A 57,671-nucleotide genomic window follows, 5' to 3' on the forward strand; every position below is an offset into this window, starting at 1 on the left:
GCTTTATCTCCTATTCCTGGTGGGTCGAGACTATTGGATTGAAGTATATCATTCCTCATCCCCGCTAAGATAACAGGAGAGAGCCCTTATGTGGATCCGAAACAGCAATCACTTCTTGAAATTGAACTTTACGCTGCAGGACAAAATGACCGAAATCGCAAGCAAGCAAAGCGGAACGGCGCTAATGAGATAGCGGAAGGTTAATTCCGGTGACGGCCCCGGGTTATCGCCGCTTTCATACCCGAAGATCATTCCGACGATGAAAAAAGCCAGCGCCGAGATCAGTCCGCTCGAACGGGTAATAAACCCGGCTACTGCCGTATAAATCCCTTCTCTTCTTAATCCGGTCCGCTCCGCGTCCTCATCGATGATGCGCCCGCTGACCATCGCCGGAGTCACCAGGAAGCCCGCCAGCCCGAAGCCCGCAACCACGCCGGCCGCAATGCCGCTGGCCAGGTCGTAACCGAACCACAGCGGAATCATGGAAAGTCCGTAGACGACAAGCGACACACGCCACGCCTTGACCCCATCCATTTTACGGATGATCCAATACCACACAAAAATCAACGGAATCACCGAGACAAAGACGGCGGCCAGCAGGATCGAGACTTGCTCCTCGGGGATATGCAGCACGTATTTTGCATAAAAAGGAATCATCGAGCTGAGCAATCCATTAACCGTCTGGGCAAAGGAGTTCGAAATATTGAACACCCAGAACTTCTTGTTCTTCACCGTCTCTTTGAACGCGGGGATCAGCTTCATCGGTTCGCCTTGGCTGGAATCCGGCCGTTCCCGGACGCTCAGTACCCAGACCGACATGCAAAGGCCGAAGATACAAGCATACAAAATCGCCATCACTGAAAAACCCAAGGCCGCGTAAATGAGCGGAGTTACCGCGGTGGCAATCAACAGCGCAACGATCTGATAGCCCTGCTCCACGGCCGAAGCTTTGGCACGAATGCGGTCTCCGCGGAACAGTTCGGGAAATAAAGCGCCGTAATTCACCCAAAGCACCGTTGCGACCGTCTCGTACAGAATCAGGGTGACCAGAAACCAGGCGAACAGCCCGTTTTCCGTCAAGCCTCCCGGAGGTGAAAAAACCAACACGAAAAACGTCATAAATAGCGGGATCGCCCCAATGACCCAGGGTCTGCGCCGCCCGAGCCTACTCTTCGTCCGGTCCGACCAGTAACCGAAGATCGGGTTATTCACCGCATCCCAAACCAGGAAGATCGTACGGGCCAGCGTGGCCAGCCCGATGCCGAGCCCCAGCTTTTCCACATAATAATAACTGTAGAACGAGCTGAAAGCCTGGCTGGGCACCATCATCGCAAACATGCCGAGCGCAAAAGCATACGGCGCATTGATCCATCTGTTCTTCTTGTTCACAGAACCCCTCCCGATCGATGAAATAACGGAACTTCAGACCCACGCGGCATTTCGTTAGGCATTCTAGTATATTCATTGGGGTTCTGCTCAAGATCATTTTTTACGGGACTCTAAAAAAGAATATGCTCTCTTTATTCTACGAATTATTGAATCTTCAGGCTAAATACTTCGGACAAATATGAACCATGCATATATTGAATTTCCTTAGGCTTGGAACCGTCACCTTCAACAGCATAAATCCTGTTGTCTAAGCTATAGTAAACTACTCCTCCTATGACAGCGACGTTTTCAATTCGTTGCCAAAAATGACTAAATTCCAGCGGCACATCCACTAACTGCTGCTTTGTGCCTTTAGAAAGACTAACCTTATATAAGGCCTGTGTCGCTTCAGTCCATGGTCCATCCTGATTCTCCTCGGTAAAATAAATAAATCCACCCCCAAACTCCAAAATGGCTTCCCCCTGTTTGGATAATTTACAGACCACACGTTTATTAGAACCGTCCAGGTTCATTTCACGCAACACTTTGGAATGATTGTCGAGATAGTAGATTTTTTGATTATAGATCACCGAATGCCATACATCTGCGTCCCCTGTTAATTTCGTCTTTTGCCCCCCGTCCATTGTCATTCGATAAAGGGTCCACCGTTTGTTCTCATAATACCCATAGTAAATCCAATTATCGTGAACATACTTCAGAAAGGAATTATTTTTCGAGATTTTCGTCCGCTTGCCGTTATGCAGTTTGTAAATGGCGTGATCATCGTCTGTTTGGTTCGTAAACCAAAAAGTTTCACCTTTGACGAAAGCATCGTCTTTAGCAAAATACCCCTTCCCAATAACTTTGGGATTGGTTATATCATTCTCGCTAACTTTATAAATGTTATCTTGCGCTGAAGAATAGTACTGGACACCCTCTTTCGCTAAACCAAGGGCCATTCCATTACCCCATTTGGTCTTGAAGGTTTGCACAATTTCCCCCTGGAGGTCCATCTTATGAAAAAATTGGTCCCTATAATTATGATCTTCAATATAGAATGAATTTTCGCTGGTTCCCGTAATACGCGGTTCCGTCGAATACTCGTATTCAATCTCTTTGTTATTTCTTGTCCCGTCAGCATAAATATATAGAAGATCCGAGCCCGCGGAATACACGACATAAGGCTTCAATGTTTTGGAGAGGCCTGCCAACGTGCTGTCGGAGTACGTCTTAGCTTCGTTGCTTATAAGGATGATTCCGTCTTTATAAAAAAGTTCCTTTTGAAAAATATCTTCTACAACATTTCTCAAAGGCAGATAGGTTGTGCCGTTCACGGTTTTGCCGGGGGCACTCATCGCAACGGCCCGATCATCGATATATAGCTTGGCCTCTCCCAGCTTCGTACGAGCGGTATTGCCATTAAAAGCGATTGTCGTTTCCTTGGTTTTTGAACTCCAGGACATGGTTCCGCCAAGTTGCTCGGACAAGAATTTTAACGGAACGAAGGTAGTGCCGTCTTCGACAAAGGGAGTGATTTCGAGATGATTGGGGTCTATTCGCCCTTGCTGACCTTCAATGTAAACCTTGGAACTGTCGACACAGAGCACAAGGGCATCTTTAACTTCGCTAATGACCTGGTCGATTAGATCGACTTGGTTTGCTTGGTTGTCTTGTTCTGCTTGTTCGGCTTGTCCGACTTCGCTTTCCTCCGCAAACGTTAATGAAGGAACCGTTCCCCCTAAACTGCTAAGTACTACTAATAACAATGCAATGATCCCATATTTCTTCAATGGCGAATCCTCCTATGGATCTAAATAATATTTTCCCTTCTATGGGGATTTCAGGATATTTGTCTTTAATTCTATGTAATAGATTAAATTCCTCCATACCCTTATGCGGATAAACGGATTATCCGCCTGCCCGGAAAAAGAAAAAAGCCTCCCGGCAGGGCGGCCTTTACATCTCTCGTTTAATTGGTTCTGCGGCGACGGCAACAGTTACAACGACAATTGCATCCGTGACGTATATTGCGAATCTTTTTGCTCTTTTTAATTCGGCGTTTCCGCGGTCTTGAAGGTCCTTGACCGGCACCGGCTAACCGGTCTTTTTTCTTCTCAGGGCAGGTGGTTTGCTGCTGGCGAATCGGTTCCTCATTCACGCAGGGAACGAGTCTTCCCCATGAATCGATCTTATACTTGAACATGATCACCCCTCCTTTATTTTAATGTATGTCCTAGGATGGAGGGGTGCTTGGACCATTGGACAGGGGAGTCTGCCTCCGGCGCTTGTTCGAAATTCCGCTCACGAGCTTGAGCTTTTCTGGCCGCAGCAGAACGCCGTAACCGTGGAGTAGAGAAAGCATGGATCGATTAGCGTGAATCGTGTGGCATACTGGGGTTGAAGTTAATCGCAAGCAAGCAGTGGGTTCATTCAGGATCAGAGGTCGAAAACCTCGAGAACGGTGAAGCCGAGGAAAAACGAACGAGATTCTCTCCTCTCACCCTGCCTCCTGTCCCTTCCTCCTGCCAGCAAATTAACTGGAAAACTTGCCGTTAATTTTCGCCCATCTGCCAGATAATCGAAATTAACTGGATAACCTACAGTTATTCTGGCGTTAAAAAGCAGAATCCGGCAATATCGGCAAAAATAGATGGAGGTTTTCCAGCTAATTTATCTCAAAGGCACTTTTCCGGAAAAATAACTGGATATAATCCAGTTATTTTTCTTTGGCTTGCCGTCCGATTCGCCTCGACTCCCGTGTCTCCCAAAGGCCTTTATAGCACATTGCTTATTCAGGCTCCACTACTTCGATATCGTAGATACTCCACTTCCCCTTGTCATCACCGGAATCCTTGGCAAGACTGAAGATTGTTTGCTTCTTTGTCCCGTCCGCCGCCGTCTCGATCAACGTAACCATGGCGTCGCTTTCGCTTTCCTCGACTTCGAAATAAGCATCCTCGTCGTCCAATTCCAGTTGCAGATTGCCTACGGTCCCGTAGTCCACTTCAAGTACTGGCCGGTCTCCGGCGGGATTGCGGAATTGGCAAAGTTCGTCAAGACGCTCTTCCACATTCGGCGGAAGCCGGTCGTCTATGATGCTTAATGCCAGATACTCCAATACGGCCGCTTTTGGAGTGGAAGGATAATCCAACAGTTCCACGGAGGTGTCGGTTTGCACAAACTCGCCTCGCTCCAGCGAAAAGTAGCGGGTAACCCCGTAATAAAAAACATCGTAGCTGCCCCGGCGCTGTTCATAGCTATCGAACTTGCCGTTCTCATTGCCGTCCAGCAGCACGTCCTCCCCTGATCCGGTAGCAGAGGCGCTATAGGCCAACTCATCCAGAGTATCGTCCGAAATTCCAACCAACCTGAAGCCGGTCATGCTGACCCAATTCGTGAGTCCCAGGTAAATGACTTTCTCTTCCCGGTCTTCCAGCCGGACGAGCCGGATTTCATTGATGCCGTAACCGCCGTTGTTTAAGTTATCCCCGATTTGAAGTATCTTTCCACCCTGATTCCGCAAAATGTAAATCTCGCTGAATGTAACATCCTCCTCATCCTCTTCTTCCCCTTGCCCGTCATTTCCGAAAGCCGCTATAGCTTCTTCATTTCCGTCCAAATCCATATCTTCCTGCGTGAAATAGATCAGCGAAAGATCGGCCCCTAAACCTTTCTCTTTCAAATGATCTTTAAATAGCGTGGTGGTGTCCTGAGGCTCGGATGACTCCGCCTCTTCCGCAAGCTCACCGCTCCCGGCCGGAGAGGTTACTGCCGTAACTTCGCCGCCTTCCGCCGCCCCCTCCGCATTTATTCCGTTTGCTGCCGGGGTCCCAGCGGGCGAATTGCTTTCCGCGGCTTTATTGCAGCCCGCCAGAAGCACAACCAAGGCCAAAGCAAAGGCGATTAGCCTGAGTTTATTCATATGAACCTCCTAAATTCTGTCTCATAGTCTGTTCGGGCAAGATAGCCTAATCCCCCTCCGGCATCTATCCTTATTCCCTATCTGTCTATATTCTACAGTCTAATGGAGGATTCTTCCATTCAATTTGAGCATAGCGTGCTTTGTAATTACTTCATCCTGCGCAGGATCGATTCGGCATTTGATAAGGATGACAAGAAGAATCGCTGCCCTTAAAATAATAGAAGTCATGTCTACGGAAGGGAGATTATGAGATGATCAACATCTCTGAATACGGCACTTACGGTTTCCGGTTCGCCGATTTCCCGGAGCAGCCTCTGTGCGGTTTATTCGCCGTCGGACGGGAACGGGAAACCGACGCCTCCTATCGATGGGACGGTTTGACGCGCGACGACGGTCCCCTTCTGCTCTTCCAGTATACGCTGGCGGGCGAAGGAGCCGTCGAGATTGGGGAGCGAAAGGAAGCCGTCGGCACGGGCCAAGCCTTTCTCGTTGATATCCCTGGCGATCATCGTTACTACTTGCCGGCGGACAAGCCGGAATGGTCCTTTTATTTTCTGTTATTCAGGCCCCGTCTCGTGCTGCCCGCTTGGGAATTCATCAAGGACAAGCTTGGAGACGTAGCGGATCTGCCGGCGGGCAGCGCCCCGATCCGGAAGTTGCGGGCGATCTTCGAAGACGCACGCGAAGGCAAAATTGGAGACCCGTTTACGGCCTCATCCCATGTATACCAATTTGTCATGGAACTCGCCCGCTTCGCGTCCTCTCCGGACAGGGAGCAAGACGCATGGCCAACGGCCATTCGCTCGGCTGTCCGCTTCATCGATACGAACTACGCCGGGATGATCGGTCAAGAACAGTTGGCCGCGGAATTCGGGCTGTCCAAGTACCATTTCCTCCGGACGTTCTCCCGCTATGTCGGCCTGACGCCGAACGATTATCTGAACCGAGTGCGGATTGAACGTTCCGTCGAATTGCTAAGCCGTACCGACTGGAATATTGAAGCCATCGCCTCCGCCGTCGGGTATTCTAGCGGAAGCTATTTTATCAAAGTGTTCCGGAGGTTGACCGGCCAGACGCCGGGCCAATTCCGGGAAGGGCAGCAGCTTCCGTACAGCCGCCTTTTCTTCGACAAGTAACCAATAAACAGCAATTTTGTGCTATTCATCATCCAAAATTACGGTATTCAACTCGATCCATCGGCATTATGATGAGGACACAACCGCAATTATTTCTCTTTCGATAAGGAGTGTGTCCCATTGAATCATCACTTGATCGCCCCGACGCCGCCGATGGGCTGGAACAGTTGGGATTGCTACGGAGCCGCTGTGACGGAGAAAGAAGTCCGGGCCAATGCCTACTATATGGCGAAGCATCTGAAGGATTTCGGATGGGAGTACGTCGTCGTCGATATCCAATGGTATGAACCGGGAGCCGTCTCCTCGCAGTACCGTCACTTCGTACCGCTCGAGATGGACGGATTCTCGCGATTGATGCCTGCCGCAAACCGATTCCCGTCCACAGCGGACGGCCAGGGCTTCAAGCCGCTCGCCGATTACGTTCACGGTCTCGGACTCAAATTCGGCATCCATATCATGAGGGGCATCCCGCGCCAAGCCGTGCATGCCGCCACGCCGATCAAAGGCACCTCCGCGACCGCCCGCGACATCGCCCATCCGAACTCGATCTGCCCTTGGAACACCGACATGTATGGCGTAGACGCGTCGAAAGAAGGCGCGCAAGCTTACTACGATTCGCTATTCGAGCTGTACGCGGAGTGGGGTGTCGATTTCATCAAGGTTGACGATATCGCCGCATCGCGGCTATACGATACGCATCTCCCGGAGATTGCGATGATCAGGGAGGCGATCGACCGTTGCGGCCGGCCGATGACGCTGAGTTTGTCCCCGGGGCCGGCTCCGCTCGCGCACGCAGACTTCCTGGAGCGGAACGCCAACATGTGGCGGATGACCGACGACTTCTGGGATATGTGGGAGCCGCTGCTCGACATGTTCGACCGTTGCGAAACATGGCAGGGCCGGACGGGGCCGGGACATTGGCCCGACTGCGATATGCTTCCGCTCGGTCATATCGGTATCCGTTCGGTAGACGGAGGCGGTTCTGACCGTTGGACACGCTTCACAAGAGACGAGCAGGTGACGATGATGACGCTCTGGACGCTGTTCCGCTCGCCGTTGTTCTTCGGCGGGGAGTTGAATGACAATGACGACTGGACGCTGTCGCTGCTCACCAATCGCGAAGTGCTCGCCATGCATCGGGACGGGACAGAAGCAAGACAAGTATATCGAAGCGGCGACCGCATCGTCTGGACTTCGAAAGGTTCGGATAACGTCCGCTATGTCGCGTTGTTTAATACCGGCACGGCCCCCCTCCAGGTCGGTGTTACGCTGGATGAGTTAGGATGGAACAGAGGCACCGCTTCGGCGTTCGATATGTGGGCTTCGGAAGCACTCGGTACGCTCGGGAAAGGCTTGGAGCTGGAAGTCGCCTCGCATGGAGCGAGACTGATTCGGCTGACCTAAAAAACATAGCGCCCGGGCTGTCGAGACTTTCTCGAGAGCCTGGGCGCTATTAAAGTCGCTCACAGCGTACCGGATTAAAAATATTACTCTAACACCAGATTATCGCTGTCAAAATAAATCAGGTCCCCGCGGTCATAATTCCAAACGGCTTGAAGCCGGGTAGGCTGCCTGATTCCATTGACGGTCTTATAGTCGCCAAACTTGGCCGTCCATCTTACTTGCTGAACGGTTCCATCGGTAGCGATTACCGCCCGGTCATCGGCGGTAAACGAAAGCAAGGCGCCGTCCCCGCTGAACGTAAAGACACCGCTAGCCGTTATCCCGTAGCTGGATATAGTGCCCTGGCATGAGTGTCGTCCATGGGCTCCCAGGTGATATAGGGCTGCAAGGCAGCTTTGGGGATGAGGATCAGCGATTCCGACAAGACTGTCGCCAAACAAGCCTTATTCATGGCATCGCCCGTTTGATTAAACAAGGTGAACGTTTTGGCGAGAACTCCCTTCATGCCGCCCGCTCCATTTACATAGGAATCAAGCCCCTGAAACGGATGCCGTACATAGCCGTATCGATAAAGGCCATACGAACGGGTTCGTCGGCAAAATTGTATTGGGTCTGATTTACTGCCGCAACTGCTCCTGCATCTCCAGATACAGCACTTGCAGAAACTTCTTGATGTTCACCTTCACTTTGCCTCCGGTGCGGCCCTGCTCCATCTCTTTCATCTTCTGGCGGACATCCTCAAAGTCAAAATAAAGCGGGGCATAGTATTCGAACTTGGGATGTCCGTAATCGGCGAGCCCGATCGAAGCCAAATGGGAGATCCCCGCCGTCAGGGCGCGGCGCAGACGCTGCTCGATCGCTTTGATTTCTTTATCCAGGCCGGGCGTTCCCGCCATGTCCTGTTTATATGTACAAGCGACAGCCGTATAGATTTCCCGCAACGGAGGAAATCGTCCATCGCTGCGCCCCATCAGATATTCCATGATCGCGATCAGATCGCGGCAGCCGCTCTCGCCCACCATGCCCATGCTCATCAGGATAGGCTGAACGACATCCCTCACCGATCTGCGCGACGCAACTGCGCCAAAGACGGCCGATGCCGGCTGTTGCAGACCCTCCAGCTTCGCCAGCGCGGACCGGATCTCCGTCAAGTAGCGGGTCATCGTCCAGCGTTCGCTGACTTTCCGCAGCACGGACTCCACCTCGATCCGGTTGATCGGCTTGCGGATGAAGAACTCGATCCCGGTCCGGTAGGCCTGCCCGACCATATCCTGATTTTCGATCTGCGAGATCATGATGTACTTCGCATCGCAACCCCGGCTTTGCAGCAGGGCAATCGTCTCGATGCCGTCCTGATCCGGCATCAGCAAATCCATCAGCACGACATCGGGCGATTGTTCCAGAATGAGGCGCGTTCCCTCCGCCCCTCCTTCCGCCATGCCCACGACTTCACCAAGGCTGCTGTCTTCAATGATATGCTGAAGCATCCGCCGCGTCCCCCGGTCATCATCCACAATGCAAAAAGAAAGCGCCATGGTTCAATCCCCCCTCTTGACCGAGCTTGTCGGAATCGATACTTTGAACACCGTACCCGTCCCTGAGACCGGGCTCATGATTTCGATCTCGCCGCCAAACGAATCCGTAATGTCCCGGACATGCGACAGCCCGATGCCCGTTGCCGCCGTTCCATCCTGCGCAAATTTGGTGGTAAAGCCGGGCTCGAACACAATTTCCCGGTCGGCTTCGGCCATCCCCCGTCCGTTATCCTGTACAACGAACCACGTCCGCTCCTGTGCTTCAAAAATCCGCAGCATCACGGTGCCCTCCTGCCCGATGGCCTCGACGGCATTGGCAACGAGGTTGTTCAGCAGCGTCAGCAGCGGAATATAGCGGGCCGTACGGAAATCGGCGGTAACCATCTGATCGAAGGAGACGGCCTTACCGAGCATCCCCGCATACTCCGCATTGCTTTTGAGACAAAAATCACCCATCTGGGAGAGCGTCATGTCGTTATCGGCGGACTCCAGCGCCGACAATTTCAATAGCCCGGCGAGAATGCGTTGGGAATCCTTCTTCACCTCGTGGATCTGCTGCGTAATATCCAGCAAGCGCCGGCCGTATCCGGCGTGTCCGCCGCTTTTGAGGTCGCGATAGAGCTCGTAGCTTCCGGCGGTCAACCGTTCCACCGTATCCACCGATTTCCGCAAATAAAACACTTCCCCATACAGCCCCGACCCGAAGCTCAGCATCTGATCGACCCGCCGCTGCTGCTCCGCCTGAACGGCGCGCATCCGGTAAATCGCCATGCTGCTGTAGATTCCGGTCGTGAAATATGTGCGGAGCACGGCGATCAACGACAGGTAAGTCCATTCGCTTAAATGAAAAGAAGAGGTGCCCAACACGAGCATCCGGGTCAGCAGCTCGGCCTCGTTGGAAATAAAATCGGCGCAAGCCGCCGCTCCGCCCAGCAGCAGAGGATGCACATGATCCAGCCGGCGCACGAATTTTAGCGCTGCCCCGAAGGCAACGTAGTACACGGCCGCGGAGATATGATTGCAGAAGCTTTGCAAGAGAGGAACGTGATTCGGCCAGAGCACATCCAGCGCCACGCGAAAGAGCAGAACGACGATCCCGGTCAGCACGCCCGTTTTCAGGCAGGGAAGGTCGCGAAGCATTAAGAGGAACAACAGAAACGCACTGCTTCCCAGCGCGATGCGGAAAATATCTCCGTCGAAGGGATTGATTTTGAATTCGCCGGCCACCGCCGTACCCGCGGCCACCAGCAGCATTTGAAATTTCCGGTTTCGGAGAAAGCTTCCCGTCATCTCTCTTCAACTCCCGCCGGTACTTCTCCCGAGAAGAAGGGAGTCTGCGCCGCGTCAGACCGGGGACTCCCGACTAAGTTGGAACTATACTAGCATACTCCCCGTTTTTTTCAATAAGCACTCTAACATCGGGTGTAACGCCGGCCGCGCGCAAGACGACCGCCTAATGCCTAGACCCCTTTGTTCTCAAGCCTCCGGGACAGCAGGGACAATAAATAATTGACGGTAAAATAAATCACCGCGCACAGCAGCAGCACCGGAATCGCATAGTTGTAGCTGTGGCCGATGATGATCTGCGCATTGTGCATCAGCTCGGCGAGGGCGATCGCCGTAGCCAGCGAAGTATCCTTGAGCAAGGAAATGAACTGGCTCACGAGCGGCGGAATCATCCGCCGCAGCCCCTGCGGCAGCACGATATAGCGCAGCGTCTGCAGACTGCTCAGACCCGAAGAACGGGCCGCTTCGACCTGCCCTTTCGGAATCGAGTTCAGCCCGCCGCGGACCACCTCGGAGATCATCGCCATCTCGAACACGGTCAGCGCGGCGATCGCTGCCCCCTCCGGCCCCAACCGGAGCCCGAGATCCGGCAGCGCAAACCGGCTGAACAAAATAATGAGCAGCAGCGGCAAATTCCGCAGCAGCTCCACCAATACCGCCAGCACCGGGGACAGCACCGGCACCCGGGCATACCGGATGATGCCGATGAACGTGCCCAGCGTGAAGCTGAGGACGATCGAGATGAGCGCGATTTTTAAAGTAATCAGCAGCCCCTGCAGCAAAAAGATCAAAAAATCGCCTGAATACGCGCCTGCAAAATCCATAATTCCCGCCTCCTTCTACCGCTTAGTCATGTCTGGCCAGCTTCCGTTCCAGAACTCTGGAGCCGTAGCTGAGCGGGAGCGTGATGATCAGATAAAATAGTGCAACGAACAGATAGGTGTTAATCGTATCGAACGTTTCCGTCGCAACGATATCGCCGTAGTACATCAAGTCAAAACCGGCGACGATACTCAGAATGGACGAATTTTTGACCAGGTTGATGAACTGATTGCTCAGCGGCGGAATGACCAGCTTGATCGCCTGGGGCAAAATCACATAGAACATCGTCTGCACATAAGTCAGCCCGGAGGAACGGGCCGCTTCGGTTTGTCCTTTCGGCACCGCCATAATGCCGGCCCGGATCGCCTCCGCAATAAAAGACGACGTATATACGGCCAGTCCCATCGTCCCCGAAGCGAACCCGCTCAAGGTGATCCCCAGCGAGGGCAGTCCCAAATAGAAGAGGAACACGACCAGCAGCAGCGGAATATTGCGAAAAAACTCCACGTAAGCCGTGCCGAACCAAACCAGCGGGCGCGACCGGGTCATCCGAAACACCGCGATGATCGTCCCCAGGACGAAACTCCCCGCCAGGCCCAACAGGCTGGCCCAAATCGTATTCATGAATCCTTGCATAAAAAGCCCGATATTGTCGCTCAACAGCGAAAAATCCATGGAATGTCACCCCTCGGAATTGAAAAGAAAGGATGGCTGCGGCAACTCCCGACCATCCTTTCCTTTACAAGCGTTAACGTTCGGATCGATTCGCCCCAGTTGCCTGACAAGCAAGCGAATCGCTTATTCGGCAGGCTTCTTCCCGATCCATTTTTCGTAAATCGCGTCGTACTCGCCGTTCTCGTGCATCTCTTTCAGCGCATCGTTCACCGCCTGCACCAGATCGCTGTTGCCCTTTTGAATCGCAATGCCATACGGTTCATCCGTGAACGGTTCGCCGACCACTTCGTAGTTCGGATCCTGTGCAGCCATCCCGTACAGGATCGCATCATCCGTCGTCAATGCATCGCCTTGACCAGCTTTCAGCGCGCTGAAAGCATCCTGGTAGTTGTCAAACTCCAGCACCGTCACGCCGGGTACTTTTTCCTTGATGTTCTTGACGGAAGTTGCGCCCTTCGAGCTCATTACCTTCGTATCTGCGGTCACGTCTTCAATGCCCTTGATCGGGCTTCCCTTCTTCACCAGCAGCGACTGGCCGGCCTGAAAATAAACGTCGGAGAAGTCCACTTCCTTCTTGCGCTCCTCCGTAATCGTCATCGTCGCCACAACCATGTCGATCTCGCCGTTGTTCAGCATCGGAATCCGCGTCTTGGACGTCACTTCCTTGAACTCGATCTTATTCTCATCGCCCAAAATACGCTTCGCGAGCTGCTTCGAAATATCGATGTCGAACCCTTCCACATTGCCGCTCGACGGGTCCTTCAGCCCGAACAGCTTCGTATCGAACTTCACGCCGACGACCAGCTTGCCGCGGTCCTTGATGGCACCGAGACCGCCTTCTTCTTTTTTCTCGCCGCAACCGGCCAGCACCGTCATCGCCAGACATACGGCCATGCCGAGCGAGATCATTTTCCAATGTTTTTTCATGGGTTCATCTCCTTTTTAATGGCTTAACAATCTGCCGAGAAACGTCTTCAGCCGCTCTTCCCGCGGATTCCCGAAGAACTCTTCCGGTGCGCTTTCCTCCAGAATCTGCCCCTGGTCCATGAACACCACCCGGTCGGCCACCTCGCGGGCAAAGCCCATCTCGTGCGTCACGACGACCATCGTCATGCCTTCGCGGGCCAGCGCCTTCATGACATCCAGTACCTCGCCGACCATCTCCGGGTCCAGCGCCGAAGTCGGCTCGTCGAACAGCATGATCTTCGGCTTCATCGCCAGCCCCCGGGCGATCGCCACCCGCTGCTGCTGCCCGCCGGACAACTGGGAGGGATAGGCCTTCGCCTTGTCGGCGATCCCGACCTTTTCCAAATAGTACATGGCCGTCTCCGCCGCTTCTTGCTTGGGCGTTCCCAACACCTTGACCGGGGCCAGCGTAATGTTGTCGATCACCTTCATATGGGGGTACAGATTGAAATGCTGGAACACCATCCCGATATCGCGCCGCACCTCATTGATATCCGTCTTGCGGTCATTCACCTGAATCCCGTTCACCTTCAGCTCGCCGCTCGTAATGTTCTCCAGCCGGTTAATGCAGCGCAGCATCGTGCTTTTCCCGGATCCGGAAGGACCCACGACTACCACTACTTCCCCTTCATCCACCGTCAGATCGATGTTTTTCAGTACATGAAAATGCCCGTAATGCTTCTCTACCTGATGAAAATGAATCAGCTCAAGTCCCCCCTCCGGGTTGACGCGATATGCCTGGCAAGCAACCCATGTTATGATTTGTAACGTGTTATACCCACAGTAATGGGCCGACTACGAAATCCTACGGAATCCTACGGAGGATTTTCTTTAAAATTGCGATAACTGTTTGTTATGGGCGTGATAAACCGACTTGGAAGCGCTGGCAGTAACGCAGGGATGGCAGGTTGGTGGCAGGGAGAAGGAGAATCGGAAAAAAATTATAATAACAAATGAACTTATCCCCGGGGTCATGACTCTTATAGGGGAGAGAGGTGAAGCCATGAGTGCCGTCCGGCAGATTAAACAAGCAAAAAAGGGAAATAAAGAGGCCTTACTTCAACTGATCCTGGCCGATAAAGACGCCTACTACCGGCTGGCTCTCACCTATATGGGAAATGAGCATGACGCGATGGATGCGATGGAGGAAATGATCGTCCTGCTGTATGAGCGGATTCACCAGCTCCGGAATGAGGATGCTTTTTATAGTTGGAGCAAAACCGTTCTGGTCAATGTCTGCAAGGCGCTGCTGCGCAAACGACAAAGACTGGTCCTGCTGGAGGATTTGAGCGAGGATGCCGCGGATGGACCGGATGCATTCAGACACTCACATACAAGCGATCCTTATAAGATCAGCGATCAACAGATGCATCTTCAGGAGCTGTTGCAGCAATTAAACGAACCGCAAAAAGAAGCCATCCAATTAAGGTATTTTCATGATCTCGATTATGCGACGATAGCCGATGCTATGGAGGTTCCGGTGGGAACCGTGAAATCAAGGATTTTTCAGGGATTGAAAAAGCTGAGAGAACTTTACGGGGGTGATGCCGATGAATAATATCGAGGAACGGTTAACGGAGGAAAAGAAGAACATCGACTCCATTACAGCGCCGGAAGGCCTGGAAACGAGACTTCGGAAAGCCCTGGATGCAGCCCCCTTACGAACTAAAAAGAAAGTTCCGGCGATTTGGAAAGCTGCGGCCGCCGTATTGCTATTTATCGTGATCCTGGGCTCCAATTACCCTGCCTTTGCCTATTACGGCAAACAACTGTTTGGGTTCGACGGGTTGATTAACGGCACACTGCAAGAGCTCAACGATCAAGGAAAAGGACAATCGGTCGAAAAAAAGATGACCCTTGAGGACGGAACCGTGCTCACGATCAATGGACTCATGGCGGATGCCAACCAATTCATCCTGTTTTACACCTTGACCAATCCGCTGGGGATATCGGAGACTGCTACTACCGGAATATTCAGCCCGACCAAAATAACCGGTTTCCTAACGGACTCTTTCTTGGAATCGGGCGTTTCCCTGATGAATGACGAGCATACCGAGGTAAAAGGCACGTTCTCTTTCGAACCCGTCAGTCCGTTCGCGAAAAAATTAACGCTGCGGTTCCGGCAGCAGCTCCCGTTTAGACCGGTAAAAGACAGTGAGTTGACTTTTGCCTATGACCCCAACAAGGCCATGCAAACCGAGGTCAAGCAGCGCATCCGCAAGACGCTGGAAGTCGACAGAGGGAAGATTACCTTTCAATCGATCACGGCTACCCCCACGATGACGATCATCAAGGGAACCCTGAATATCGACAACTTCGACCGGATTCGCTCCGCTCTGGACGGGGTTGAGTTGATCGCTAACGGAAAACCGGTGGCCCAACTCGGCAGCGGTCGTCAGTCTTCGTATGCAGGCATGAAATTTGATATCCGCTACGACGCGCTCCCTCCGGATCTGGAATCTTTGGAACTGGTCATCAAGGAGTTCGTCGGATATCGGAAGCTGGACCGCAACATCCCCCTCCCTTCCCCCGCCGATCAACCGGTGTTGTTGGAAGACAAGGAACTATGGATTAAAAAGGTGTCCGCGACCTCGCAAGGCATCGAGATCACGATAGCCACCGAACAGGATGTAATGCTGGATGGCGTGTCCATCGAGGCGGACGGAGAGAGTATCCCGCTGAACACGACCTTGAATCAACATGATACCAAGCTGACGGACGGAACCATTCTGAAAGAGCGAACCCTGTTGTTCGACTCCTCCGTCCAGCCGGATCAGCTTATCATCCAAGGAATGCATTACATGAAGCCTTATAATATGAACATCAAAATTCCCGTAGATTAAGGAGGAAGTATCCTAACCGAGGCTGCGCTTAAACATGCATGTTCCCGCCTCTTCGCACAAAAATGACCTGCTCGGCGAGCAGGTCATTTTTTGTTGTTTAAGATCGACGCGTTGTTACGCAGCTTGGCTATGGCTTACAATTCCCGTTAACGTTCCGCACTATTGTCGGTTTTGTCATCAAGTATGGACTCCGCATACTCCATCGTATCCGTGGTCGTTTCCTCGATCAATCCGTTATCCAGGGTCACATTGCCGCCCCCCAAGCCTTCGTTGACCATTCTGTCTATATCCAGAAATCGGTCTTCTCTGCCCTCATGCTGATCCTGGCCTGCCATCCCTGCACCCACTCCTCCTCAGTTAATCCAGACCGTATCAGTTTGCCCGGATCGGGAGTCATTTATTGCATGTAGGTTAACTGCCAAAGTAGGTATAGATAGTTCCAATCTACTAAGTTCCGAATTTCGAGCAGGTGCTAAAGAAGAAGGTTGACGCTCGGCGTTGAATTACAATCTATTGATTGGTAGAATATAACTTTATAGGACCATACTTCTATTATAGGGAGAGGAAACAATGACAGCCCAACGGCAAGCGGCAATGCAATCCATGATCGGCTGGCTGGCGGATGAACACGAACTCGGCCGGAAGCCCAGCAAGATCGAAATTGCAGGCGAATTTGATTTGCACAACATGCACTATTACATATTCAAGTATAAGAAAAACATGCTGGGAAAATGGCTCCTCGGCGTTTGCGGAGGCTATGACCACCCTTCCGACACCGAGCATTGCGGCCATGTGTTCAGCGAGATGCAGCCCTATGACCCGGCGACTGCGGAGCAAGAATCCATCAAAATGGTAGAAATGATCCGCGAATACTGGATGAAGCAGGCGGCGGCCATCGAGGCCGAGCAAGTACAAGACGACGAAACCGAGCCGCGGAACGATTCAGCCGGGATTTTCAACGGATTCGTGCTGCTGAACTCTTCCGAATGCGATCTGGAGCAAATCAAGAGCAACCTGTTACAGGATTGGGATATTACCTACCCGTCAGGGGAGGACGACCGCGAATCCAGGGAACATGAAGGAATCCTGGTCTTTGATGCGGACGGGTTCACTTTGGCTGTCAGCTTCGTCGATGCCCCCGTCCCGGACGGCGAGGCCGAACATTATGCGCAGGGAAATTATCTCTGGCCCGGGGGGGCGGACGTGGTCAAAACCCATGTCGCCCAAATCATCCTCGCGGTATTTACCCGCTCCGGTTCCCCGCTGGACAGCGGCAAAATGTACGTCAAGCTGGCCGCCAGCTGCCTGAAGCTGCCTAATGCGGTGGGTCTTTATTCCTCCGGCACCGTCTTTGAACCCGAAATGTTCCTGCAGATGTCCGACATCATGAAGTCCGATGACGAATTCCCTCTGCTGAATCTTGTCCATTTCGGACTGGTCCGGGGCGAATCCGGCATGAACGGATACACCTACGGCCTAAAGCCGTTCGGCAAAGATGAAATCGAAATTCTCGACAGTCAGGCCGATCCGGCCGATCTGCGCGAATTCCTGATGGATATTTCAAGTTATGTCGTGGAGCAAAACGTCACCCTGCGAAACGGGGAAACGATCGGTTTCACAGCGGAACAGAAGCTGCCGATTACGCGTTCGGAAGGCGTCTACGTGAACGGAGAGAGTTTGAAGATCGGTTTTTGACGGAGAAATAAGGATAGAGCGCCCGTGATCAGGGCCAGCTCTATCCTTTTTCTAATCTTTACTTTCCGCCCGCGGCGGTCAAGGCTCCTACCATTTCGCTATAGCCGCGGCTTATGGCATGCTGCAGCGGCGTCACTCCCTCGTTATCGGCCAGATTCACATCGGCCCCGTACTCTATCAGCAGGTTCACGATCTCCTGATGTTTACTTCCACCGTCTCCAAGAAGGACGGCTTCAAGCAAAGCGGTCCAGCCCAAGTCGTTGACGTGATCCACGTCGACGTCGGAATTCGCGAGCAATTCCCGAACGATTTCGACATGACCGCGGTCGGCGGCCGGAATGAGAGCGGTCCCTCCAAACCGGTTGGTAACGGTAGTGTCGGCGCCTGCCGCAATGGCCGCTTTGACAAAATCCAGCTTGCCCTCCGCCCCCGCATAAAGCAACGGATTATCCAGGCGATGGTCCCGGATGTTGATATTAGCTCCCTGCTCGACCAGAAAATGAAACAGCTCCAATTGGTTCGTATGGACGGCAATCATGGCCGAGGTCCGGCCATTCTCGTCCGTAGCGTTAATATCGGCCCCGTCCGCCAAAAGCGTTTCGATCGCCTCCCGGTATCCCAGTTCCGCAGCCTTCAACAGATCTCTGTTCAAGTTGTCCATTTCGTTCTTCACCACCTGGTTTGTTTGCTGTTCTTCGCTTGATAACAAGGAGTTCATGTCCATCCTGCACCCCGAAAGAACGAGGGCCAAGATCAAAAGAGGAATGCCGCGAAACATAACGGACCGGCCCCTTTCTGTTGATTTCAAAAGTTTCAGCATTTCCGGCAGATTACTGTACAATCAGTTCCGCTTGGGATGAACCGGCCCAAGCGCCAACGGGAGTAACGGTATAGGTTGCGCCTTTTTCCAATTTACCGCCTTGCTCCAAATCGAATACGCCCGTCGCGCCTTTACGGCTTGAATATTTATAAGCCGCCGTCAGCTTGCGCCCCTGCGCATCGGTCAGCTCCACGCGGCGCCCGGAGAACATTTCATCTCCCGGATCGGCCGTCAATGTAACCGTAAGCGAGGTGTCATTCATAGCTTCGGCGTTGGCGATTTGCAGCGGGGCAATGTCCTGAGCTACGAAGGACGGATTGGCAATGTCCGCCCAGTCCGAGGTTACGGTATACTTCACCCCAGGCTGCAACGCCTGGCCTTCAGGCAAGCGGAATTTAGGCTCTTGCTTGCCGTCCGTGGACTGGGTAAACGGCACGTATTTCGCGATGATCGGCTGTCCGCCTTCCGGCGTAATTGTGACCTCTCTGCCTTGACCGGAAGAAATAATCTGATAAGTCCTTCCGTCCGCTCCGTTATTCTCATCCAGCACGAAGGCATTGGCTCCGCGGCCTCCGCTATAGGCGGAGATGACATATCCGTAGTCTACGACCCCGTTATCCTTAAGGGCCTCTAATTCGAAAGTATCGTTCGCAATCTGTCTTGCCTCGGTCATAGCCAGCTTCGCGGCGTTGCCTTCAAACGTCCCTGCCGCTTGTCCTTTATAGGTCAGGTTGTAAACCGTCCCCGGCTGTTGGACGGAGGTCGGAACGATATAAGTGGCTATCGAGCCCGTTTTTAACCGCGGCATGTTGGTTAAGGTAAGCCCGCCGTTAAAGGCGAAGTCTTCTTTGGCCTTGGCAAAGGCTTCATCATCCGCGGTCAAGGGAGCATCGAAGGTCACGATTAACGTGATGGCATTCAGCGCACGTACGCTTGTAATTTTCGCCTCCGCCGAAGGGATCGCCTGTCGCGCGGTATTCAGCAGGTATGCCGCCTCGCCGCGGGTGACCATAACATTGGCCGAATCGGAGCGGCTCATCCAATGATGGACCGATTTCAGGTCGCGATTTAGCGTCTTGGCCACAATTTGTTCCAACTCCGCGCCAGTCACGGTTCCCTGAGGATAAAAGCGTCCGTCCTCCGCCGGCATGATATCCCGCGCCGCCAATTCGGCGGAGTAATTGCTATACCAGGCTTCCGGGTTTACGTCCGCGAAGTTTGCCGAAGGATCTCCCTTCCCTTGCAGTCCAAATGTCAAAACCACCATTTTCGCCAACTCCGCACGAGTGATCTGGTTTTCAACATGTATAGATCCGTCTTCATAACCGTTTATTACACGAATTTGGGTAAGCTCGTTAGCGGCTTGTTCGATTTCCTGCGCGGATAATCCCGCGGAAGCCGCCTCTGCGTGCAAGGCGCTCCAAGGAAGGGTTGTCGTTCCCAAGGCCGCCGCCACCATCAATGCAGCCAGTTTGGCTGAGTATTTGTTCATCGGTAATCCTCCTTAAGATCAATGGGTATAGTTGGTGTTATCGCCATACCTGTATGATAAAGGAGAGTCCTAAAATCCAAAGAAACCCGGGATAAACAGCTTCTAAAACATTTATTAACAATTTCTAAACTCGGTCATACGGAAAAACGATATCCCGCTCCCCAAACGGTTTCAATATACTGCGGATTGGATGGATCTGCCTCGATTTTCTCCCGCAGCCTCCGAATGTGCACGGTAACGGTAGCGATATCCCCATTGGAGTCCATCCCCCAGATTCGTTCAAACAGCTCATTTTTGCTGAAAACGCGGTTCGGGTGGGTGGCCAAAAACTCAAGCAGACTAAATTCTCTAGTCGTAAAGGGCACCTCCCGATTGCGCACATATACCCGGTGAGCCGCCTTATCAATGACGAGGCCGCGGATATGAATCTCGGGCCTTTGAAGCGGCTCCTGTTTGCCCAACAGCCGTTCGTATCTCGTCAGGTGGGCCTTGGCTCTTGCAACCAGTTCGCTGGGACTGAACGGTTTGGTAACATAGTCGTCGGCGCCGAGGTTGAAGGCGCGGATTTTATCGATCTCTTCTTTTTTCGCGGAGACGATCAGGATAGGCACTTCTTTGGCTTGCCTGATTTGGCTGCATAATTCAAACCCGTCCATCCCGGGAAGCTGCAAGTCGACAATAATGAGATTGTAATCCCCTTTAAGGGCGAGCTGTAAACCCTCAAGACCCGTATGGCATAAATCAACGATAAAGCCGTTCAGCTCAAAATAATCCCGCTCCAGTTGAGCGATCGTGGTTTCGTCTTCAATGATTAGAATCCGAGCCGCCATAGCGCGCTTCACCTCCTTCGTGCGTTGTCCGTTTCAAAGTAAAGAACAGGCTGGTGCCGGTTCCGAGTTCGCTCCTAACCCAGATCGAGCCCCCATGCCCTTCGATGATCTGACTCGCGATGGCCAGTCCCAGCCCGCTGCCGCCCATCGAAGAATTCCGGGACGACTCGGCGCGGTAGAACCGTTCGAAAATGTGAGGAACGGCTTCGGGCGGAATGCCAGCCCCGTTATCTCTTATTTCGATGGTTACCCACTCCGCAGAAGCCTGAACGGAGACTTGAATGCTTTTTTGCGGCTTATCCATGAAGTTCTGGGCATTACCTATGATATTGAGTACCGTGCGTTTTAATTTCTCCAGATCGGCAAGAACTTCAATGCCTTGAGGCGGCCGCTCTCCCCAATGCAGGGAAATGCCGCTCTCATCCAAGGCGTAATGGAGCTCATCGATGCAGTCATCCAAGAACCCGACGATATCTACAGGTTCAAACGTGAACGGCACTTGCTTTAAGTCCAGCTTGGAGTAGAGAAACAACTCGTCCACAAGTCTATCCAGGTCGACCGTTTTGGAATAGATGATGTTTACGTACTTGTCCATTTTCTCCGGCGTATCCGCCACCCCGTCCCGGATGCCTTCGATATATCCCTTTATATTCGTGATAGGGGTACGCAAGTCATGCGAAATGTTCGAGATGAGTTCTTTCCGGTTCTCCTCGTCCTGCAGCCGGAGTTGAACCGATTCGTGCAGCCTTTTCCGCATATTCTCGAACGCTTCGTTCAATTGACCAATTTCGTCCTTGGAATGCAGATCCAGCGAAAATTGCAGATTGCCTTCCTTGATGTGATCCGCCGAGTTGCGAAGCAAATCCAGCGGTTTGACGACGCTTCTGGTAATCCAGCGGTATAACAACACATTCGCTACCACCACGACGCCGATGAGAATGAAGACGAGAATCGGGAGCAGCTTGCGGGTCACCTCGCCAAAAGGACTTCTTTCACGAATGACGAAAACGCTGCCCTTTGCGCCGTCCGAATAGCGGAAATCGAATTTCGCGTAAGCGTAGAATCGCTCGCCGATATTGAAGGTATTACGTATCTGATTGTTATTCAAGTCATACGGAGGCAAATGTTGTTCCAATGCCGGCTGGTTAAACGTATACGATTCGAATACTTGATTGCTTTCCCGGCGGACGAAGAGTCCGGCCCGCACCGTTCTGAGCTTGAAATCGTAGTCTTTCAGGAGCTCCTTGTTTTGCAGCTGGTCCGGTTCATTTTTGGCGAGATATTTCAATTCCAGGAAAATGGACTCCTCTTCTTCGGTCAACGGGTTGAGCTGGTAATGCACCTTATAGAAATCCCGGATGCCGTGGATGTCTCCTGTTGCCGCGACCGTGAACAGACCTGCGGTCACGACGAATACAAGCAGGCTGATGATAAGCATGCCCGTGTACGACAGCAATAATTTTACTCTGATGGACAAGCCCGCTCACCTCGCTGCGATCGATAATAGAAAAATGTAACCCTAGTATGACACATCCCCTCTTTAAAGGAAATCCATAAGGTTTCCTTGCCAACCTGCCCATTTAAAACTGCATATCGAAATTTATATAAGAAAAGTACGAAACAATCTTTAATTTCGAGTAAGACGGCGCTTCCCCTCCGATGGTATTATTTGGGCGTGAAAGGAGGATTCATGCCATCAAATGAAAGCGCTTTACCTATTTCGCCAAATTTCTTACAGGGGGAGTGCAATGAATGCGTAAAATGATCAAACAAGCCATCTCGATTTCCATCGCTGCGGCCTTGCTGATTCCGTCAGGCTGGTTTGCCCGGAATGCGGAAGCTACGGATGCGGCTACGGAAGAAGCGGTAACGGTTTTCCACGAAACGTTTGCGAACGGCGCGGGGGTAGCTGGACAATCCGGCGGCGCAAAACTTACGCCCGTCACCGGCAAAGTGTTCGACGGCAATGACGACGGGGCGGCACTGTATGTTAGCAATAGAGTGAACAACTGGGACGCGGCGGATTTCAAATTTACCGACCTTGGCCTGGAAAACGGTAAAACCTATACGGCCAAAGTATCCGTATATGTGGACGCCACTGAAAATGTACCTGAAGGGGCCAAAGCCGCGCTTCAAACCGTAGAGAGTTATGAAAATTACGCGGAAGCAGACTATGAAGCCGGCAAGGCCGTCATTTTAACGAAAGAGTTCACGGTCGATACAAGCAAGGACAAAGCCTTGCGCATCAATTCGAATGCGGATGGAAAAGCGGTGCCGTATTACATCGGCGATCTACTTATTACAGCCAAGAAGACAACCGGAACCACGGAGAAAGAAGTTTACCGCGAAACCTTCGCCGACGGTCAAGGCGCGGCAGGCCAGTCCGGGGGCGCAAGCCTCACAACGGTAAATGGGAAAGTTTTTGACGGAAATGATGACGGGGCCGCGTTATACGTGAGCAACCGGGCGAACAACTGGGACGCGGCGGATTTTAAATTTAGCGACCTCGGCCTGGAAAACGGTAAAACCTACACGGTGACCGCCGCCGTTTATGTTGATGCTGACGAGGTTGTGCCTGACGGCGCCAAAGCCGCGCTTCAAACCGTAGAAAGCTATGAAAATTACGCGGAAGCAAACTATGAAGCCGGCAAAGCCGTCATTTTGACGAAGGAATTCACGGTGGACACGAGCAAGGACAAGGCCTTGCGCATTAATTCGAATGCGGATGGAAAAAGTGTGCCGTACTACATCGGAGATGTACGAATCACCGAAAAAGTGGCCTCCGGTGGCGGCGAAGAACCGCCTAGAGATCCGGCCTTGCCTTTTACCGCCATTACTTTTGAGGATCAAAAGCCAGGCGGTTTTGAAGGCCGGGGAGGCGTTGAAACACTAACCATTACTGATGAAGCCAACCACACCGAAAGTGGTTCATATGCCTTGAAGGTAGAAGGCAGAGAAAAGGACTGGCACGGACCGTCGCTCCGCGTGGAGAAATATGTGGACAAAGGCAGCGAATATAAAGTTACTGCCTGGGTCAAGCTGATCAGCCCTACGAGCTCGCAAATTTCATTGTCTTCTCAAATTGGCGAAGGAAGCAGTGCGAATTACCCTGAACTTGCCAAGAAATCAGTCAGTGTCAGCGACGGATGGGTGCAGTTGGAAGGAACCTATCGCTATAACAGCGTGGGGGGCGAGTATTTAACGATCTATTTGCAAAGCCCTGGTGCGGATACAACCTTTTATATCGACGACATCAGCTTTGAAAAGCTGGAATCGGAACCGATTGAAATCCAGAAGGACCTGACTCCGATCAAAAACGCGTACCAAAACGATTTCCTGATCGGCAACGCCATCACGGGCGAGGATCTGGAAGGCGTACGGCTTGAGTTGCTGAAAATGCACCACAATGTCGTTACCGCAGGCAACGCCATGAAGCCGGATGCGCTGCAGCCGGAGAAAGGTGAATTTTCCTTCAGCGGGGCGGAGGCCATGGTCGATAAGGTGCTGGCGGAAGGCATGAAGATGCACGGACATGTGCTGGTCTGGCATCAGCAGTCTCCGGCATGGATGAATACGGCCACGGAGCAAGGAAACACGGTACCTTTAAGCCGGGATGAGGCTCTCGAGAATTTGCGCACTCATATTCAAACGGTCGTAGAGCATTTTGGCGACCGAGTAATTTCGTGGGACGTCGTCAACGAAGCGATGAGCGATAACCCGAGCAATCCGGCGGATTGGGAAAGTTCGTTACGGTCAGCTCCTTGGAAAACCGCCATTGGAGCGGATTACGTAGAGCAAGCGTTCCTGGCGGCAAGAGAAGTGCTCGATCAACATCCCGAGTGGGATATCAAGCTTTACTACAACGATTACAACGAAGATAACCAGAATAAAGCGCAAGCTATCTATAACATGGTTAAAGAAATCAATGATAGGTATGCGGATGCGCATCCCGGCACACTGCTCATTGACGGCGTCGGCATGCAAGCGCACTATAGCGTAAACACCAATCCGGAGAACGTAAGACTATCTCTCGAGAAGTTCATTACTTTAGGCGTGGAGATCAGCGTCACCGAACTGGACATTCAAGCCGGAGAGAAATATCAGCTTTCCGAGAAGCTGGCGAATGCCCAAGGTTACTTGTATGCGCAATTATTTGACATCTATAGGGAGAATTCCGGTCATATCAAGCGCGTTACCTTCTGGGGATTGGACGACGGCTCAAGCTGGAGAGCGGAGAACAACCCGCTGCTGTTCGATAAGCGGCTCCAGGCCAAACCGGCTTATTACGGCGTCATCGATCCGGATAAATTCATGAAGGAGCATCAGCCGGATTCGTCGGATGCCAACCAGTCCACCGCGATTTATGCTACCCCCGTCATTGACGGAACCATCGACGCGGTATGGAACCAGGCTCCAGCCATGTCTCTAAACCGGTATCAAACGGCTTGGCAGGGTGCAACCGGCGTGGCCAAAGCCCTTTGGGACGATCAAAACCTGTATGTTCTGATCCAGGTGAGCGACGCGCAGCTCGACAAGAGCAATGCAAACGCATGGGAACAGGACTCCGTCGAGATCTTCCTGGACGAGAACAACGCCAAGAGCACGTTCTATCAAGACGACGACGGACAATTCCGCATCAACTTTGACAACGAAACCTCCTTCAATCCGGTAAAAATCGGCGAAGGCTTCGTATCGGCCACCCGGGTTTCCGGAACGAACTACACGGTAGAAGCGAAGATTCCGTTTAAAAAGATTATCCCAAGCAACAACGTGAAGGTCGGCTTTGACGCGCAAATTAATGACGCCAAAGACGGCTCCCGGCAAAGCGTTGCCGCATGGAATGATACCACCGGCAACGGTTATCAGGACACCTCCGTATACGGTGTGCTTACCTTTACGGGCAAACCCGGCAAACCGGGAGATAACGGCAATGGCAACACGAACGGAAACGGCAGCGGAAGTAGCGGAAACGGTAGTGGAACGGCGGCACAACCACAACCAAAACCGGTTGAACCGGCAGGAGGCGTGATCAAACCGGAAGTGAAGGTTGCAGGCGGCGTGGCCATGGCGACGGTTTCCGGCGACAACTTGAAAAAAGCCCTAGAGCAAGCGACTCCAGCGGCCAACGGCAAGAAACTAGTCGCTATCGAAGTGCCGCAGCAGGCAAACGCTACTTCCTATGAAGTACAGCTTCCGTCTCAGGCCCTGAAAGGCCAAGACAGCTTCACGATTCTATTGAAAACGGAACATGGCACGCTCGAAATTCCTAGTAACATGCTGTCCAACGTGACAGACCCAGCGGGCCAAGTATCGATTACCATCGCCAAAGCTTCGAGTGATAAGTTGGACGCAGGTTCTCAAGAAGCGATTGGCAACCGTCCGGTGATCGATCTGAACATTGCCGTTGATGGCAAAGCCATCGCCTGGAACAACCCGAAAGAACCTGTCACGGTAGCTATTCCTTACGCGCCGAATGCGGAAGAACTTAGTAGTCCGGATTCCATCGTGGTTTGGTACATCACAGATAATGGCAACGTGATCTCCGTGCCGAACGGCCGTTACGATGCGGCAACCGGAAGTGTTATTTTCCAAACGTCCCACTTCAGCAGCTATGCCATAGCCTTTGTGTCGAGGACATTTGGAGACCTGCAGAACGTGCCATGGGCGAAGCAAGCCGTTGAAGCCATGGCCGCGCGCGACTTGATCCATGGAACGGCCGAGAATGCCTTCTCCCCTGCCGCTTCCATCAAGCGGACGGACTTCATCGCCCTGCTTGTCAGCGGCCTTGAATTGAAAGGCGCGAGTCAAGCGGAAGCCGCAACATTCAGCGATGTCCAGCCGAACGCTTATTATAGCGATAAGCTGGCGATCGCGAAGGAACTGGGCATCGTGACCGGCTATGCGGACAATACATTCAAACCGGACAGCCCGATCTCCCGCCAGGAGATGATGGTGCTGACGACCCGCGCGCTGGCGGCTGCCGGCAAACAGGCCGAAGACAGCACGACTTTGGCGTCTTATTCGGACGCGGCGCAAATTGCCGATTTCGCCAAAGCCAGCGCGGCAGCCTTGGTGAAATCGGGCATCGTCAACGGCAAGGATGGCAAGCTTGCCCCAACCGAAACGCTCACCCGCGCCGAGGCGGCGGTGATTCTGTACCGGATTTGGAAGCTGTAATCACGGCGAACAGCAAAGCTATGAACAAAGAACCCGCTCGAATGAGCGGGTTCTTATGGTTTGAGCCAAATGCTCAAGATTCAACTTCTTCATCGAGGCTCTCTACCGCCGTAAAGAACACATCCAGAAGCTCCATGCCGAAATTCGCTTTTACATAGTCCGTCATTAGGTCCAGCTCTTCCTTGCTCTCATACTCCAGGCAGGCGCGGCCTTCGCACCATAACACCGAACAATTAAATTTTTGTCTCAAATGCTCGATGACGTAATCCTGATCCACCCATTCACGAACACTCATGATGCTTCGTTACGCCCTCCTTCTCCTATTGTTTCATCCTATTGTTTCATCCTATTGTTTCGCCCTATTCTTTCTCACTCGTGGCCTATCCTTATTATTCAAATTTTAAGTAAATTTTTCGGTGAGAATTGTCACAGGTCAACTACGGCGCCCGAATTATTATCCTTGCGCCTCCGCTCATCACCAACCTCCAACGTTCCTTTCAACCAGCCCCGCTAAGAAATCCAGCCACTCCGGCTGGTCATTCAGGCACGGTGCATATTGATATTGATCGGCATTCCCACCGGAGGCACTAAAGTGGCCCCGTCCTTCGATATCCAGCTCATACAGCGTCTCCAGGCAATCGGTTACGAAGCCTGGGGCGAATACGAGGGGATGGACAATCCCCTGCTCCGCCAGATTCCCGATCACTTTTTCCGTGGAGGGTCCGATCCACTCCTCCGGTCCAAAGCGGGATTGGAAGGCAACTTGCCAGCTGCCTTGCCGCCAGCCCATCGCTTCCGCAAGCAGCCGTCCCGTTTCCATGCACTGCTCCGGATAAGGATCTCCCGTATCCGCGTAGCGCTTGGGAATTCCGTGAAAAGACAGTACAACCTGATCCGGCTCCCTGTCCAATTGCTTCATGCAACGGAGCAAATGCGCCTTCATCGCGGAGATATATCCCGGCTCCCCATAATAGGGTTCCACGAACCGCAATGCCGGAATATATCGTTTGATCGCCGGTCCTTTAGCGCTGGTGCGGCCCAGCGCGGCAAAACAGGCTTGATCATAAACGGAAGCCGTCGTCGTCGAAGAGTATTGAGGGAACAACGGGACGACAAGGACGCGGCCGATGCCCGCTTGCTCAAATCGCAGCATTGCCTGCTCCATGCTCTGTTCGCTATACGCCAGCCCCAGTTCCACTTGGAACCTCGGCCCCAACCGCTCCTGCAAGCCGGTTTGCTGAAGCCGGGAGTTTACCAATAATGGAGATCCCTCCTCACTCCAGATTCGCCTATACAACCGGGCCGACTTCTTCGGTCGCGTCCGAAGAATAATTCCCTGGAGTACCGGCTGCCACAGCAAAGGATTCGTATCCACGATCCGCCGATCCGACAAAAACCGCCGCAAATAAGCCCGAACCGGCTTCGCTTCAGGCCTCTCCGGCGTTCCGATCTGAGCCAGAATGACGCCGATGGATGGGTTCGATTGCAAAGGTAACCACTCCATTCGTATCGTAATAAGGCTGTACTGTAACCCCTCTTGAAAATGATGCAATAATACAGCAATTTAGGGCGAGTCATTATACCACAAGCGAAAATCCTGCAAATGTGCATCATTTCGCTCGATGTTGCCTCTTATCCGTACATGCCCGCAAAAAATAGTGCACTTTTACAGCAATTCGCTTACTTTCCCATTTTCGAGCTAATATTGATGTATTTTTGCAGTATTCTACTAAATAGAGGCTGAGGTTGAACGTTTGACTGGAATGCATGAATGCATGCATGATTTTATTATCCGATGCGAGCGTACTGAAAGCAAAAAACTGACACCGATTGAATATCGGCGTCAGCCTCTCACCAGAAATTTTGATGCCCATTTATAGGTTTAAGCAAGAATCTTCCGGTTCCCCTAGTTATTCAAGTCATCGAACATGGAGCCGACTACGGTAACTTTTAGGGAGTCCATCGTTTCGATCCCCTTCAAGTCGCCTAAAATTGAATAAGTATGGTCAATGTCCTTCAAGTTGATATCCTCGAACCAAACCTTGATGTTGTACTCGCCGTCCGGCATGTTTGCATGCGTATAAAGCGGAATGTTCTCCGGATTGACCACAATCGTGATATTAGACGTTTCAGTGATTTGGTAGATATGCTGTCCCTTTTTCACGTACTCCCTGTATCTATACGACTTATGGCTCGTTTCGGTTTTTGATTCACTGTAGCCTTCAAGAACCTTTTTCCAAAAAACATGTGAATCTTCGCCGCGTTCATCCGTATGTTCAATTTCTACCACCTTTTGATCAAAACGGGATTCATCTTTGCTTCGATCCAGAACGCTAATAAGTTTTTCGCCGTTCACGCCCTTGCTATCCTGTACGGACAGTACGCCCTTTTCTCGCTCGAAGCCCCCTCCCTCTGGATCTAACTGATCATTATGGATATTGACGGCTATCTTTTTATTATCAATGTACATTAAATCCGATTCATACCGAAACGAATTAATCAGGCTGTTCAGCAAGTCCTTATGGTCATCGGTCATTGTACCGTTAGCTGGTGCTTTATCTTTAAAAACGACAGTATTTAACGTAAATGTATAGCTCCCGGCCGGGTTAAAGTAATAGCCGGATTTGATCGGATAATCGTATTTCTGAAGCTCCTTGTCCGTGGCGAATACGACTTTGTCATAGAGCGATTTCTTGTTCGTTCTGCTTGCTGCCGCTTTTCTGGACTGACTGTACTCCTGTTCCATCGTTCGGGTCCTCGCCCATTTCACGAAACCGCTGGCCTGCTGGATAAACTCTCTTTCGTACTGACCGGGAACTTTGATCCAGTCGTACTCTTCGCCCGCTTCATCTTGGTGGTGCATCCAACGAATGACGGAGTAATAATAAGGTTCATTGGTCCAAAATAGATTTTTGGTCAAAGAATCCGGCTGATTCTCCTCGATCTCATCCCTGTACTTGAACTTGGGTACGACTTCCCGGCCATTGTACACGTACATCTCATAAGGCTTGGTGACGGTGTCGCTGCTGAAACTTTCGGTTACGGTTCCTGAACTTTTCTTTGGGACACTCTCACACTTTTGAGCCTCACCTTCGCCGGTACATTTATTTTCATATGTTGTATACGTATACTTTCTACTTACGGAGCCATCGTAAAAGATCTGTCCAGTTCTCCGCAATGGATTCCCTGGGGATTCAAGATTTACGTACTTCCGGTTTTCCGGATCGTCATTCTTGCCGTCGATGCCGAAATCCTTTCTCAAGATCGTATAGGTCACCACGGGCGAACGGGTTATCGTTTCGCTGTCCTCATTGACTGGCGGATTATTATGGATCTTAAAGTCTCTCAACAAATCCTCCGTTTTGTTGTAGACATTTAATGATCCAGTAGCATTCCCGTCCCACGCCGCATCATCCAAATCCGGTAGTTGTAAGGTTACCGTATTCTCGGGAAAAGGAAGCCTTACTTTTTTGGTTAGCATATCGTACGGATAAGACTGCGGTTCAGCCACTTTGATCGCCCGGGGATGGGAATCCAGAACATTGTTGCTGAGAATCGTTTCTTTCGGAACGTCCCCCTTCTCGTTGACTTTAAACTGGATGCGGACAGCGCTCTCCGGCATGGTGAACGCAGCACCCAACCTTCGTTTACCGCCGGGGTCTATGCTGATCGTACCCGATGCCGAAGCTGTCCCCGCATTTCCGCTAAACTCCAGTTGGTCTGATTCTTTCGTTAACTATCTGTCGTCGCTTACCCGAGTCAAAACCCAAGAATAAGCGGGACTGACCTCCTTCGGGAATGTAGAGTCCACCAACACCGATACCTCCACCCGCTCCCCGGCTGCCGCCGACGTCAGCAGATCGTCAAACTCCGCGGAGATGTCGCTCCCTTCCGTTGTCGCGAATGATGCAATAGGAACATCCATGTAAGTGTTGGATTCCAAATATACTCTCCCGAAACCCTGCGACAGGTAAGTCGGAGGCTGAATGACGTGGACGTACTTGATCCACCCACCAGTGGGAGCACCGTTTTTATAGTAAACTTTTCTATCTTTATAATGGAAATTCTGATTGTTATACATAAGATAGTCGCCATATCTAACCCCAGCATACTTCTTATTTAGAGCAGTGAGGATCTGTTGTTCGAAGTGAAGCTTGGGATTAAGTTCTTTATACTTGTCCGTGATTTGGCCGGTGAAGTTGGATGGAAAATCATCGAATTTACCTTTCTTCGCCTTATTTTCCCATGGTGGCGACAACAAATTGAGGTTATGCATTGGTACTCCGCTCCAACCTGCATCCCACGGAAACCCATCTGTTGAGACCGGATCGCCGAATTTATTGTATCCGGAATACCTGACCATGTGCTGACCATGATGAACGATTGATGTACCGTGACTAGATCCATAGACGATATCAAACCCCGAGAAACTTTCCGGGCTTTTTATTGCGGCATCTATTTGCTTCTGTAGAAGTGTAGCATTAAAAGAGCCATATTCTGTTTTAATAGGATAGTAGTTATCTAAATCGTACAAATCTTTCATATCTTCGTTTGCTCGTTGCAATACAAGATCAGGGGTAAGTGTTTTGAGATAATCTAACAGGCTGCTTTCATCTTGTGAGAATGCTCTTGATTGCGGAAAGAAAGTGGATAATAGTATTACTATAAGAAATAGAGAGATACGCCTTTTCACGACTTCACCTACCTATACCAAACATCGATGTTAATATCACCGTATGTTTGAGATACTACCTCTATCTTAAAAGTATCATCCTGGAATGTTTTTTCCTCCAATTTTTCTTCCTCTTTTTTCTTCTGTTTTACATAATTCATTATAGAATCAACTGTTTTTGAATCTATCCTTTGACTAATAACCGTTTCAACATCCTTATGCTGCTGGTCAAGATCATAATTAACAGAACCAAAAACTACAAGTATCGATAGGACGGCTCCTTTCTTAGTTTTCGGATTATAACCTCCATCAAATACACCGAGTCCCGACTTATAAATATTATTAAAACTAAACCCTTCCACCTTCAGTTTCTCGCTCTTTCCCTCCACATTTCTGTTAGCTTCAAACTCTTCCCATGTTTCTGGTTTCTCTGCATTACCAGTATCTTCACCTGTTGTCGAGCCTGCTGATCCGCTTCCCGTATGTATTTCCACGATGTAATTCAAGGAGTCCCATTTGACCTCTGCCCCAAGCGCCTCACTGACAAAACGCAACGGCACGAACGTTCTACTCGATTTCCGGAGCGCCACGGTATCCATTTGCTTGGTTTTACCGTTGACCGTGTAACTTTTCTTGTCCAAAGTGAGTACAATCTGGTTACCATCCAGACTCACTGTTACCTTCTGGGCCTTGCTGTTCCAGTCCACTTTGGCACCAAGCGCCTCACTCACAAATCGTACCGGCACCTGCACCCGGCTATTTTTGTCCGCAAACGGCTGAGCGTCCGGGAAAATAATCTTCTCCCCATCCACTTCCACGCGCAAAGGCAACTGCGCTGCCGACGACATCGCTGGAAGCAGGGTCAACACAAGAATAAGAGACATGAGAAGGAATCCAATTTTTTTCAGTTTCATGATATGACATCTCCTTTTAAAGGTAATATTTTCCTAACCAACACTTGATATTATACAAACAACATATTCCATAGACAATCAAAATTGGAGAATTAATCCTCATAACGTTATTGATTCCAATTTCACATATTGCTAGAATACCCACATAGATTATATTTATTGGGATATTTATACAATGGAATGGGACGGTGAGCCCTGCGTGAAGGTAGATCTTGACCGGATTGAGAATCTGGCCGATCAATTGAAGCGGATGAATCTGAATATGGAGGATGGCGTTTCGGGCCTGGTCCGGGATTTGCGGGATATGATCGAGCGTGTGAGGCGCAGCTATTCTGAATTCAACGACGTACAGTCGGCGATCAACGAAACCGAACGGCTGCTAGAAGAGATATTTTCCTCATCCCGGCATGTGAGCGAACAATTACACCTGAAGGAAACATCACTTAGGAACACTTCCATTCATTCAATATGCCGAAACAGAGCGAATGACGGCCTCCATGCTGAAACAAACAGTTAAATTTGCGATAAGCGGCTGGAAAACAGGATGGTTAAAGTCGGGCGAGAGTGACGTAATCGGTAGAACGCCAAACGAAGGCAACGCCGGGACCGGGACAATGAACTGGAAGGATATGTTCAAGCGGTTCGTGCAACAGCCCATGATGTTAGTAACAGGGGTTCCACTACTCCAAAGACTTGAACATGTTAAAGAAGATGAACGGGTTTCATTGCTTTTTCAGCAGATGGAATCAGGAGATTGGGCCGAAAAAGAGCACGCTTGGCTGGAACTGGTCCAGATTGCCGATGCTTTCGAGGACCTCGCGCGGAGCCAGCGGGCTTATGATATTTACAAAACCTACGGCAACGAGGCGTACATGGAATCGGCCAACGTGTATGCCGAGCAGCAGAGAGAAGCTAAAGCAACTGGGCATATCCGAAAAGCAGTTTGGCCCCGAAGTCAATCTGAGCAGCTATTATAAAGGCTCACCGTTGACGGCATGCCAATATAATCCGCTTAAGAGCGATCTTTCCCCTATACCCGAGGAACCCGAGCTTCGATTGATGATTGCTTCCGGATTGCTGAACAATACATACCGAAAATGGGCCCAGCTCACATACGCACCTGTCGAGTCCGCCGTAAAAAGACTGGCCGCGGAACGGAAGGTGCAGCCGCTACCACCCTGTTCGCCTTAACTCCGACCTACGAACAGGCCAAGTCGGAGCTCGAGGGCGGATACGGCGCCGGGGCCAGTATGCCAAGTGGAGCCCCTCGACGAACCCCCGGTAAATTGCCGAAAATCAAGGCACCCGCCGAAGTAGCCGAGTCGTTGCCTAGCAATAAAGTGAAGGTGAAGCTGCCGGCCCTACCGGTGGCGGATCTGCGTAAGCTTTTTCAGGACATGCGCAAGAATATTTTCAATTGGGGTCCAAAAACCAACCTAGCCACCACGGTTCCTTCCGCAGACGGGCTTCCCAGCACTAACTCGAAGCAGCAACCTCTCAAGCCTACGGAAACCCAGCTTAATTACCGGAAGTATGTTATGGATGGGGAGGGTGACGGCTTCGGGGGGAGCCCGAAGAAAATTGGCGATTTGTCTGAAGAAACTGGGGGAACGGGAAAAGTTCCAAGTCAGACGTTGACATCAAATAAAGGGAATTCCTTCGATGTTACCCCGAGTGGAAATCATTCTACAGTTACAGTCAACCCCAAACCGACAGGAGGTCAGCCAAATTCTAGCGTGGATATAGTTGACCCTAAAACGGGAGAATTATTAACGAGAAGATGGTATGGCCCTGACGGTAGGGCAGTAAGGGATATAGACTATACACACCATAAGAATTCTAAGACCCATCCCGAAGCACCACACGAACATACTTGGACTTATGATAAAAATGGAAATCCGAGTAGAAGCAAGTAAGGAGGTATTCAAATGGAATATGTTGAACTCGTTCAAAGAGTAGAGTGGGGCGAAGAATTCCAGTTTTATTATCAGAATGAAGAATACTGGATTAGCACCAATAAAGAAGGGTATTATCTAACAAGAGGGAAGGATAGTTATACCCAATCATTTCGGACAGCGGAGGAATTATTTAATGAAGGTCAAATTGATGGGAAGACCCTCTTAGAGATTTGGGATTTAATAATTATTTGAATTTCTTAAGACCTTGCTTGGCTTCTAGCCTCTCAAGGTTTCTTTTTTTTCGGTGGGGGCTACCCAGTACCGAATAAACCCATTATTCAACCCATGTAATACCCGTATAAAGATTTCGTCATTTCGCTTGTACGCACGATGTACCTTAAATAACTGTATTCCGTTACATCGAACAGACGATAACGATCCTAGAATTGAGCAAAAATGGGCAGAGTTAATTGAGTTACTTAGTGAAGATGAATGTTTAACTTTGAATTTTTTGAGCCAATGTACAAAAACTGAACTTTCGTTTCTTAGTGAAGTGTTTGAAGAGGTAGCATATAACTTGCAAAGCAGGAAGTACATTGATTTACTATATCTGCTAGATAAAAGGTACCCGGACTTAGACTTGAATAGTCATATTAAAATCGCTGAAGGCTATATGGGCTAAACTAGCAAGAACGGGTTGGCTGGAACTGGTCCGGATTGCCGAAGCTTTGAGGACATCGCCGGAATCATCGTGCTTGTACCATTTTTATCGCCTACTTGTCGAGTCTGCGTAAAAAGACTGGCGGCGAAACGGAAGGATTCCAATTGATGCAAAGTGTCATTCGTTTTAATCACTGCGTGAAACGTCAAGACCACCCGAACCAAGGTCCCATTCCATCCCAGGAAAATGATGCAATACTACAGCAATTTAGGGCGATTCATCGTACCACAGGCGAAAATCCTGCAAATGTGCATCATTTCGCTCGATATTGCCTCTTATCCGTACATGCCAGCAAAAAATAGTGCACTTTTGCAGCAATTTGCCTCGTTTACCCATTTTCGAGCTAATAATGATGTATTTTTGCAGTATTCTACTGAATAGAGGCTGAGGTTGAACTTTTAAATGGAATGTATGCATGAGTTTATTATCCAACGCGAGCATTTTTTCGGCAATCACGCTAATGACTCTTCTGCAAGGCAAGCTACTCCAAGTAACGGGTGGTCAGGATAGGTAATGACTAAAATCCCTGCAGGGGGAACGAAGAACTTCGAACAGGATACACCGGAATACCCCAAGGTTGGAAGATTGTGAAAAGTAAGCAGGTACCTGAAAACCTAAAAAGGCTTATCCCGAATCGGGATAAGCTTTTTCATTTTCAACTATGGCGCTATGCTTGTACTTCCGCCTTCTTAACCGCCTTTATCGCATCCACTCTTGACGCAATGTAATCCGGTACTTTCTCCTTCGGAATGTCGAGAGCGGCGGAAAGCTCGCCAAACAGCAAATCCTCGGCGCGTTTCATTACGGATTCGTCCAACGAGCCGATCTTTCTGTTCTGTTCCCCGAGTTCCTGTTTCTTGGCATAGATCGACATCGTAAGCTCGATTAAATCTTCGCAGATGTGCGAATTTAAAGATTTCTTATAGTGGTCCGAAAGCTGCCGCATCTCGCGGCTGTAAAAGGCCTCAACATGAATGAATGGGATTTTGGCAATGAGCCGCTCGGCTTCAACCTTTGAAATAATCGGCCGCATGAAAATCTTGTTGTTTTCAACGGGCGTGGATATGCCGCAGTCTTCAAACAGCGGATCGAGAATATAATAAAGTTTGGCGTCGCCTGAGTTCGAAATGTCGAGAGGTTTGATCTCCGTGATTCTGCATACTCCCGTATCTCCGTAGTGTATTAAATCACCAATCCGATACATCTATCGTAACCTCCTCGCCTGATATAAAGGCAAAATTTCTGATGATAACATGCCATACTTCTATTTTAAAGTAATTCTTCGGGCGAATGTAAGCGGAAATTTCTTGGGTAATGTAAAAGCACCGGCCAAAATGACCGGTGCTTTTTTGGGATTGATTGTTTTAAGTCTCTTAAATGAGACCGGACTTTTCTAACAGACGTTGCACCATAGCTGCAACCTCGGCTCTGGAAACAGGAGCTTTAGGGTCGAGTTGCTGATCACTCCGTCCCGAGGCGATTCCCGCCTGCAAGCAGTCAATAATACTTGCCGAAGCCCATGATGATATCACGCTTGCATCCTTGAAGGAACCCAGCAATTCTTCCCCACTGGCAGCCTGAAGGCTTGAGTTCAGTCCCGTAAGCTTGATTGCTTTGGCCAAAATCACCATCGCTTGTTCCCGGGTAATCTTTTCCGTCGGACGGAAGGTTCCGTCCTCGAAACCGTTAATGAGATTGTATGATTGCGCGGTGCCAACAAAACTGCTGTACCAATCCGTCGACTTCACATCCGAGAATGAAACGGCACTGTTTTCCGGCTTTAACCCCAGTCCGCGAACGATAATTGCTGCGAACTCGGCGCGGGTAATCTCTTTATCCGGGGCAAACTCCTCATTGCCGACGCCGCTGATCACCATCCGGGAGCCCATGTCATTGACGGCGTCTTTGGCCCAGTGATTCTCAACGTCCTTAAAGGTAATCGGATGCCAAATGACAGAGTACGTGCTGTTCGTCAAGCTGTTGATCTTAGCGTAATATTTGCCTCCATCAACGGTAACTTGCGTAGGTACATGGCGTACTGTGCCATCCGGATCAATAACGACGGCGGTGGTCACCTTGGAAGGATCCACGCCTTCAGGAAGGGCTATGGTCCGTTCCACATACGCATTGAACTTGGCTACGTCAATCGTCTTTCCTCCATACGAACCGGTGATGGTGAATTCGATTGGAGCCACGACCAGGTCAAAGGCTCCTTGCTCGGATGCCGACTGCACCAGCTTAACCGTATCTGCGGCAGGTTCGGCAATCTTCACCTGCACTTTAATATCCTGTAAGGAAACCTCGCTGCCGATCTGTTCCGATACGGCATCGATATTAATTTGAGTAGCCGGTAAAGTATAGGAGGCGTCTTTCGTCCGGATGACAAGAGTTGCCTGCTGATTTTCCATGTTTTTAACGATTTGGCCGTTCAACTCGCCAACCGCAATATTGGCTTCTCCTTGGATCGGGATGGTAACGATCGCGCCATTCCCTTCCTTGGACAATTTTTCTTCCAGCTTTTTCTGATCGACAGTCACCGTGAGCACTTTCTTATCGCCGTCCACAGTTGTCACGGCAGTACCCGCACTCTCGACCTTGCCGTTCACCCATACTTCTACATTTGTATTATTCGGAGTGGATGGTTGGACTGGAGCCGGACTGGAAGGTGCAGTTGTACCGCCTGTTCCGCCTGTACCACCAGTTCCGCCTGTTCCAGGCGTTTCAATATCAGGTTGTACTACGGACACCTTGGCGATGTTACTCGTCGCTGACGCCGTCTTCTCGCCAGTCATGTTGTGATCTGTGTTGGTCACCACAACATAGTAGTACAACGTACCCGCCGCGCCTGTCGGTGCGGAGAACGTGGCGTTCGTGGCGCCAGCTAACGGCGTTCCGCCAGTCGTACTGTTGGTCGTATTGCTATACCATTGATAGCTCAACGTACCGCTGGCCGTTGCGGTCACGCTCAGGTCAGCCACTCCGCCTACGTTCACCGTCCGCTCTTCCGGCTGAGCCGAAATCGCAGGGACTTCCGCATTGCTCAGTGTATTTACCGTCACTTGCGCAACCGAGCTTGTTACGGTTGCCGTCTTCCCGCCGGTCATACTGTCATCCGTATTGGTCACTACGACATAGTAATACGTAGTACCCACAACATCCGTCGGCGCGGAGTACGTTGCGCTCGTCGCGCTCATCAGCGGCGTACCTTCTATCGTACTGTTCGTCGTATTGCTGTACCATTGGTAACTCAGGTTACCGCTGGCCGTTGCCGTTACGCTAAGGTCGGCAACCCCGCCTACGCTCACCGTCCGGTCTTGCGGCTGTGCCGAAATCACAGGGGCTTCCGCATTCGTCGGTTCATTCACCGTCACTTTCGCGACGGAACTCGTTACGGTTGCCGTTGTCGCGCCGGTCATGCTGCCATCGTTGTTGGTTACCACAACATAATAGTACGTCGTACCCGCCGTACCCGTCGGTGCGGTGAACGTAGCGTTCGTCGCGCCTGTCAGCAGCGTACCCTCTACCGTACTGTTCGTCGTGTTGCTGTACCATTGGTAACTCAGGTTGCCGCTGGCCGTTGCGGTTACGCTCAGGTCAGCCATACCGTCTATGTTCACCGTCCGGTCTTGCGGCTGTGCCGAAATCACAGGAGCTTCCGCATTCGTCAGTTCATTCACCGTAACTTTCGCGACGGAACTTGTGACGCTCGCCGTCTTCTCGCCGTTCACGCTGTCATCGTTGTTGGTTACCACAACATAATAGTACGTCGTACCCGCCGTATCCGTCGGTGCGGTGAACGTAGCGTTCGTCGCGCCTGTCAGCAGCGTACTCTCTACCGTACTGTTTGAAGTATTGCTGTACCATTGGTAGCTCAACACACCGCTAGCCGATGCGGTTACGCTCAGGTCAGCTATGCCGTCTATGCTCACGGTCCGGTCTTGCGGCTGTGCCGAAATCAGAGGGGCTTCCGCATTCGTCAACGCATTCACCGTAACTTTCGCTACCGAACTTGTAACACTCGCCGTCTTCGCACCGTTCACGCTGTCATCGTTGTTGGTTACCACAACATAATAGTACGTCGTACCCGCAGTACCCGTCGGTGCGGTGAACGTAGCGTTCGTCGCGCCTGTCAGCAGCGTACTCTCTACCGTACTGTTTGAAGTATTGCTGTACCATTGGTAGCTCAGGTTACCGCTGGCCGTTGCGGTTACGCTCAGGTCGGCTATGCCGCCCACGTCCACGGTCCGGTCTTCCGGCTGTGCCGAAATCACGGGAGCTACTGCATTTACTGGCTCATTAACGGTCACCTTGCCGTCCATAACCGTCTTTTCCATCTCCATTAAATGGATATCAGTAAAGGTTAGATGATCCAGGTCGCTCTGATTACTCACGGTAATCGCCTTGTCACCTATTGATGCAGCATCTTTAATCCTGAAGGTTACATTAAACAGAGTATCTCCTGCTTCAAGCGCGTGATCGCCGCCTTCGGCATCCACCCATGCCGCATTCAACCAGCCTTCTTCATTATCGTGCCCGGACATGAAATGATCACCGGTCTCTGCCGTGATCTTCTCCACTTCCAGCGCGTCCGGATCGAAATCCAACTGCATTCCGTAAGCTCCCGTTAACCCCGATGACTCCAAGATGGAGACCGGCACATCCACCGTTTCTCCCGGAATTCCGGATGCGGTTCCGATAACGACTTTAACCGTTGGTGTTGAAGAGGTTACAGTCACCGTTCCGGGAGTGAAGTCTGTGATGATTTTCCATAATTCGTCATCTACCGTATAAAAGCCGGAAGCAACACTCACCGTCGCATTGCCGGCTTGCGCGCTTTCCTTTATTTTAAAATGGATAACAAAGACCTTTTGCATTCCTTCAAGGAAAGACATACTCTCACCAAAGTAATGCGCAGAAACCATGATCCGTTCATTATTACTTGGATCCACAGAAAATTCTAGAGAATCCACTTCCCGTGTCACCGGATTCGGCGATACCAGTTCAAGGACGTTCGAATCATAGGTCAATTCCAATTCATATCCTAAAACTTCGTCATCCCCCGGATCGATCGTAACCGGCACATCCACCGTTTCTCCCGGAGCCCCGGAAACGCCGCCAACCTCCACCGATACCGGATAAGAGTGTCCGGCTTGAACAATGGAACTGAAGGGAATCAGAAGCAAACACAATACCATGAACATCATGAATGTTTGTCTGAAATAGTTAGCCTTGCCATGGATACGATGCCTCATTTTCCTGCCCCTCCCAAGTAAATCGCCATAATCATCTGTACATCCACATTATCCAGCACTTGATTGTCGTCCATATCCAGTGCCTTGAATTGATCTTCCGTCAACACGATCTTGCCCTTCATATGTTGCGTAATCATCAAGGCATCCGCAGGAGTTACAAGTCCGTCGCCATTGCCATCGCCCTTCAAAACCGGCTTGGCTTTGACGATCTGCTTCACCGTAAACGTTACATCCGTCATATGATCCGCCGAGACCTTAACCGTCGCGCTGTAAGTTCCCGTAGGCAAATTGTCTTTCGCTCTCACGGTAAACGTTGTTGAAGGCGTTCCTTCATCCAAAGTGGTGGAAACAGGAGCCGTAATCACGAATTTATCGTCATCCGCACCGGTAAGGCTCGCTGCCAATTGGCTCAAGTCCCCCGTTCCTGTCCGGGTAACGGTAACGGTTTTCGTTTCTTGCGTGCCAGGCAGATAATCCGCCTTCAATTCCGCCAAATCCAGATCACCCAGGGTTGCAACGGTATACGTAAGCAAGTCCCACTTTGCAAATAGCGTAACGTCGGCCGGACCCATATTGAACTGGTTTCCTTCCGTATAAGTCTGTCCGCTGCCGTCCGTCTTCGTATTCCAGCCCGTGAAGACATATCCGCTGCGCGTTAGATTTCCGGAATTCCCCAATACGGTAACGGGACTGCCTTCCGGATAGCGGTTGCTGTCCGTAGGCACCGTGCCTAGCAGACTGCCGTTGCCGTCATAAATAACGCTGGATGGCGCTTGGAACGCACGTAGCACCGGGTAATTGTTTCCTTCATCGATCGACCAAGTGTTCGCAAAGTCCCAGCCGGAGTAGGTGGATTTTATCTTCATCTTTGCCGCCGTCATCGGCTGGCCTACTTGCGCAAATGGGCCAGGTCCGGCGACTTCCATGTTATACATGCTTTCAGCCAGCAAATATTGGTTTTTCCCCAGCAGACCGTCCACATTCGAGCCATTTCCTGTCACTCGGCCTACTGCATAGGTGTTGACGACCTCCCCCGTGCTTCTTCCTGCCAAACCGCCGACGTAATCACCCGTCCCCGTCACAGTGACCGTCGCGTAGCTGTCGGTGATGTAAGGATAATCGGGCCAATATCCCTCGCTGTCTCCTACCAGACCGCCGACATAGGAGCCTCCGCTCACGGTTCCGCTGGCGTAACTGGTGCTTACGGTAGCTCGGCTGTTCGTCCCGACTAATCCGCCTACGTAATTGCCGGTACCCGACACGGTGCCTTCTACGCTGCTGTTTGTAACTTTGCCGTGGTTGATTCCGACCAGACCGCCCACGTATTGGATTCCTTGAACTTGTACATCCTCCACGCGGACGTTGTTAATCTGGCCGCCTGGGCCGAGAATACCGAACAAGCCGGCATAATTGGCGCTAGAATTTACTTTTACCCCGCTGATCACATATCCGTTACCATTGAGTCCCCCGGTGAAATCTTTGTACATCCCCGGTACCCCGATCGGTTTCCAGTGATCCGTATATGCCCCCAAATCGATGTCATTCCCAAGTTTATAAAAAGCTTTCGTATTCACCCGCATCGCATCGAACTGTAGGGCCGTCGTAATAATGTACGGATCGTCGACCGTACCCGAACCCGCCATAGCATCACTCCACTGCGAATATAACGTAGTGTTGGAAGCACCCATGACAAAGTTGTCTCCTTCGTCATACTTCGTACCGCTTCCATCCGGTTTCGTATTCCATCCGACAAACATATATCCGTCGCGCGTCAGATTGCCGGGATTGCCCGGAACCGGCACGGCAACTCCCTCGGGATTGACGACGCCGTTCGGTGCCGTGCCTGCCGCATTGCCGTTACCGTCGTAGTTCAACGTGTAACTCTTCTGAAAAACACGCAGCTTTGGATAATCGTTAACCGCGATGGACCAGATCGTGTCGAAATCCCAAAAGAAAATTTTAACAAAGGATGGATCCTTCATCTGAGCCGTAGTAAACGGCATCCCTTTGTTATTGTCGTCGCTTTGTCCGGTCGTTTCCTTGTCATAAATGCTGTTTTGGACGCTCCCTTGATTGCTCTTTCCGACCAAACCGCCAACATCGGTCGTACCGGTCACCCTGCCGACGGCCAGGCTGTTTTTGATCTGTCCCCCGTTTATTCCGACGAGACCGCCGACATTGCTGCCGCCTGTCACGCTGTTATCGGCATAGCTATTTTGGATATTTCCGTAATCGGTTCTTCCTACCAATCCGCCGACGTTAGTTTGCCCCGTTACGCTACCGCTTGCGTAGCTGGTTTTCACGGTGCCCCCGTCCATATCCCCGATCAGGCCTCCGACATGCTGTGTTCCGGTTACAGTACCCTCGGCATAACTATTGCTGATATCTCCCCGGTTCTGCCCTACAAGACCGCCAACCCAATCCAATCCTTTCACGTTTACATTCTTTAATCTTACATTTGTAATCTTGCTTCCATAGTCGACAAGACCGAAGAGGCCTACGTATAATTCGCCAGGCCGATTAATCTTCAACCCGGTGATCGTATAGCCAGCCCCATCGAACCCGCCCATAAACGGGTTGCCGTCGAAACCGATCGGTTCAAAATTCGAAATTCCGCTCAGATCGATATCTTTGCCGAGTTTATAGTAAGCATTTAGATTATTGAGCATACTCGCTAACTCGTTTGCCGTCGTGATAATATACGGATCATCTGCCGTACCTGTACCTGAGCCTGCCGCTTTGACTTTGCCCTGTAGCCAGGCAAGGGAAGACAGCATCGTAACTGTCACAAGCACTACAGCCATAATAATCGACATTTTCCTCATCATTTTTCCGTTCATCTTACATTGCTCTCCTCCTTTTTGTTCACCTTTGATCATAATCAGGAATTCTCACAAAACGCTAACATACGACAATTTTCAGCATCCATACCGTCCTCCCATGGTATCGCTACACCGAATATCCGCCTTTAAATGCAAAAAAAAGGACCCCGAACCCCCAAAGAGGCCGAAATCCTTATCAAAAACGCATATCCTTCAAATATTGTCTTAACGTTTCCGGCGGTTCTACGCCCAACTCTTCCAAATAGTCCGTCTTCATTCTTTCGTAATGTGATAAAAATGAGGTTCTATCTTGTAAGTCCATATAAGTGCGCAGAAGAATCTCATGGGCTTCACCATCGAAAGGCACTCTGCCGAGCAAGGATAAAAGAACTTCGGTTCCCTCGCGATAGTTGCCTTTCTCCAACTGCCATCTAGCTACTTTTTTAGCAAGACCGCCGTATAACCGGGACATCCTCTCCCGCTCCGCCTCGCACCAAGGATAATCCCGGCTCCCGAAAAGCGGCCCCTTATATAGATGAATCGCCTTCCTTACTCCTTCAATATTTCCGTTGTTTATCTCATTCGTATGGATAGCGGCTTGCTCCAACATCACGTAATCGCAAAGATCATCGATTTCCATCCGGTAAAAGCCCCGCTGGGAAGTGATTCGCACGCCAATCCCGCTATCTCGTAGCGTCTTCTTCATCCGGTACACGGCCATATGCAAATTATGATTGAGTTTCTCCGAAGACAACACCCCTGGCCACAGGCTGTCGCACAGCGTCCACTTCGAAATATTCGTGTTCCGGTGGACCAATAAATAGGCAAACAGCTCTTCCGCCTTAGCGGTAGGAAAACGAATGGGTTCCGTCTGCTCCGCCTTGTAGATCTCGAAGCCCCCTAGGCACACGATCCGTGAAGGATCTTGTACCGGTCCTGCACTTGCCGGGACGATCCCCTTCCTTCTTCTCAGTACTCTATCTATCGTCCGATGCAACAGATCCGATTCCACCGGCTTTAGCAAGTAGTCCAACGCATTGACGCGAAAGGCCTCCAAAGCATATTGGTGATAGGCGGTAACAAATACGATCTCTATGTCTTCCTGTACCTCCAGCAAGCGCGATGCCAGCTCCAACCCGCTCATCTCCGGCATTTCGATATCCAAAAAAGCAATATCCGGCCTAAGCCCGCTCACATCTCTCAGCAATTCCGAAGGGTCCGTGTATCCGCCGACCACTTGTACGTCGTTTCTTTCTCCGATCAGTTTGCTCAACACATTCAACGCAGGTCTCTCATCGTCAAGCAATACGGCCCTCAACATTGCGCATCACTGATTTCATCACCGAATGGAACCGCCCTGCCCAGAAGGCTCGACCCGAAATTGGACACTTGTCCACTCCCCTTTCCAGCTATAATCGTTCGAACGAATCTATTTTCTGAACGTCAAGACGCAGGTCGCCGCGCCGCGTGTAACTTCTGCAAAAGCTCCAAAGAGGTCTATAAAATATATGTACGAACCATCTTTCAATTAAACACACTTCGTCAAATTCTTCGGAAATCCATTATATCAAAAATTCGACATTTTTCGCCAAAAAAATTACGATCCGCTAGCACTTTACTCCTTGAAAATAAACCCGAATACTTCCTTGGTCCTTGAAGATTGTCCGTGAAGCAAGAAAAAACCCTTGTTCCATCGGCAATACCGACAGAACAAGGGCTTACTAGTGATATCTCAGTTATTTCCGAAGACATGGATTTTAATTTCTCCGTTGATAGGAATATCCTCCCAATCCGGACTCCACGTCCCGCTCAGCGGTTCTCTGCCGAACAGGCGATTGGCGATTTTAATGCGTTCCGCTCTCGTCAGGTATTGACCTGCTCTGAATTTGCCATCCCCATAACCATCGATGTACCCGGCAAGATGTGCGGCTTCAACAGTCCGCCTTCTCGGCAGAGGCCCATGGACTATATCTGGAATAGCGTAGGTTTGATAGTCTTGCAATCTACCTTCAAAAATCAATTGAAAATCCGCGGAATGAGGCAGCTCGCTTGGTTCTAGCAGAGAAGGGTCTTTGTCAAAGTAAAGGACCTTTCCTCTCCTCAGGACAGAGGCGACAAACTCAGAACAAAAGAAAGCATGCTTTCTCTGGATCGGCTTCTGAACCATCACGCCGAATAATCCTATGAAATTATAGCGGTAGCGTTCTTTTCGCATAGCGAATTCCTGAATATACCGATACATCATTTGATATTCATCAGGGGTTACGGTTAATGAATAGACGGCACAATCCGCTTGCCTAAACAGGTCGGAGTGAAGATCCTCCCTGACGAATCCTCCAATAAAGGGGTTGTTTTCCATTTTCCGCCCAAAGCTGTAGACCTCGGTCAATTCGGCATCAAAGGCGATGGAAGCATGATTATAGGGTTGTCTGGTATAGGACTTAATCACCCGGTTTAACATCGTTCCCGTATCGGTTAAAAGGAGATATATTTTTCGTTCTCCGGTCAACATCCTCACCTCGTCTTACATCCTTTCGTGCGCTATGGGTTTTGCTATTCCCCGCTTTTGTATTCCAAAATATCTCCGGGCTGACATTCCAAAGCCTGACAAATCGCTTCTAAGGTTGAAAAGCGAATCGCCTTGGCCTTGCCGTTTTTCAAGACGGAAAGGTTCGCCATCGTGATTCCGACCCTCTCCGAAAGCTCCGTTACGCTCATTTTCCGCTTAGCCAGCATCACGTCAACATTAATTATGATCGCCATTGTTTTCACCTCAGACCGTTAAATCATTTTCCGATTTTATATCGATGGCATTCTTTAACAGCTTTTGAAGCACCGCCGCAAAGACCGCAATCACAAACGAGGCAAAAATAATGACCAGTCCGATGACGATGAGCCCCGGGGCGTCGTCCTTCTCGGCCATCAAATAAAGGAACGGCTCGCTTGCCGCAAACAGGATACTGATGGCGATCGCACAGTTTTTGATATTTTTCAAAGTTCCGACGGCCAAATCCGAGAAAGCCTGATTCATGTCAATATAGCTTAACAGTCTATATGCCTGATACAAGGCAAAGAAGAACGGGATTACCGAGACGTAGATCACGATAAATACCGGATACACCCAATAGGGAGAAAAATAGTCTGCCGCTTCATTGACGATCCTTGGCAACCCCAATACGCACAAGGCAAGAACCGGAAGCCCGATCAGAACAACAACGGCCTTTAAAAAAAGGGTTTCTCGCTTCACAAAAAATGCACCTCACTTGAGTTATCAATAATTTGATTATACACAGAATTTATCGTTAATCAATAAATAATTGTTACTTATCATGATATTATTATTGATAAATCAGCGAGTCATGGGTAAACCTTTGATGATTTCATAGCTTCATAACATAAAAGGGCACCGAATCGTCGCTGTCGACGAATCCGATGCCCTCATGCCGGTTTCTTGTTTCAGTTTGTGGCCAGAGGCTTGCTCTCCTCCTCAATGACATCTATCTGATCTTCCGAATCCAGATTCTCATTCTCCATATAATAGTCCTTCAACTCATCTTGAACCGTACCTTCCGCTAACGGCACATGGTGACGATATGCCGACCGACAGATCATATGCGCAGCCACCGGAGCCGTCAGGAATACAAAGAAGATTCCCAAAATGAGGCGGATGCTGAAATAACCGTCGGAGATTAAAAAGTACAGCAAGGTTCCAAGCAGCGCGCACAGCACGCCGAGCGTAGAACTTTTAGATGCAGCATGAGATCTTGTATATACATCCGGCAACCTGACATTCCCGATCGCGCTGATCAAACTGAAGACCGCCCCGATCAGGATTAGCACAGCCCCAATGACTTCACCGCTTCCGCTCAATGACAACACCCCTTTCCAGGAATTTGGCAAAGGCGGTCGTTCCGATAAACGATAAAATTCCGATGAGCAGGATCAGGTCAAAGAAAGCATGCGTGTGCAAAAAGACGGAGAATACCGCGATGCTGGCAATGATATTAATGCCGACCAAATCCAGGGCCTGCACGCGATCCGCACTGGACGGCCCTTTCACAACCCGGTACAGGTTGGCCATGATCGCCAGCACCAACAAGCATAAAGCAATAATCATGATCGTATCGAATATCATTTTCTTGTCACATCCTTTATTGCTTTTTCAAATACCGTCTTCGACTTGATGACGGCCTCTTTGGAGTCTGGCATGTTTAAGCCATGAATGTACATCACCTTCGAATCAGAGGAGATTTCCATGACGACCGAGCCTGGGGTCAAGCAAATCAACAAGGATAGCAGCGTGATCTCCAGATCCCCCTCCAAATCGGTCTCCACCTTGAAGATCCCCGGCTTCACATCCAATCTGGGCTGAAGCACATGCTTCATGACCATGATGGAAGAAGTAAACAATTCGTGTATGAAAATAACAAACAGCTTGCCGACTGCGGCCAGAGTAAATAAATAATACGGCTTTTTGAAAAAACGGCGCATGAAGAACAAAATAATCAAGCCGACGAAATAGCCGCTGATAAAGTTCAGTACATTCGTCTCATCCTGGAGAAACATCCATAAATACGCAATGAATATATTGAGCAAAACCTGAATGGGCATAGCCTTCTCCCCCTTTAGTCAAACACGGCTTGAATATAGAGACTCGGGTTCAACAACTCTTCGGTAGCTTGGGCAACATAGCCCGCAATGCCTTCCGCTCCGATCCCTAAAGCGAGACTGGCGACCGTGAGCAGAACGATCGGAAGCAGCAAGCCTTTCGTCGTTCCCGCCTCTTCCTCTTCGCTCAGAATCATTTCGCCCCAGAAGGCATTCATAAAGAGCTTCATCATGGAGTATAGGATGAACAAACTGGCTACAAGACCGATGGCTCCGAGCCAAAAGTATCCCCCCTCAAATGTCCCCCGGGTAATGAAAACTTTGCCGAGAAAACCGCTAAGCGGCGGGATGCCCACCATAGACAAGGCGGCGATGAAGAACATCCAGCCTAACCCGGGGTGCCGCCTGATCAAACCGCTAATGTCTTTCAAGTTGCTTGTTCCGGTCAAATGAATCACCGTGCCGCCGATCAAGAAGATAATGGCCTTAATAATCATGTCATGAAGCAAATAATAAATGGAGCCCGTGATGCCTGCAGGGGTTAAGGAGACCATCCCCGCCATAATAAATCCGACACTAATGACAACATTGTAGGTTAAGATCTTTTTCAGATCCCAATAGCCCATCGCCCCAAGCCCGCCCAATATCATCGTGAGCGCAGCTAATATCGCTATAAACAGATGCGTAATCTGCGGTTCATGGTAAAAGATCAAGGTAAACATGCGGAAGATCGCATAGATCCCCACCTTGGTCAGCAGCGCGGCAAAGATAGCGGCGATAGCCGTCGGGGGTACGCTGTAGGAGCCCGGAAGCCAGAAAAATAGCAGCAGTCCCGCCTTTAGCGCGAAGACAATCAGGAATAAAAAGGCAACGGTAGTGATGAGTCCGTCCTGACCCACCTCGGCAATTTTGAGAGACAAGTCGGCAAGGTTTAAGGTGCCTGTGATCGAGTATAAATAAGCAACCCCCATCAGAAAGAAGGCCGATGAAATAATGTTCGTAAAGATATATTTCAAAGACTCGCGAAGCTGTCTCTTTTCGCCGCCAAAGGTGATCAGTACGTAAGAGGCAACCAAAAACAGTTCAAAGAAGACATACAGATTAAATAAATCCCCCGTTAAGAACGAGCCGTTGACCCCTGTCACCAGAAACAGAAACAAAGGATAGAAATAAAGCTTCTGCTGCTTCCTGCCCATCATTGGAAAAGCATAGATCAGACAGCATACGGCAACAATGGACGTGGCCAACAGCAGCAATGCACTGAACATGTCCCCAACAAAGCTGATTCCATACGGAGCTTCCCAACCGCCTAGCTGCAGGGTCTGAATCCCGTGATGGTGGATCTGACGGATCAATTGAACAGAAACGGCGGCCGTAGCAAGCAAGGCAATCAAGCTAAGCACCCGCTGAAGCCGGATATTCGTATGAAAAATAATGAGCACCATGCCTATTAATAACGGGAGGACGACCGGCGCGATTAATAAATTATTCATGCTCCTCCCCCCTTAGCTGTTCCATATCATCTGTCCCGAAGCCCTGATAGGCTCGATAGCAAAGAACCAATACCAACGCCGTCACGGCAAAATTGATAACGATGGCCGTCAGCACCAAGGCTTGAGGAATGGCATCCGTGAAGTTCGTATTCCGCTCCCCGAGCAGCGGAGGAGCCCCCGTCTTCAAGCCGCCGGAAGTAATGATTAGCAGATTGACGGCATGGCCGAGGATGGATGTCCCCAGAACGATCCGCAGGAGATGTCTCGATAATATTAAATAAGTGCCGATGGTGACTAAGATCCCGACCAGAATGACGATTAAAGTGTCCATATTACCGGTCCTCGCTTATGCTTAGAATAATATTGACCGCAGTACCTATAACCGCCAAGGCTACCCCTGTATCAAAGATCAGCGCGGACGCGAGCTCGGTTTCTCCGAAAATCGGCAAATTGAAATAGTCGAACGCCTGGGTCAAAAAAGGTTTGCCGAAGACAACGGCTGTCATCCCTGTCCCGACTGCAATTAACACGCCGATCGCCGCCAGCTTCTTGAAATCCATCCGAATATTTTCCCTGACCTTCTCGATGCCGAAAGAAAGATGCAGAAGAACAATCGCCGCAGCCGTGCTCAGCCCTCCAATGAATCCGCCCCCGGGATGATGATGGCCGTTCATGAACAAGTAGATCGAAAAGGTTAGGATGATCACAACGGCTACCCGGGTTACGCTTTGCAAGATCACATCATTCTGCTTCATGCTCTTTCCCCCTTTTGGAACGCTGCCGAATCAATACGTAAACGCCAAGTCCGGCAATCGTTAATACGGATATCTCCAGCATGGTATCGAAGCCGCGGAAATCCACTAATATCGCATTAACAATATTTTTGGCACCCGCCAGCTTGTATGAATTCTCGAAAAACGACGTGATAGGCTCAAATAATTTGTGGCCGTTCGCGGATAATCCCAGAACGGTTACCGTCAGTCCAACCGCGATCGAGACGAGCAAATTGGTCCATTTGAACGAAATACGCTCCACGCTTTTCTTCAGCTTAGGCAAATGGTAGAAGCACAGCAGGAACAGCACCGTAGTTACCGTCTCTACAACCATCTGCGTCAATGCCAGATCCGGAGCCCGGAAGATCACGAAGAACATGGAGACCATATACCCTAACGCGCCAAGAGCAACGATAGCCACGATCCGATTGGCGGCCAATAGCACCGTTAATGCGGAGATGATCATACAGATCACAAGCCCGGCATCAAACACATTAATCATCGCGTTATTGGAGAAATCGAACCGGATCCCATGGAACCATAAGAGCGAACCCATCAATAACAGGACGAAGAATATGAAAATGTACAACAAATAGTGTCTCAGCGAGCCCGTCATATACCGGTTGGTCAACGAAGCCGACCATCGCTCGGCGCCCAATAAGCCTTCATTGAAAAAGTGATTCAGCGTCAATCCCTGCGGGAATTTGCGGGCCGCCGGGAGCCACCGCTTCTTGGCCATATAGAGCAGAACTCCGAGGAGGATCACCCCGAGCGTCATCAGCAATTCGTAGTTTATGCCGTGCCAGGCACTGATCTTCAGATCATAGGAAGAGACGGTCATCATCGGCAGAACCGCGGTTAATGCCGGCGCAAGGATATATTTGCCCAGTACGTTAGGGAAAAAGAAGATCAGCACCACAAGCAGACCAAGCACAATCGGAGCGATGAGCATGCCGATCGGTGCCTCATGCACCTTGCGGTTCAGCCGCTCGGGATGATATTTCCCTCCGAAGGTTTTAAACACGAAAATCATGCAGTACACAAAGGTAAGGATACTGGCTAACCAGGCAATGACCGGGAACAACGCACCGATGTTATTCAGTCCGAAAATGCCGGCTTTGGATACGTCGAGTACGGCCGCAAAGAACATTTCCTTACTCAGGAATCCGTTAAACGGCGGTAAGCCTGCCATGGATAAGCCTCCGACCAGTGCAATCGTAAACGTGATCGGCATCACATGCATCAAGCCGCCTAAATAGCGAATATCCCGCCGGCCTGTTTCATGATCGATAATGCCGACCACCATAAACAGGCTTCCTTTAAAGGTGGAATGATTAAATAAATGAAAGAGGGCCGCAAAGGTAGCTACGGTAAACACAGTCCCGCTCTCGCCGGGGCCGAAATACACGGCTAATGAACCGATCCCGAGCAGACTCATGATCAATCCTAATTGGCTAATGGTCGAATAGGCCAGCAGCGGCTTTAAATCCGTCTGCCGCAAGGCCGTCAACGAACCATATAGTAGCGTAATGATCCCGACGCCGGATACAAGCCAGAACCAGACCGGACTGCCGCCGAAAACGGGGGTCATTCTTGCTACCAGATAAATGCCGGCTTTGACCATCGTAGCCGAATGAAGATAACTGCTTACGGGAGTAGGCGCCTCCATCGCATCCGGCAGCCATATGCTGAACGGAAACTGCGCCGACTTCGTAAAGGCCCCTAACAGAATGCATAACATGGCAGGAATAAACAGCGAATGTCCCTGGATGACCTCCATATTCGCAATTAATTCCCGAATGCTATACGTATCCGCCATCATGATCAGCATAATAAAGCCCGCCAGCATGCCGAAACCGCCAAATACCGTAATCAGCATGGATTTCATGGCGCCTTGCCTGGAGCTCTTCCGCTCATACCAATAGGAAATTAACAAGAAGGAAGATACGCTTGTCAGCTCCCAGAACCCGTAAAAGGCCAATAAGTGATCGGAGAATACCAGTCCCAGCATGGCTCCCATGAACATCAGCAGGTAAATATAGAAGTTATGGAGCGCCTCCCGTACCTTGGACATATAAAAAATAGAATAGAGAATGACCAAGGATCCTACGCCGGAAATCAGCAGACCGAACAGCAAACCAAGACCATCCACATAGGATGTGATATGAATGCCTAAAGACGGAATCCAGGAGAACGTATATTCAAACGTCTCTCCGGAGGCAACAGCGGGTATAAATTGCAGCAAATAGATCAGGATAGATATTGGAACAACCAGCACGAACCAGCCCGTATGTACTTGGCGATTCAAATATTTGTACAAAAAGGGTACAATACATGCAAAGATAAACGGCAGAAATATAAAGAGATATAATGTAATCAACCGCACTCCTCCTCGCTAGCAAATCGAATCCTCTTAAATACCGTTTGACTCTTGAGGTGACTTCCACTATAGTCTTACGTAGTTTAAAAAAGCTCCATTATTAACCTTGAGGTGAATTATTTAAAATGGATAATCTGTTCAATGAGAGCATACTTGTCTGCGTTTATTATGGGCCGAACGGAGAAAGATTACTCAAGCGCGGCTGTAAAATCGCCAATATGCTCCAGGCTCCGCTCTATGTATTAACCATTGATCCGAAGCCGTTCGATGAATTGGATGCCGAGAAAACGTTTTATATCGAGAAATGGAAAGAGTTCGCTCATTCTCACCCTACGGCGCAATTCATTATGAAGGATAATGAACATCGCCCCGTATCCAAGGTCATTGCCGAAGTAGCGAGAGAACACCAAATTACTCAGATCATTTTGGGCCAGACCGCGCATAGCCGGTGGGAACAAATTACGAAGGGATCGATTATTAATTCCTTGGTGCGTGACATCCCCTTTGTCGACTTGCACATTGTTTCCGTCGCCCGTTATATCCGGGACGAAGAAGGACTGTATGAAAAGGGCGTTCGCGCCTATTTAGCTCAGGACGGAGATCAATATCAGCTTAGCTTTAACCATAAAAAAGATACTCTTTATGAAGGTATTTTCTTCAAGGAAGCCGATACCGACTTTGATAATGGTATCTTTCGCTTTATGAAAGATGCAGAAACGCTGCAGGTTCTGGTTATAGATGGGGTTGTTACGGAATTGAAGAATGTAGACATTCAAACAACAATGAACCTGAACGACGCAGATAATTAAATTAGAGGTCTATTCCGTACCTGTTATCCAATGCTCTCTACATAATTTATGTGGGGAGTTTCTTATTATTGGCGGATTAATGCGGTTCGATTACAAGTTCACATCTACTTTGATAGGCAGCCCTTCGCTTTTATTCACGCCTAAATACTTCAGTGTCTCCGCCGTAGAGTGATGATTCAGAATCGATTTGATGATGGAAATGGCAATCCCCCTATGGTACGCATGGTAACCGAACGTCTTCCTCAGCGTATGCGTTCCGATATTCTCCGATATCCCGATTTCCCTTGCGGAATGATTAATAATCCGGTAGGCCTGCTGGCGGGTAATCGGGCCTCCATCCTTCTTGGATTTAAATAAATAGTCATCCGCTTTCCAATCCTTGCCGGACAAGTACTCATTCAAAATATCCCCGATCTTGCTGTTTAAGTAATAAGCCTTCTCCTCTCCTGTCTTCTCGTCCTTAATAAACAAAAACTCTCTCGGGCTCTGACCGTCCCACACGTCCTGTACCGTAAGGTTCAGCATATCCAGAAGATTCAAACCCGTATTAATGCCGAGTACAAAGAGCAGCAGATCCCTGATGGAGTGTTTTCTCAGCTCCTCTTTCATCGCTTGAATGGTCTCCATGTCTCGAATCGGATTCACATATTGCACCGATAATCCCTCCGAATGATGTTACTTAATTGAAGTTTAACATATATTAAGTAACATCACAAATGAAGATTGAATAAAATCGGGGGATTTTCTCAGCAAGCTTTTCCCCTTTTACCAACGCAAAAGCACCATGCAAGCATAGATATTGCCTCTGCCTGCATGGTGCTTTTCGTCTCTTCTAATGAAGCCAAACCGGCCTACCCCTTCACGCATATAACCACACTTTCAACAACGACAACAGCCTCTCCGCATCGACCGGCTTGCTGATATAATCCGAAGCGCCGGCCTCGAGGCAGCGTTTGCGGTCTTCCTTCATGGCTTTGGCCGTGAGGGCAATGACCGGAATTTTCTCGAAACCCGGCATCGTTCGAATGGTCCGCATCGCCTCGTCCAAAAAAAGGGTCCGGTGGCAACCGGACCCTTAGCAATCTATTTCGCAATATCCAAAAACCCTTCCCCGAACACATCCCGTACATCGTGAATGGTGAGAAAAGCGGTCTGATCAATGGAGCGGACAATCTTCTTCAGCATGGAAACCTCTTGCTTGCTGATGACGATGTACAGCACTTCCTTCGGATTCTTCGTATAGTACCCGTGACCCGACAGCACCGTAACGCCGCGATCCATCTTGGTAATGACCTCTTCTGCGATCCGGTCCTGCTTCTCCGAAATGATCGTGATCGCTTTCTTGGAATCCAGCCCTTCGATCATGAAATCCATCACCTTCGTGCCTATATACAAAATGATGATCGTCAGCATCAGCTTCTCTGCGCCAATAATGAAATAGGAAGAAAAAGCTACAATCAGATCGAAAAACAAAAGCGCGTAGCTGATTTTCCAATCGAGATATTTATTCGCGATCCGGGCCAAGATTACCGTTCCCGCCGTCGTTCCGCCGACTCGCACGATCAAGCCGATCCCGACCCCGACCATCACGCCGGCAAAAACGGCATTGATCATCGGCTCATGCGAATCGATCCTCCAGCTTTCCGTGACATGAAGGAACAACGAGTTGAACGCTACCGCAATCACCGTATAAATTGTCGTTTGCCGATCCAGGAATTTGTATCCCACGATCAGCAGCAAGCCGTTAATCACGATATTGACGAGGGAAGGCGACCACTGGAACAGGTAATACAGAATAATCGTGACCCCTGTAACGCCTCCTTCCCCGAACTCATTCGGTATGATAAACAGGTTGACGGCCAGCGCGAACAAGAAAGCCCCCAATAAAATGAATGCGATATCCGCCATTCTCTTCTTCATTTTGAACCTATTCCTTTCTTCAGCAAAATTACAACCAGTTCATCGTATCTATTTCCATCCATAAAATCAATATGACTTTGACACTTTACTTCGCTATCCAATTCACTAGGAAAAGTATCTCTAGGAATCGCGCCACATCATCTGAAGCAAAAAAACCACCTTCAGGGTGGCCATTTTAATGACATAATCTTGCGGAAACTAAACATTGAAATGTATATCGGCTGGCGGCATGTTTTCCTCAGAAATTTTTGCCTTTATATAAGGGCGAGGAGGTAGCGATAGATGTATCTGATTGGTGATTTAATACACTATTATCCCGATCCGCTGTTTGAAGACTGCAGCATATCCACGCCCGGCTCGTGTTAGATAATAAACTCATGTATCGCATTTATTAAGTTAGTCTCGAATTGAGCAGAATGCTGCAAAAATACATCATTATTAGCTACAAAATGAGAAAAGTACGCGAATTGCTGCAAAAGTGCACTAACTTTTGTTAGGATGTAAGGATAATAGGCAATATCAAGCGAAATGATGCACATTTGCAGGATTTTCGCCTATGGTACGATGAATCGCCCTAAATTGCTGTATTATTACACCATTTTCCATTGAAATGGAATGGGACCCGGGTTGCCTTGACGTTTCGCGCAGGATGAGGGGCGGATTCTCGGTCGTTGTGAAATATCTATTGTGGTCGACGATATATCGCCAGACGTAATAAGGGGGGGCATTTCGAGCATGTTCCCACTCACCCCGAAAGTATGGGGAAGTACTCCATAGTAAACCTGGTGCTCGGAGCCCTCTTACTCTTATTGGGCGTCTTCTTCTGGAGGATCGGAGCGCCCCTGCGCAAGAAGATTAAAAAGTTTAAGCGGGAGAAGGAGATTAGGGAGTAGCGAATAGTTTTGCAATGGAAAAAAGCGACCCGGATCGGTCGCTTTTCTTCTGGATCCATGGATTTCAGAACACGCATTCCGTGGCGATCGTCGGACGCTTAAGCAATTCCCAGCCGGTCTTGGCGCTTATAAAAGAGGCGAGCTCCAAGCCCATCCGGTAATGCGTCTGATAACCGGGATGATACCGGCCGCCCCATCCTTCCACCTCGGGATGTATCAATCCCAGATCCGCCACGAAGACTTTCGCGTTTCCGTTTTGATTGAAATGGGACACCACCTTATTCACGCTGGCAAGATAGTTGTTATTCATGGTTCCGACGCAGCAAAAGACATAGGGGTCGTTATATTTGTCCAGAATAGCCTTAATGAAACCGATATAAGCCGCAATATACTCCTCGTCATCAATGGGCGTAGAATAATCGTTTTGGCCCAAATTGATAACGACGCCTTCAGGAGTATACCGGGAAAAGTCCCAAGGCGCCGTCCCTTTGCCGAGCGTCCCGTAAAAATGTTCCGGCAAGCCTTGCTTGTTCCCTATCGCATCCTGCCAAACGCCAATTCCGCAAATGGCCATCGTATGATATTCCGCGTTCAACATTCTGGCGCTGATCCCGACATAGGACATGTATCCGTCGTCCAGATCCGGAGCTTCGGCGAGCTCGTGCGGATGTCCGATTCCCGCTCCATCCGTGATGGAATCGCCGAAGTATTCAAGCCGGAGCGGTTTGGCCGCGGGCGGGGCAAGAAAGCTTCCGCCGTCAGGCAGGGAAAAATGATGAAAGACAATACTTCCGGTCAGAATTCCCGTACGCTTGTGGATCTCTAAAGTGTGTTCCCCCTCCGGCAGCCCTTGTTCGATTACGTACTCATGAACCCCCTTCTTCAGATTGATCCAATTCCGGGCGACGCCGTCCACTACGATTTCAACGTAATCCTGGCCGTCGGAATCCTCAGCCGTCATCGAGATGGCCGTACCTCGGAAGGCAACAAACACGGCGCTGTTGACCCATCCGCATTTCGGGTTTTCTTTCTCGGTGAGATCAAATCTCCCCATCAGCCTGGCATATTCGGTAAAGCTAAACTCCAAAGTAACTCCCCCTTCAGCTTCAGCGTAGACTTATCGAATCCAACTCACGCAATAAGTAAAGTATACTTTATTATATAATAAAACTTATTTTATAATATCATTTTATACATTTTTGGTCAATTAAAAACCGGATATCCTGTTATAATATATACATATATAATGTACACAGTTGCACGCGCTTGAATTAATCATTAAAATAAAGTATACTTTTATAAAATGATTATATTGCCGGATAGGTTTTATGAGGCTGTAAAAGAGGAGAATTTTTGTGAACGAGCCGAAGTACGAAACGGTAAAACAAGCGCTGCTGCATCAAATTCAAGCCGGCGAGCTTCAACCCGGAGATAAACTGCCGAATGAAGAAGATCTTATGAACCAATTTCAGGTCAGCGGAATAACGATTCGAAAAGCGATGACGGAACTGGCCAACGAGGGCGTAATCACGCGAATCAAAAGA

49 protein-coding genes and 2 pseudogenes (1 of these 51 only partly in view) are annotated in these 57,671 nt (G+C 50.1%); 12 read left to right on the top strand and 39 right to left on the bottom strand.

The annotated features are described in order from the left end of the window. Nucleotides 1-108: 108 nt before the first annotated feature. From ACLB09_RS18195 to ACLB09_RS18210, 4 genes are all read right to left on the bottom strand, one after another. Entirely contained in the window at nucleotides 109-1,338 is a 1,230-nt protein-coding gene (locus ACLB09_RS18195; protein ID WP_410771411.1) for an MFS transporter, read from the bottom strand. A gap of 194 nt (nucleotides 1,339-1,532) precedes the next feature. After that, entirely contained in the window at nucleotides 1,533-3,158 is a 1,626-nt protein-coding gene (locus tag ACLB09_RS18200) for a DUF5050 domain-containing protein (protein WP_410771275.1), read from the bottom strand. Nucleotides 3,159-3,337: 179 nt separating this feature from the next. Beyond that, on the bottom strand, nucleotides 3,338-3,571 hold the full coding sequence (locus ACLB09_RS18205) for a hypothetical protein (RefSeq protein ID WP_410771276.1): 234 nt from the start codon (nucleotides 3,569-3,571) through the stop codon (nucleotides 3,338-3,340). 585 nt (nucleotides 3,572-4,156) lie between these two features. After that, nucleotides 4,157-5,290 carry a hypothetical protein gene (locus ACLB09_RS18210; protein WP_410771277.1) on the bottom strand — a complete coding sequence of 378 codons (1,134 nt, stop codon included), beginning with the start codon at nucleotides 5,288-5,290 and terminating at the stop codon, nucleotides 4,157-4,159. Between the two features lie 251 nt (nucleotides 5,291-5,541). On the opposite strand from ACLB09_RS18210, the gene ACLB09_RS18215 reads away from it, so the two are divergent. Both ACLB09_RS18215 and ACLB09_RS18220 read left to right on the top strand, forming a co-directional pair. Beyond that, complete coding sequence (locus ACLB09_RS18215; protein ID WP_410771278.1) at nucleotides 5,542-6,426, top strand: AraC family transcriptional regulator; 885 nt, start codon at nucleotides 5,542-5,544, stop codon at nucleotides 6,424-6,426. A 120-nt stretch (nucleotides 6,427-6,546) separates the two neighbouring features. Continuing rightward, complete coding sequence (locus tag ACLB09_RS18220; RefSeq protein WP_410771279.1) at nucleotides 6,547-7,830, top strand: glycoside hydrolase family 27 protein; 1,284 nt, start codon at nucleotides 6,547-6,549, stop codon at nucleotides 7,828-7,830. 83 nt (nucleotides 7,831-7,913) lie between these two features. Here the strand turns inward: ACLB09_RS18220 and ACLB09_RS18225 are convergent. The 7 genes and pseudogenes from ACLB09_RS18225 to ACLB09_RS18255 form a co-directional block, all read right to left on the bottom strand. Then, nucleotides 7,914-8,335, bottom strand: a pseudogene (locus tag ACLB09_RS18225) (DUF6544 family protein). A 112-nt stretch (nucleotides 8,336-8,447) separates the two neighbouring features. Further along, entirely contained in the window at nucleotides 8,448-9,365 is a 918-nt protein-coding gene (locus ACLB09_RS18230; RefSeq protein ID WP_410771280.1) for a response regulator, read from the bottom strand. A 3-nt stretch (nucleotides 9,366-9,368) separates the two neighbouring features. Beyond that, nucleotides 9,369-10,655: an ATP-binding protein gene (locus ACLB09_RS18235; protein ID WP_410771281.1), complete on the bottom strand. Its 1,287-nt coding sequence runs from the start codon at nucleotides 10,653-10,655 to the stop codon at nucleotides 9,369-9,371. A 170-nt stretch (nucleotides 10,656-10,825) separates the two neighbouring features. After that, nucleotides 10,826-11,476 (bottom strand): amino acid ABC transporter permease, encoded by a 651-nt coding sequence (locus ACLB09_RS18240; protein WP_410771282.1) that lies wholly within the window; start codon nucleotides 11,474-11,476, stop codon nucleotides 10,826-10,828. A 22-nt stretch (nucleotides 11,477-11,498) separates the two neighbouring features. After that, nucleotides 11,499-12,149 (bottom strand): amino acid ABC transporter permease, encoded by a 651-nt coding sequence (locus tag ACLB09_RS18245; protein WP_410771283.1) that lies wholly within the window; start codon nucleotides 12,147-12,149, stop codon nucleotides 11,499-11,501. Between the two features lie 123 nt (nucleotides 12,150-12,272). Next, nucleotides 12,273-13,076, bottom strand: coding sequence for a glutamate ABC transporter substrate-binding protein (locus tag ACLB09_RS18250; protein ID WP_410771284.1), 804 nt, complete (start codon nucleotides 13,074-13,076; stop codon nucleotides 12,273-12,275). 15 nt (nucleotides 13,077-13,091) lie between these two features. Then, the gene (locus ACLB09_RS18255) at nucleotides 13,092-13,820 is read right to left on the bottom strand and encodes an amino acid ABC transporter ATP-binding protein (protein WP_410771412.1); all 729 of its coding nucleotides are present in this window, start codon (nucleotides 13,818-13,820) and stop codon (nucleotides 13,092-13,094) included. A gap of 298 nt (nucleotides 13,821-14,118) precedes the next feature. Here ACLB09_RS18255 and ACLB09_RS18260 point away from each other — a divergent pair, with 298 nt between their 5' ends. Continuing rightward, the gene (locus ACLB09_RS18260; protein ID WP_410771285.1) at nucleotides 14,119-14,673 is read left to right on the top strand and encodes a sigma-70 family RNA polymerase sigma factor; all 555 of its coding nucleotides are present in this window, start codon (nucleotides 14,119-14,121) and stop codon (nucleotides 14,671-14,673) included. Then, on the top strand, nucleotides 14,666-15,958 hold the full coding sequence (locus ACLB09_RS18265; protein ID WP_410771286.1) for a DUF4179 domain-containing protein: 1,293 nt from the start codon (nucleotides 14,666-14,668) through the stop codon (nucleotides 15,956-15,958). The genes ACLB09_RS18260 and ACLB09_RS18265 overlap by 8 nt, the downstream gene beginning before the upstream one ends. A 146-nt stretch (nucleotides 15,959-16,104) precedes the next feature. Here the strand turns inward: ACLB09_RS18265 and ACLB09_RS18270 are convergent, their stop codons facing one another. Beyond that, the gene (locus ACLB09_RS18270; RefSeq protein WP_410771287.1) at nucleotides 16,105-16,293 is read right to left on the bottom strand and encodes a hypothetical protein; all 189 of its coding nucleotides are present in this window, start codon (nucleotides 16,291-16,293) and stop codon (nucleotides 16,105-16,107) included. Nucleotides 16,294-16,528: 235 nt separating this feature from the next. Between ACLB09_RS18270 and ACLB09_RS18275 the strand changes: the two genes are divergently transcribed. After that, nucleotides 16,529-17,653 (top strand): DUF4261 domain-containing protein, encoded by a 1,125-nt coding sequence (locus tag ACLB09_RS18275; protein ID WP_410771288.1) that lies wholly within the window; start codon nucleotides 16,529-16,531, stop codon nucleotides 17,651-17,653. Nucleotides 17,654-17,711: 58 nt separating this feature from the next. Here ACLB09_RS18275 and ACLB09_RS18280 read toward each other — a convergent pair whose 3' ends face one another. The 4 genes from ACLB09_RS18280 to ACLB09_RS18295 form a co-directional block, all read right to left on the bottom strand. After that, entirely contained in the window at nucleotides 17,712-18,377 is a 666-nt protein-coding gene (locus ACLB09_RS18280; protein WP_410771413.1) for an ankyrin repeat domain-containing protein, read from the bottom strand. 106 nt (nucleotides 18,378-18,483) lie between these two features. Continuing rightward, nucleotides 18,484-19,965: an S-layer homology domain-containing protein gene (locus ACLB09_RS18285; RefSeq protein ID WP_410771289.1), complete on the bottom strand. Its 1,482-nt coding sequence runs from the start codon at nucleotides 19,963-19,965 to the stop codon at nucleotides 18,484-18,486. A 134-nt stretch (nucleotides 19,966-20,099) separates the two neighbouring features. Beyond that, nucleotides 20,100-20,795 (bottom strand): response regulator transcription factor, encoded by a 696-nt coding sequence (locus ACLB09_RS18290; protein ID WP_410771290.1) that lies wholly within the window; start codon nucleotides 20,793-20,795, stop codon nucleotides 20,100-20,102. Then, entirely contained in the window at nucleotides 20,770-22,272 is a 1,503-nt protein-coding gene (locus ACLB09_RS18295) for a sensor histidine kinase (protein WP_410771291.1), read from the bottom strand. The genes ACLB09_RS18290 and ACLB09_RS18295 overlap by 26 nt, the downstream gene beginning before the upstream one ends. Nucleotides 22,273-22,547: 275 nt before the next feature. Here ACLB09_RS18295 and ACLB09_RS18300 point away from each other — a divergent pair, with 275 nt between their 5' ends. After that, nucleotides 22,548-26,972, top strand: a complete 4,425-nt coding sequence (locus ACLB09_RS18300; protein ID WP_410771292.1) for an endo-1,4-beta-xylanase — start codon at nucleotides 22,548-22,550, stop codon at nucleotides 26,970-26,972. 73 nt (nucleotides 26,973-27,045) lie between these two features. On the opposite strand, the gene ACLB09_RS18305 is transcribed toward ACLB09_RS18300, so the two are convergent. From ACLB09_RS18305 to ACLB09_RS18325, 5 genes are all read right to left on the bottom strand, one after another. Continuing rightward, on the bottom strand, nucleotides 27,046-27,267 hold the full coding sequence (locus ACLB09_RS18305) for a hypothetical protein (protein ID WP_410771293.1): 222 nt from the start codon (nucleotides 27,265-27,267) through the stop codon (nucleotides 27,046-27,048). 180 nt (nucleotides 27,268-27,447) lie between these two features. After that, nucleotides 27,448-28,461, bottom strand: a complete 1,014-nt coding sequence (gene hemH / locus ACLB09_RS18310) for a ferrochelatase (RefSeq protein WP_410771294.1) — start codon at nucleotides 28,459-28,461, stop codon at nucleotides 27,448-27,450. Between the two features lie 417 nt (nucleotides 28,462-28,878). Continuing rightward, the gene (locus ACLB09_RS18315; protein WP_410771295.1) at nucleotides 28,879-30,594 is read right to left on the bottom strand and encodes a hypothetical protein; all 1,716 of its coding nucleotides are present in this window, start codon (nucleotides 30,592-30,594) and stop codon (nucleotides 28,879-28,881) included. Nucleotides 30,595-30,708: 114 nt separating this feature from the next. Next, nucleotides 30,709-31,665 carry a hypothetical protein gene (locus ACLB09_RS18320; protein ID WP_410771296.1) on the bottom strand — a complete coding sequence of 319 codons (957 nt, stop codon included), beginning with the start codon at nucleotides 31,663-31,665 and terminating at the stop codon, nucleotides 30,709-30,711. Nucleotides 31,666-31,673: 8 nt separating this feature from the next. After that, complete coding sequence (locus ACLB09_RS18325; protein ID WP_410771297.1) at nucleotides 31,674-32,558, bottom strand: copper amine oxidase N-terminal domain-containing protein; 885 nt, start codon at nucleotides 32,556-32,558, stop codon at nucleotides 31,674-31,676. A gap of 175 nt (nucleotides 32,559-32,733) precedes the next feature. Here ACLB09_RS18325 and ACLB09_RS18330 point away from each other — a divergent pair, with 175 nt between their 5' ends. From ACLB09_RS18330 to ACLB09_RS18345, 4 genes are all read left to right on the top strand, one after another. Continuing rightward, nucleotides 32,734-33,075 carry a hypothetical protein gene (locus tag ACLB09_RS18330; protein ID WP_410771298.1) on the top strand — a complete coding sequence of 114 codons (342 nt, stop codon included), beginning with the start codon at nucleotides 32,734-32,736 and terminating at the stop codon, nucleotides 33,073-33,075. Beyond that, nucleotides 33,056-33,535 (top strand): hypothetical protein, encoded by a 480-nt coding sequence (locus tag ACLB09_RS18335; RefSeq protein ID WP_410771299.1) that lies wholly within the window; start codon nucleotides 33,056-33,058, stop codon nucleotides 33,533-33,535. Before ACLB09_RS18330 ends, ACLB09_RS18335 begins: the two co-directional genes overlap by 20 nt. Before the next feature lie 309 nt (nucleotides 33,536-33,844). Beyond that, on the top strand, nucleotides 33,845-34,474 hold the full coding sequence (locus tag ACLB09_RS18340; RefSeq protein ID WP_410771300.1) for a hypothetical protein: 630 nt from the start codon (nucleotides 33,845-33,847) through the stop codon (nucleotides 34,472-34,474). A gap of 12 nt (nucleotides 34,475-34,486) precedes the next feature. Further along, on the top strand, nucleotides 34,487-34,708 hold the full coding sequence (locus ACLB09_RS18345) for a hypothetical protein (protein ID WP_410771301.1): 222 nt from the start codon (nucleotides 34,487-34,489) through the stop codon (nucleotides 34,706-34,708). Nucleotides 34,709-35,844: 1,136 nt separating this feature from the next. Here ACLB09_RS18345 and ACLB09_RS18350 read toward each other — a convergent pair. From ACLB09_RS18350 to ACLB09_RS18415, 14 genes are all read right to left on the bottom strand, one after another. Beyond that, complete coding sequence (locus ACLB09_RS18350; RefSeq protein WP_410771302.1) at nucleotides 35,845-36,381, bottom strand: CarD family transcriptional regulator; 537 nt, start codon at nucleotides 36,379-36,381, stop codon at nucleotides 35,845-35,847. A gap of 169 nt (nucleotides 36,382-36,550) precedes the next feature. Next, nucleotides 36,551-40,429 carry an S-layer homology domain-containing protein gene (locus ACLB09_RS18355; RefSeq protein WP_410771303.1) on the bottom strand — a complete coding sequence of 1,293 codons (3,879 nt, stop codon included), beginning with the start codon at nucleotides 40,427-40,429 and terminating at the stop codon, nucleotides 36,551-36,553. After that, nucleotides 40,426-43,269: a GLUG motif-containing protein gene (locus tag ACLB09_RS18360; protein ID WP_410771304.1), complete on the bottom strand. Its 2,844-nt coding sequence runs from the start codon at nucleotides 43,267-43,269 to the stop codon at nucleotides 40,426-40,428. The genes ACLB09_RS18355 and ACLB09_RS18360 overlap by 4 nt, the downstream gene beginning before the upstream one ends. Nucleotides 43,270-43,447: 178 nt before the next feature. After that, nucleotides 43,448-44,572: a response regulator gene (locus ACLB09_RS18365; protein WP_410771305.1), complete on the bottom strand. Its 1,125-nt coding sequence runs from the start codon at nucleotides 44,570-44,572 to the stop codon at nucleotides 43,448-43,450. A gap of 411 nt (nucleotides 44,573-44,983) precedes the next feature. Continuing rightward, on the bottom strand, nucleotides 44,984-45,769 hold the full coding sequence (locus ACLB09_RS18370; protein ID WP_410771306.1) for an S-layer homology domain-containing protein: 786 nt from the start codon (nucleotides 45,767-45,769) through the stop codon (nucleotides 44,984-44,986). 35 nt (nucleotides 45,770-45,804) lie between these two features. Next, a complete protein-coding gene (locus ACLB09_RS18375) occupies nucleotides 45,805-46,014 on the bottom strand; it encodes a helix-turn-helix domain-containing protein (RefSeq protein ID WP_410771307.1) in 210 nt (69 codons plus the stop codon). A 10-nt stretch (nucleotides 46,015-46,024) separates the two neighbouring features. Continuing rightward, entirely contained in the window at nucleotides 46,025-46,498 is a 474-nt protein-coding gene (locus tag ACLB09_RS18380) for a DUF2975 domain-containing protein (RefSeq protein WP_410771308.1), read from the bottom strand. A gap of 209 nt (nucleotides 46,499-46,707) precedes the next feature. Beyond that, nucleotides 46,708-47,121 (bottom strand): Na+/H+ antiporter subunit G, encoded by a 414-nt coding sequence (locus ACLB09_RS18385; RefSeq protein ID WP_410771309.1) that lies wholly within the window; start codon nucleotides 47,119-47,121, stop codon nucleotides 46,708-46,710. After that, a complete protein-coding gene (locus ACLB09_RS18390) occupies nucleotides 47,105-47,386 on the bottom strand; it encodes a Na(+)/H(+) antiporter subunit F1 (protein ID WP_410771310.1) in 282 nt (93 codons plus the stop codon). The genes ACLB09_RS18385 and ACLB09_RS18390 overlap by 17 nt, the downstream gene beginning before the upstream one ends. Next, on the bottom strand, nucleotides 47,383-47,862 hold the full coding sequence (locus ACLB09_RS18395) for a Na+/H+ antiporter subunit E (RefSeq protein WP_410771311.1): 480 nt from the start codon (nucleotides 47,860-47,862) through the stop codon (nucleotides 47,383-47,385). Before ACLB09_RS18395 ends, ACLB09_RS18390 begins: the two co-directional genes overlap by 4 nt. Before the next feature lie 14 nt (nucleotides 47,863-47,876). Then, a complete protein-coding gene (locus tag ACLB09_RS18400) occupies nucleotides 47,877-49,352 on the bottom strand; it encodes a Na+/H+ antiporter subunit D (protein ID WP_410771312.1) in 1,476 nt (491 codons plus the stop codon). After that, nucleotides 49,345-49,683, bottom strand: a complete 339-nt coding sequence (locus ACLB09_RS18405) for a Na(+)/H(+) antiporter subunit C (protein ID WP_410771313.1) — start codon at nucleotides 49,681-49,683, stop codon at nucleotides 49,345-49,347. The genes ACLB09_RS18400 and ACLB09_RS18405 overlap by 8 nt, the downstream gene beginning before the upstream one ends. 1 nt (nucleotide 49,684) lies before the next feature. Next, nucleotides 49,685-50,107 carry a Na(+)/H(+) antiporter subunit B gene (locus ACLB09_RS18410; RefSeq protein WP_410771314.1) on the bottom strand — a complete coding sequence of 141 codons (423 nt, stop codon included), beginning with the start codon at nucleotides 50,105-50,107 and terminating at the stop codon, nucleotides 49,685-49,687. Beyond that, nucleotides 50,094-52,505 (bottom strand): Na+/H+ antiporter subunit A, encoded by a 2,412-nt coding sequence (locus tag ACLB09_RS18415; RefSeq protein ID WP_410771315.1) that lies wholly within the window; start codon nucleotides 52,503-52,505, stop codon nucleotides 50,094-50,096. The genes ACLB09_RS18410 and ACLB09_RS18415 overlap by 14 nt, the downstream gene beginning before the upstream one ends. 125 nt (nucleotides 52,506-52,630) lie before the next feature. Between ACLB09_RS18415 and ACLB09_RS18420 the strand changes: the two genes are divergently transcribed. Continuing rightward, complete coding sequence (locus ACLB09_RS18420; RefSeq protein ID WP_410771316.1) at nucleotides 52,631-53,314, top strand: universal stress protein; 684 nt, start codon at nucleotides 52,631-52,633, stop codon at nucleotides 53,312-53,314. A gap of 90 nt (nucleotides 53,315-53,404) precedes the next feature. On the opposite strand, the gene ACLB09_RS18425 is transcribed toward ACLB09_RS18420, so the two are convergent. From ACLB09_RS18425 to ACLB09_RS18440, 4 genes and pseudogenes are all read right to left on the bottom strand, one after another. Next, nucleotides 53,405-53,968, bottom strand: a complete 564-nt coding sequence (locus ACLB09_RS18425) for a tyrosine-type recombinase/integrase (RefSeq protein ID WP_410771317.1) — start codon at nucleotides 53,966-53,968, stop codon at nucleotides 53,405-53,407. 205 nt (nucleotides 53,969-54,173) lie between these two features. Continuing rightward, nucleotides 54,174-54,356: pseudogene (locus ACLB09_RS18430) on the bottom strand (response regulator); the annotation flags it as partial. 41 nt (nucleotides 54,357-54,397) lie between these two features. Next, nucleotides 54,398-55,234 carry a YitT family protein gene (locus tag ACLB09_RS18435; RefSeq protein WP_410771318.1) on the bottom strand — a complete coding sequence of 279 codons (837 nt, stop codon included), beginning with the start codon at nucleotides 55,232-55,234 and terminating at the stop codon, nucleotides 54,398-54,400. Between the two features lie 957 nt (nucleotides 55,235-56,191). Further along, a complete protein-coding gene (locus ACLB09_RS18440; RefSeq protein ID WP_410771319.1) occupies nucleotides 56,192-57,214 on the bottom strand; it encodes an SGNH/GDSL hydrolase family protein in 1,023 nt (340 codons plus the stop codon). Nucleotides 57,215-57,482: 268 nt separating this feature from the next. On the opposite strand from ACLB09_RS18440, the gene ACLB09_RS18445 reads away from it, so the two are divergent. Next, on the top strand, nucleotides 57,483-57,671 hold the 5' end (the start) of the coding sequence (locus ACLB09_RS18445) for a GntR family transcriptional regulator (RefSeq protein ID WP_410771320.1). The gene runs 873 nt beyond the window's last position; only the first 189 of its 1,062 coding nucleotides appear in the window; it begins with the start codon at nucleotides 57,483-57,485; the stop codon falls past the right edge of the window.

Source organism: Fontibacillus forbon (assembly GCF_046559655.1).
Lineage (GTDB): Bacteria > Bacillota > Bacilli > Paenibacillales > Paenibacillaceae > Fontibacillus.

Excerpts from the sequence above, each read along its gene's own strand:
- ACLB09_RS18195 (WP_410771411.1), bottom strand. The coding sequence starts at position 1,338 with ATGTTTGCGATGATGGTGCCCAGCCAGGCTTTCAGCTCGTTCTACAGT.
- ACLB09_RS18205 (WP_410771276.1), bottom strand. The coding sequence starts at position 3,571 with ATGTTCAAGTATAAGATCGATTCATGGGGAAGACTCGTTCCCTGCGTG.
- ACLB09_RS18210 (WP_410771277.1), bottom strand. The coding sequence starts at position 5,290 with ATGAATAAACTCAGGCTAATCGCCTTTGCTTTGGCCTTGGTTGTGCTT.
- ACLB09_RS18215 (WP_410771278.1), top strand. The coding sequence starts at position 5,542 with ATGATCAACATCTCTGAATACGGCACTTACGGTTTCCGGTTCGCCGAT.
- ACLB09_RS18230 (WP_410771280.1), bottom strand. The coding sequence starts at position 9,365 with ATGGCGCTTTCTTTTTGCATTGTGGATGATGACCGGGGGACGCGGCGG.
- ACLB09_RS18235 (WP_410771281.1), bottom strand. The coding sequence starts at position 10,655 with ATGACGGGAAGCTTTCTCCGAAACCGGAAATTTCAAATGCTGCTGGTG.
- ACLB09_RS18240 (WP_410771282.1), bottom strand. The coding sequence starts at position 11,476 with ATGGATTTTGCAGGCGCGTATTCAGGCGATTTTTTGATCTTTTTGCTG.
- ACLB09_RS18245 (WP_410771283.1), bottom strand. The coding sequence starts at position 12,149 with ATGGATTTTTCGCTGTTGAGCGACAATATCGGGCTTTTTATGCAAGGA.
- ACLB09_RS18250 (WP_410771284.1), bottom strand. The coding sequence starts at position 13,076 with ATGAAAAAACATTGGAAAATGATCTCGCTCGGCATGGCCGTATGTCTG.
- ACLB09_RS18260 (WP_410771285.1), top strand. The coding sequence starts at position 14,119 with ATGAGTGCCGTCCGGCAGATTAAACAAGCAAAAAAGGGAAATAAAGAG.
- ACLB09_RS18265 (WP_410771286.1), top strand. The coding sequence starts at position 14,666 with ATGAATAATATCGAGGAACGGTTAACGGAGGAAAAGAAGAACATCGAC.
- ACLB09_RS18270 (WP_410771287.1), bottom strand. The coding sequence starts at position 16,293 with ATGGCAGGCCAGGATCAGCATGAGGGCAGAGAAGACCGATTTCTGGAT.
- ACLB09_RS18275 (WP_410771288.1), top strand. The coding sequence starts at position 16,529 with ATGACAGCCCAACGGCAAGCGGCAATGCAATCCATGATCGGCTGGCTG.
- ACLB09_RS18280 (WP_410771413.1), bottom strand. The coding sequence starts at position 18,377 with ATGGACATGAACTCCTTGTTATCAAGCGAAGAACAGCAAACAAACCAG.
- ACLB09_RS18285 (WP_410771289.1), bottom strand. The coding sequence starts at position 19,965 with ATGAACAAATACTCAGCCAAACTGGCTGCATTGATGGTGGCGGCGGCC.
- ACLB09_RS18290 (WP_410771290.1), bottom strand. The coding sequence starts at position 20,795 with ATGGCGGCTCGGATTCTAATCATTGAAGACGAAACCACGATCGCTCAA.
- ACLB09_RS18300 (WP_410771292.1), top strand. The coding sequence starts at position 22,548 with ATGCGTAAAATGATCAAACAAGCCATCTCGATTTCCATCGCTGCGGCC.
- ACLB09_RS18305 (WP_410771293.1), bottom strand. The coding sequence starts at position 27,267 with ATGAGTGTTCGTGAATGGGTGGATCAGGATTACGTCATCGAGCATTTG.
- ACLB09_RS18315 (WP_410771295.1), bottom strand. The coding sequence starts at position 30,594 with ATGCCGGAGAGCGCTGTCCGCATCCAGTTTAAAGTCAACGAGAAGGGG.
- ACLB09_RS18325 (WP_410771297.1), bottom strand. The coding sequence starts at position 32,558 with ATGAAACTGAAAAAAATTGGATTCCTTCTCATGTCTCTTATTCTTGTG.
- ACLB09_RS18330 (WP_410771298.1), top strand. The coding sequence starts at position 32,734 with ATGGAATGGGACGGTGAGCCCTGCGTGAAGGTAGATCTTGACCGGATT.
- ACLB09_RS18335 (WP_410771299.1), top strand. The coding sequence starts at position 33,056 with ATGCTGAAACAAACAGTTAAATTTGCGATAAGCGGCTGGAAAACAGGA.
- ACLB09_RS18345 (WP_410771301.1), top strand. The coding sequence starts at position 34,487 with ATGGAATATGTTGAACTCGTTCAAAGAGTAGAGTGGGGCGAAGAATTC.
- ACLB09_RS18350 (WP_410771302.1), bottom strand. The coding sequence starts at position 36,381 with ATGTATCGGATTGGTGATTTAATACACTACGGAGATACGGGAGTATGC.
- ACLB09_RS18355 (WP_410771303.1), bottom strand. The coding sequence starts at position 40,429 with ATGAGGCATCGTATCCATGGCAAGGCTAACTATTTCAGACAAACATTC.
- ACLB09_RS18360 (WP_410771304.1), bottom strand. The coding sequence starts at position 43,269 with ATGAACGGAAAAATGATGAGGAAAATGTCGATTATTATGGCTGTAGTG.
- ACLB09_RS18365 (WP_410771305.1), bottom strand. The coding sequence starts at position 44,572 with ATGTTGAGGGCCGTATTGCTTGACGATGAGAGACCTGCGTTGAATGTG.
- ACLB09_RS18375 (WP_410771307.1), bottom strand. The coding sequence starts at position 46,014 with ATGGCGATCATAATTAATGTTGACGTGATGCTGGCTAAGCGGAAAATG.
- ACLB09_RS18390 (WP_410771310.1), bottom strand. The coding sequence starts at position 47,386 with ATGATATTCGATACGATCATGATTATTGCTTTATGCTTGTTGGTGCTG.
- ACLB09_RS18395 (WP_410771311.1), bottom strand. The coding sequence starts at position 47,862 with ATGCCCATTCAGGTTTTGCTCAATATATTCATTGCGTATTTATGGATG.
- ACLB09_RS18400 (WP_410771312.1), bottom strand. The coding sequence starts at position 49,352 with ATGAATAATTTATTAATCGCGCCGGTCGTCCTCCCGTTATTAATAGGC.
- ACLB09_RS18405 (WP_410771313.1), bottom strand. The coding sequence starts at position 49,683 with ATGGACACTTTAATCGTCATTCTGGTCGGGATCTTAGTCACCATCGGC.
- ACLB09_RS18410 (WP_410771314.1), bottom strand. The coding sequence starts at position 50,107 with ATGAAGCAGAATGATGTGATCTTGCAAAGCGTAACCCGGGTAGCCGTT.
- ACLB09_RS18420 (WP_410771316.1), top strand. The coding sequence starts at position 52,631 with ATGGATAATCTGTTCAATGAGAGCATACTTGTCTGCGTTTATTATGGG.
- ACLB09_RS18435 (WP_410771318.1), bottom strand. The coding sequence starts at position 55,234 with ATGAAGAAGAGAATGGCGGATATCGCATTCATTTTATTGGGGGCTTTC.